This window comes from Streptomyces sp. NPDC041124 (assembly GCF_055592385.1).
Window position 1 is genome coordinate 271,445 of sequence record NZ_JBVIYR010000003.1, and the last position, 55,587, is coordinate 327,031.

General features: G+C 71.7%; 51 protein-coding genes and 1 pseudogene (2 of these 52 only partly in view). 28 read left to right on the forward strand and 24 right to left on the reverse strand.

Annotated elements, in window-relative coordinates:
- Positions 1 to 519, reverse strand: the 5' portion of a protein-coding gene (locus ACZ6A9_RS09495; protein WP_468981499.1) for a ScbA/BarX family gamma-butyrolactone biosynthesis protein. Its footprint begins 474 nt before the window's first position; 519 of the gene's 993 nt are visible here — the first part of the coding sequence; the start codon lies at positions 517 to 519; the stop codon falls past the left edge of the window.
- A 217-nt stretch (positions 520 to 736) separates the two neighbouring features.
- Here ACZ6A9_RS09495 and ACZ6A9_RS09500 point away from each other — a divergent pair, with 217 nt between their 5' ends.
- From ACZ6A9_RS09500 to ACZ6A9_RS09515, 4 genes are all read left to right on the forward strand, one after another.
- Entirely contained in the window at positions 737 to 1,402 is a 666-nt protein-coding gene (locus tag ACZ6A9_RS09500; protein ID WP_468981505.1) for a ScbR family autoregulator-binding transcription factor, read from the forward strand.
- 285 nt (positions 1,403 to 1,687) lie between these two features.
- Complete coding sequence (locus tag ACZ6A9_RS09505) at positions 1,688 to 3,166, forward strand: DUF2252 domain-containing protein (protein ID WP_468981510.1); 1,479 nt, start codon at positions 1,688 to 1,690, stop codon at positions 3,164 to 3,166.
- Between the two features lie 78 nt (positions 3,167 to 3,244).
- Positions 3,245 to 4,084 (forward strand): J domain-containing protein, encoded by an 840-nt coding sequence (locus tag ACZ6A9_RS09510; protein WP_468981515.1) that lies wholly within the window; start codon positions 3,245 to 3,247, stop codon positions 4,082 to 4,084.
- Positions 4,085 to 4,136: 52 nt separating this feature from the next.
- Complete coding sequence (locus tag ACZ6A9_RS09515) at positions 4,137 to 4,466, forward strand: rhodanese-like domain-containing protein (protein WP_468982903.1); 330 nt, start codon at positions 4,137 to 4,139, stop codon at positions 4,464 to 4,466.
- An 11-nt stretch (positions 4,467 to 4,477) separates the two neighbouring features.
- Here ACZ6A9_RS09515 and paaE read toward each other — a convergent pair whose 3' ends face one another.
- From paaE to paaA, 5 genes are read right to left on the reverse strand one after another with little or no spacing between them, the layout of a single operon-like run.
- A complete protein-coding gene (paaE, locus tag ACZ6A9_RS09520; protein WP_468981521.1) occupies positions 4,478 to 5,536 on the reverse strand; it encodes a 1,2-phenylacetyl-CoA epoxidase subunit PaaE in 1,059 nt (352 codons plus the stop codon).
- Positions 5,536 to 6,078 carry a 1,2-phenylacetyl-CoA epoxidase subunit PaaD gene (gene paaD, locus ACZ6A9_RS09525; RefSeq protein WP_468981528.1) on the reverse strand — a complete coding sequence of 181 codons (543 nt, stop codon included), beginning with the start codon at positions 6,076 to 6,078 and terminating at the stop codon, positions 5,536 to 5,538. The genes paaE and paaD overlap by 1 nt, the downstream gene beginning before the upstream one ends.
- On the reverse strand, positions 6,072 to 6,809 hold the full coding sequence (paaC, locus tag ACZ6A9_RS09530) for a 1,2-phenylacetyl-CoA epoxidase subunit PaaC (RefSeq protein ID WP_468981530.1): 738 nt from the start codon (positions 6,807 to 6,809) through the stop codon (positions 6,072 to 6,074). Before paaC ends, paaD begins: the two co-directional genes overlap by 7 nt.
- Positions 6,806 to 7,093, reverse strand: coding sequence for a 1,2-phenylacetyl-CoA epoxidase subunit PaaB (paaB, locus tag ACZ6A9_RS09535; protein WP_103543825.1), 288 nt, complete (start codon positions 7,091 to 7,093; stop codon positions 6,806 to 6,808). The genes paaC and paaB overlap by 4 nt, the downstream gene beginning before the upstream one ends.
- Entirely contained in the window at positions 7,090 to 8,103 is a 1,014-nt protein-coding gene (paaA, locus tag ACZ6A9_RS09540; RefSeq protein WP_468981534.1) for a 1,2-phenylacetyl-CoA epoxidase subunit PaaA, read from the reverse strand. Before paaA ends, paaB begins: the two co-directional genes overlap by 4 nt.
- A gap of 325 nt (positions 8,104 to 8,428) precedes the next feature.
- On the opposite strand from paaA, the gene ACZ6A9_RS09545 reads away from it, so the two are divergent.
- Genes ACZ6A9_RS09545 through ACZ6A9_RS09555 form a run of 3 tightly spaced genes read left to right on the forward strand, consistent with a single transcriptional unit; the run spans position 8,429 to position 11,392 of the window.
- The gene (locus ACZ6A9_RS09545; RefSeq protein ID WP_468981536.1) at positions 8,429 to 9,340 is read left to right on the forward strand and encodes a DUF5819 family protein; all 912 of its coding nucleotides are present in this window, start codon (positions 8,429 to 8,431) and stop codon (positions 9,338 to 9,340) included.
- Entirely contained in the window at positions 9,337 to 10,590 is a 1,254-nt protein-coding gene (locus ACZ6A9_RS09550) for an HTTM domain-containing protein (RefSeq protein WP_468981539.1), read from the forward strand. The genes ACZ6A9_RS09545 and ACZ6A9_RS09550 overlap by 4 nt, the downstream gene beginning before the upstream one ends.
- Positions 10,591 to 10,600: 10 nt before the next feature.
- A complete protein-coding gene (locus ACZ6A9_RS09555; protein ID WP_468981544.1) occupies positions 10,601 to 11,392 on the forward strand; it encodes a TrmH family RNA methyltransferase in 792 nt (263 codons plus the stop codon).
- Here the strand turns inward: ACZ6A9_RS09555 and paaN are convergent.
- Complete coding sequence (gene paaN / locus ACZ6A9_RS09560; protein ID WP_468981549.1) at positions 11,389 to 13,080, reverse strand: phenylacetic acid degradation protein PaaN; 1,692 nt, start codon at positions 13,078 to 13,080, stop codon at positions 11,389 to 11,391. The two genes, ACZ6A9_RS09555 and paaN, sit on opposite strands and share 4 nt — an antisense overlap.
- Before the next feature lie 161 nt (positions 13,081 to 13,241).
- On the opposite strand from paaN, the gene ACZ6A9_RS09565 reads away from it, so the two are divergent.
- Positions 13,242 to 14,759: a 3-hydroxyacyl-CoA dehydrogenase gene (locus ACZ6A9_RS09565; protein ID WP_468981555.1), complete on the forward strand. Its 1,518-nt coding sequence runs from the start codon at positions 13,242 to 13,244 to the stop codon at positions 14,757 to 14,759.
- Positions 14,756 to 15,346: a TetR/AcrR family transcriptional regulator gene (locus ACZ6A9_RS09570; RefSeq protein WP_468981559.1), complete on the forward strand. Its 591-nt coding sequence runs from the start codon at positions 14,756 to 14,758 to the stop codon at positions 15,344 to 15,346. The genes ACZ6A9_RS09565 and ACZ6A9_RS09570 overlap by 4 nt, the downstream gene beginning before the upstream one ends.
- A gap of 28 nt (positions 15,347 to 15,374) precedes the next feature.
- On the opposite strand, the gene ACZ6A9_RS09575 is transcribed toward ACZ6A9_RS09570, so the two are convergent.
- Positions 15,375 to 15,860: an Lrp/AsnC family transcriptional regulator gene (locus ACZ6A9_RS09575; RefSeq protein WP_468982907.1), complete on the reverse strand. Its 486-nt coding sequence runs from the start codon at positions 15,858 to 15,860 to the stop codon at positions 15,375 to 15,377.
- Positions 15,861 to 16,045: 185 nt separating this feature from the next.
- Between ACZ6A9_RS09575 and pdhA (ACZ6A9_RS09580) the strand changes: the two genes are divergently transcribed.
- The 6 genes from pdhA (ACZ6A9_RS09580) (at position 16,046) to ACZ6A9_RS09605 (ending at position 23,191) form a co-directional block, all read left to right on the forward strand.
- Positions 16,046 to 17,185, forward strand: a complete 1,140-nt coding sequence (pdhA, locus tag ACZ6A9_RS09580; RefSeq protein ID WP_468981564.1) for a pyruvate dehydrogenase (acetyl-transferring) E1 component subunit alpha — start codon at positions 16,046 to 16,048, stop codon at positions 17,183 to 17,185.
- Positions 17,185 to 18,189 (forward strand): alpha-ketoacid dehydrogenase subunit beta, encoded by a 1,005-nt coding sequence (locus tag ACZ6A9_RS09585; RefSeq protein WP_468981569.1) that lies wholly within the window; start codon positions 17,185 to 17,187, stop codon positions 18,187 to 18,189. The genes pdhA (ACZ6A9_RS09580) and ACZ6A9_RS09585 overlap by 1 nt, the downstream gene beginning before the upstream one ends.
- Positions 18,189 to 19,613 (forward strand): dihydrolipoamide acetyltransferase family protein, encoded by a 1,425-nt coding sequence (locus ACZ6A9_RS09590; protein WP_468981574.1) that lies wholly within the window; start codon positions 18,189 to 18,191, stop codon positions 19,611 to 19,613. The genes ACZ6A9_RS09585 and ACZ6A9_RS09590 overlap by 1 nt, the downstream gene beginning before the upstream one ends.
- A gap of 85 nt (positions 19,614 to 19,698) precedes the next feature.
- The gene (locus tag ACZ6A9_RS09595) at positions 19,699 to 20,727 is read left to right on the forward strand and encodes an NTP transferase domain-containing protein (RefSeq protein WP_468981580.1); all 1,029 of its coding nucleotides are present in this window, start codon (positions 19,699 to 19,701) and stop codon (positions 20,725 to 20,727) included.
- On the forward strand, positions 20,724 to 22,097 hold the full coding sequence (locus tag ACZ6A9_RS09600) for a molybdopterin molybdotransferase MoeA (protein WP_468981586.1): 1,374 nt from the start codon (positions 20,724 to 20,726) through the stop codon (positions 22,095 to 22,097). The genes ACZ6A9_RS09595 and ACZ6A9_RS09600 overlap by 4 nt, the downstream gene beginning before the upstream one ends.
- A complete protein-coding gene (locus tag ACZ6A9_RS09605) occupies positions 22,094 to 23,191 on the forward strand; it encodes a potassium channel family protein (protein WP_468981589.1) in 1,098 nt (365 codons plus the stop codon). The genes ACZ6A9_RS09600 and ACZ6A9_RS09605 overlap by 4 nt, the downstream gene beginning before the upstream one ends.
- 35 nt (positions 23,192 to 23,226) lie before the next feature.
- Here ACZ6A9_RS09605 and ACZ6A9_RS09610 read toward each other — a convergent pair whose 3' ends face one another.
- Positions 23,227 to 24,075 (reverse strand): ABC transporter permease, encoded by an 849-nt coding sequence (locus tag ACZ6A9_RS09610; RefSeq protein WP_468981594.1) that lies wholly within the window; start codon positions 24,073 to 24,075, stop codon positions 23,227 to 23,229.
- A complete protein-coding gene (locus ACZ6A9_RS09615) occupies positions 24,072 to 25,085 on the reverse strand; it encodes an ATP-binding cassette domain-containing protein (RefSeq protein ID WP_468981599.1) in 1,014 nt (337 codons plus the stop codon). Before ACZ6A9_RS09615 ends, ACZ6A9_RS09610 begins: the two co-directional genes overlap by 4 nt.
- Positions 25,086 to 25,216: 131 nt before the next feature.
- Between ACZ6A9_RS09615 and ACZ6A9_RS09620 the strand changes: the two genes are divergently transcribed.
- Positions 25,217 to 26,200, forward strand: a complete 984-nt coding sequence (locus ACZ6A9_RS09620) for an NAD(P)H-quinone oxidoreductase (RefSeq protein ID WP_468981603.1) — start codon at positions 25,217 to 25,219, stop codon at positions 26,198 to 26,200.
- Positions 26,201 to 26,380: 180 nt separating this feature from the next.
- Here the strand turns inward: ACZ6A9_RS09620 and ACZ6A9_RS09625 are convergent, their stop codons facing one another.
- Positions 26,381 to 27,019, reverse strand: a complete 639-nt coding sequence (locus ACZ6A9_RS09625) for a hypothetical protein (protein ID WP_468981607.1) — start codon at positions 27,017 to 27,019, stop codon at positions 26,381 to 26,383.
- A 191-nt stretch (positions 27,020 to 27,210) separates the two neighbouring features.
- Between ACZ6A9_RS09625 and ACZ6A9_RS09630 the strand changes: the two genes are divergently transcribed.
- Positions 27,211 to 27,753, forward strand: coding sequence for a bacterial proteasome activator family protein (locus tag ACZ6A9_RS09630; protein WP_468981612.1), 543 nt, complete (start codon positions 27,211 to 27,213; stop codon positions 27,751 to 27,753).
- Positions 27,754 to 27,856: 103 nt separating this feature from the next.
- Here the strand turns inward: ACZ6A9_RS09630 and ACZ6A9_RS09635 are convergent, their stop codons facing one another.
- Positions 27,857 to 29,503, reverse strand: a complete 1,647-nt coding sequence (locus ACZ6A9_RS09635) for a protein kinase domain-containing protein (protein WP_468981618.1) — start codon at positions 29,501 to 29,503, stop codon at positions 27,857 to 27,859.
- Positions 29,504 to 29,853: 350 nt separating this feature from the next.
- On the opposite strand from ACZ6A9_RS09635, the gene ACZ6A9_RS09640 reads away from it, so the two are divergent.
- From ACZ6A9_RS09640 to ACZ6A9_RS09655, 4 genes are all read left to right on the forward strand, one after another.
- Positions 29,854 to 31,485, forward strand: coding sequence for a protein kinase domain-containing protein (locus tag ACZ6A9_RS09640; RefSeq protein ID WP_468981624.1), 1,632 nt, complete (start codon positions 29,854 to 29,856; stop codon positions 31,483 to 31,485).
- 408 nt (positions 31,486 to 31,893) lie between these two features.
- Positions 31,894 to 33,099 carry a pyruvate dehydrogenase (acetyl-transferring) E1 component subunit alpha gene (gene pdhA / locus ACZ6A9_RS09645; RefSeq protein WP_468981628.1) on the forward strand — a complete coding sequence of 402 codons (1,206 nt, stop codon included), beginning with the start codon at positions 31,894 to 31,896 and terminating at the stop codon, positions 33,097 to 33,099.
- Position 33,100: 1 nt separating this feature from the next.
- Positions 33,101 to 34,093 (forward strand): alpha-ketoacid dehydrogenase subunit beta, encoded by a 993-nt coding sequence (locus tag ACZ6A9_RS09650; RefSeq protein WP_468981634.1) that lies wholly within the window; start codon positions 33,101 to 33,103, stop codon positions 34,091 to 34,093.
- A 10-nt stretch (positions 34,094 to 34,103) separates the two neighbouring features.
- Positions 34,104 to 35,522, forward strand: coding sequence for a dihydrolipoamide acetyltransferase family protein (locus tag ACZ6A9_RS09655; RefSeq protein WP_468981640.1), 1,419 nt, complete (start codon positions 34,104 to 34,106; stop codon positions 35,520 to 35,522).
- Between the two features lie 80 nt (positions 35,523 to 35,602).
- On the opposite strand, the gene ACZ6A9_RS09660 is transcribed toward ACZ6A9_RS09655, so the two are convergent.
- Entirely contained in the window at positions 35,603 to 36,601 is a 999-nt protein-coding gene (locus tag ACZ6A9_RS09660) for a BRO-N domain-containing protein (RefSeq protein WP_468981644.1), read from the reverse strand.
- Between the two features lie 192 nt (positions 36,602 to 36,793).
- Complete coding sequence (locus ACZ6A9_RS09665; protein ID WP_468981647.1) at positions 36,794 to 37,708, reverse strand: D-alanyl-D-alanine carboxypeptidase family protein; 915 nt, start codon at positions 37,706 to 37,708, stop codon at positions 36,794 to 36,796.
- 198 nt (positions 37,709 to 37,906) lie between these two features.
- Between ACZ6A9_RS09665 and ACZ6A9_RS09670 the strand changes: the two genes are divergently transcribed.
- Both ACZ6A9_RS09670 and ACZ6A9_RS09675 read left to right on the forward strand, forming a co-directional pair.
- Positions 37,907 to 38,563, forward strand: coding sequence for a GntR family transcriptional regulator (locus tag ACZ6A9_RS09670; RefSeq protein WP_468981650.1), 657 nt, complete (start codon positions 37,907 to 37,909; stop codon positions 38,561 to 38,563).
- On the forward strand, positions 38,560 to 39,891 hold the full coding sequence (locus tag ACZ6A9_RS09675) for an MFS transporter (RefSeq protein WP_468981652.1): 1,332 nt from the start codon (positions 38,560 to 38,562) through the stop codon (positions 39,889 to 39,891). Before ACZ6A9_RS09670 ends, ACZ6A9_RS09675 begins: the two co-directional genes overlap by 4 nt.
- Positions 39,892 to 39,997: 106 nt before the next feature.
- Here ACZ6A9_RS09675 and ACZ6A9_RS09680 read toward each other — a convergent pair whose 3' ends face one another.
- The gene (locus ACZ6A9_RS09680) at positions 39,998 to 40,822 is read right to left on the reverse strand and encodes a maleylpyruvate isomerase family mycothiol-dependent enzyme (protein ID WP_468981657.1); all 825 of its coding nucleotides are present in this window, start codon (positions 40,820 to 40,822) and stop codon (positions 39,998 to 40,000) included.
- Positions 40,823 to 41,042: 220 nt separating this feature from the next.
- Between ACZ6A9_RS09680 and ACZ6A9_RS09685 the strand changes: the two genes are divergently transcribed.
- Positions 41,043 to 41,837 (forward strand): carbon-nitrogen family hydrolase, encoded by a 795-nt coding sequence (locus tag ACZ6A9_RS09685; RefSeq protein ID WP_468981660.1) that lies wholly within the window; start codon positions 41,043 to 41,045, stop codon positions 41,835 to 41,837.
- Positions 41,838 to 41,850: 13 nt separating this feature from the next.
- Here ACZ6A9_RS09685 and ACZ6A9_RS09690 read toward each other — a convergent pair whose 3' ends face one another.
- The 4 genes from ACZ6A9_RS09690 to ACZ6A9_RS09705 all read right to left on the reverse strand — a co-directional run bounded on the left by ACZ6A9_RS09690 (position 41,851) and on the right by ACZ6A9_RS09705 (position 46,052).
- Positions 41,851 to 42,345, reverse strand: coding sequence for an LURP-one-related/scramblase family protein (locus ACZ6A9_RS09690; RefSeq protein WP_468981664.1), 495 nt, complete (start codon positions 42,343 to 42,345; stop codon positions 41,851 to 41,853).
- A 154-nt stretch (positions 42,346 to 42,499) separates the two neighbouring features.
- Positions 42,500 to 42,751: a DUF6458 family protein gene (locus ACZ6A9_RS09695; protein ID WP_189557346.1), complete on the reverse strand. Its 252-nt coding sequence runs from the start codon at positions 42,749 to 42,751 to the stop codon at positions 42,500 to 42,502.
- An 88-nt stretch (positions 42,752 to 42,839) separates the two neighbouring features.
- Entirely contained in the window at positions 42,840 to 44,138 is a 1,299-nt protein-coding gene (locus ACZ6A9_RS09700) for a M18 family aminopeptidase (RefSeq protein WP_228966169.1), read from the reverse strand.
- Between the two features lie 87 nt (positions 44,139 to 44,225).
- Complete coding sequence (locus ACZ6A9_RS09705) at positions 44,226 to 46,052, reverse strand: acyl-CoA dehydrogenase (RefSeq protein ID WP_468981677.1); 1,827 nt, start codon at positions 46,050 to 46,052, stop codon at positions 44,226 to 44,228.
- Positions 46,053 to 46,214: 162 nt separating this feature from the next.
- Between ACZ6A9_RS09705 and ACZ6A9_RS09710 the strand changes: the two genes are divergently transcribed.
- On the forward strand, positions 46,215 to 46,679 hold the full coding sequence (locus ACZ6A9_RS09710; protein ID WP_037938163.1) for an SseB family protein: 465 nt from the start codon (positions 46,215 to 46,217) through the stop codon (positions 46,677 to 46,679).
- A 122-nt stretch (positions 46,680 to 46,801) separates the two neighbouring features.
- The gene (locus tag ACZ6A9_RS09715) at positions 46,802 to 47,773 is read left to right on the forward strand and encodes a pirin family protein (RefSeq protein WP_468981686.1); all 972 of its coding nucleotides are present in this window, start codon (positions 46,802 to 46,804) and stop codon (positions 47,771 to 47,773) included.
- Between the two features lie 76 nt (positions 47,774 to 47,849).
- Here ACZ6A9_RS09715 and ACZ6A9_RS09720 read toward each other — a convergent pair whose 3' ends face one another.
- Complete coding sequence (locus ACZ6A9_RS09720) at positions 47,850 to 48,971, reverse strand: hypothetical protein (protein ID WP_468981693.1); 1,122 nt, start codon at positions 48,969 to 48,971, stop codon at positions 47,850 to 47,852.
- 432 nt (positions 48,972 to 49,403) lie between these two features.
- On the opposite strand from ACZ6A9_RS09720, the gene aspS reads away from it, so the two are divergent.
- On the forward strand, positions 49,404 to 51,167 hold the full coding sequence (aspS, locus tag ACZ6A9_RS09725; RefSeq protein ID WP_468981697.1) for an aspartate--tRNA ligase: 1,764 nt from the start codon (positions 49,404 to 49,406) through the stop codon (positions 51,165 to 51,167).
- A gap of 78 nt (positions 51,168 to 51,245) precedes the next feature.
- Here the strand turns inward: aspS and ACZ6A9_RS09730 are convergent, their stop codons facing one another.
- Positions 51,246 to 52,148: a hypothetical protein gene (locus tag ACZ6A9_RS09730; RefSeq protein ID WP_468981703.1), complete on the reverse strand. Its 903-nt coding sequence runs from the start codon at positions 52,146 to 52,148 to the stop codon at positions 51,246 to 51,248.
- A gap of 65 nt (positions 52,149 to 52,213) precedes the next feature.
- The gene (locus ACZ6A9_RS09735; RefSeq protein WP_468981707.1) at positions 52,214 to 52,579 is read right to left on the reverse strand and encodes a PH domain-containing protein; all 366 of its coding nucleotides are present in this window, start codon (positions 52,577 to 52,579) and stop codon (positions 52,214 to 52,216) included.
- 287 nt (positions 52,580 to 52,866) lie between these two features.
- Between ACZ6A9_RS09735 and ACZ6A9_RS09740 the strand changes: the two genes are divergently transcribed.
- Positions 52,867 to 54,210 (forward strand): pectate lyase family protein, encoded by a 1,344-nt coding sequence (locus ACZ6A9_RS09740; protein WP_468981711.1) that lies wholly within the window; start codon positions 52,867 to 52,869, stop codon positions 54,208 to 54,210.
- 189 nt (positions 54,211 to 54,399) lie between these two features.
- Here the strand turns inward: ACZ6A9_RS09740 and ACZ6A9_RS09745 are convergent.
- Together ACZ6A9_RS09745 and metG are read right to left on the reverse strand one after the other, a co-directional pair.
- Positions 54,400 to 54,990, reverse strand: a pseudogene (locus ACZ6A9_RS09745) (hypothetical protein); the annotation flags it as partial.
- 70 nt (positions 54,991 to 55,060) lie between these two features.
- Positions 55,061 to 55,587, reverse strand: the final stretch of a protein-coding gene (metG, locus tag ACZ6A9_RS09750; protein WP_468981717.1) for a methionine--tRNA ligase. It continues 1,090 nt past the right edge of the window; 527 of the gene's 1,617 nt are visible here — the last part of the coding sequence; the start codon falls outside the window, past its right edge; the stop codon is at positions 55,061 to 55,063.

Here is a 55,587-nt window from a genome sequence, read left to right on the forward strand (position 1 = left end):
GCCCGTGCTGCCGGTGCCGCGGGCGACGAGCCGCCCCGCGCGGCGGAACTCCATCGTGGTGCGCATGCCGTTCAGGCCGCGGCCCCGGCGGCGCACCTCGGAACAGACGACGTCGACGGTGACCGGTTCGGCGGCGTCGGCGAGCAGCAGGGCGGCGGGGTCGGTGGAGACCTCCAGATCGTGCATGACGAAGCGGGTGTCCGCGGGGGCGCCGAACTCGGCGTGTGCCAGCGCCATCGAGGTCTGGCGCAACGTTTCACCGACGATCATCGGATCCTGGTGGCGGTCGTCGACGGGACCGAAGAAGCTGTGACGGGCGGGCCAGTGCGCGGTGACGCGGAAGCGGTCGTCCGCGAGCCGGACCCAGGAGGCCGGGAAGACGTCCTCGGCGCGGGGCCGGTGGGCGAGTTCCGGTGTGACGAGAGTGCGGGCGGGTGCCGGACCGGCGCCGGTTGCGGGTGAGGCCCGCTGTCCGGTCTGATCCTCCCTGGGTGCGCTCGAGGAATCCGGCTGCGGCATGGGAAACCCCCGGGATCGGCAGTCTGGCTCCGGTCGATTCGCACTAAGATACGGACGGGACGGTTTTTTTCCAAGGGTGATCCACATCGCCGGATTCGAGCCCGTGCGCCCCGCACCGTGCGACCGACCGCACGGTGGTTCCCCGCGCCGGCCCAGCGGCGGCTGCACGGTGCGACCACGAGATCCACGAGGATCCACGCAGATCAGGAGGCACCCGATGGCCCGACAGGAGCGCGCCATCCGCACCCGGCGGACCATTCTGGAGGCGGCGGCCGCCGTCTTCGACGAGCGCGGGTACACCTCGGCGACGATCGGGGAGATCCTGGAGCGGGCCGGGGTCACCAAGGGCGCGCTGTACTTCCACTTCGGCTCCAAGGAGGAGCTGGCGCTCGGTGTGTTCGAGGAGCAGCTGGCGATCTCCCTGCCGCCCCAGTCGAGCAAGCTGCAGGAGCTCGTCGACTCCGGCCTGGTGCTGGCCACGCGGCTGCGGACCGAGCCGCTGGTGCGGGCGAGTGTCGGACTGGCCCTGGACCAGGGCGCACTGGGGCTGGACCGCACTCCGGCGTTCGGCATGTGGATCGACCAGACCACCCGGACCCTGGCCGAGGCGAAGACGTGCGGCGAACTGCTGCCGCACGTCGACCCGACGGAGACGGCGGAACTGCTCGTCGCCAGCTTCTCGGGCGTGCAGCTGCTGTCGCAGGTGCGCTGCCAGCGGCAGGACCTGGAACAACGGGCCGTGGTGCTGTTCCAGCACATACTGCCCGGCATCGCCGTCCCCGCGGTGCTGACCCGGCTGGACATCTCGGAGGACCGCGCCGCACGGCTGCTCGCCGAGGGACACTCGCTGCGGGCGGCGGGGGACGTGGCCGAGGCGGGGTAGGCGCGGGCGGACGGGGCGGCAGGCCCGCGGGCGGCGCGGGTAGCCCCCGTGAGGCCGCCCGTGGGGGTCCTGGACGGTCGATCAGCCATGGGGGCGGTTCCGGACGGGCCGAATCAGCCGTGGACGGTCCTGGACGGGCCCGTGGACGCCGGCGGCGGAGGCGGATGTCCACAGGGCGGCGGGGCCCGGTTGTCCACAGGCCGGAGTTGTCCACAGGGTCTGACGCTTTTCGGCCACCGGTTGTACGGTCGGCACGATCGATGTGGACGCGTGTGGACGGCACGCATGTGTACGGGGGAGGCGGTTGCCGTGACCGAGCTGGTGTCCGGGGCGGACGGGGCCGACGACGTGGCCGGGCGCGCGGATCCAGCGGATCCGGGGCGGCGCCTGCCGCGGGTCCTCGGGTTCGCCGAGTGGCCGGCCGCGGGCTCGCCCAAGCGGGAGGGCAAGGCCCTGCGCGCCCAGGTCCCGCGCGGCGCGCACGCCACCCTCGACCCGGACGCCTCACGCCCCGGCGCGGTGAGCGCCGTCGAGGAGTCCAGCCGCGGCAGGCTGCCCGAGCTCACCCCGCTCCGGGTGGGCAGGATGGCGGCGACACCGTTCGCGTTCCTGCGCGGATCGGCCGGCCTCATGGCGTACGACCTGGCCCGCACCCCCGTGACCGGGATCGGCGCCCAGATCTGCGGGGACGCCCACGCGGCCAACTTCGGTCTCTACGGGGACGCGCGCGGCCGCCTGGTCATCGACCTGAACGACTTCGACGAGACCGTGTACGGCCCCTGGGAATGGGACCTCAAGCGGCTCGCCACCTCACTGGTGCTCGCCGGGCGGGAGGCCGGCGCGGACGAGGACACCTGCCGCGCGGCCGCCCACGACACGGCGGGCGCCTACCGGCGCACCATGCGGCTGCTGTCCAGGCTTCCGGCGCTGGACGCCTGGAACGCCATCGCGGACGAGGAACTCGTCTCCCACGCCGACGCCCACGACCTGCTCGGCACCCTGGAGCGGGTCTCCGAGAAGGCCCGCGCCAACACCAGCGGCCGGTTCGCGGCCAAGTCCACCGAGGCAGGCGCGGACGGCGGGCGCCGCTTCGTCGACGCGCCGCCGGTACTGCGCCGGATACCGGACGCCGAGGCCGCCGAGGTGGCCGCCTCCCTGGAGGAGTACCTCGGTACGCTCCCGCCGGACCGCCACCCGCTGCTCGCCCGGCACGCCGTGCACGACGTGGCGTTCCGCGTCGTCGGCACCGGCAGCGTGGGAACCCGCTCCTACGTCGTGCTGCTCCTCGACCACCGGGGCGAGCCGCTGGTCCTCCAGGTGAAGGAGGCCCGCCCCTCGGCGCTCGTCCCGCACCTGCCGACGGCCGGCTTCGAGGTGCCCGGGGCCGGGCACGAGGGCCGGCGCGTGGTCGACGGCCAGAAGCGGATGCAGGTGATCAGCGACAGCCTGCTCGGCTGGACGACGGTCGACGGCCGGCCCTACCAGGTGCGCCAGTTCCGCAACCGCAAGGGCAGTGTCGACCCGGCCGCCCTGGCCGCCGACCAGGTCGACGACTACGCCCGGATGACGGGCGCCCTGCTGGCCCGCGCCCACTCCCACAGCGCCGACCCCCGGCTGATCGCCGGGTACTGCGGCAAGAACGACGAGCTGGACGAGGCGGTGGCCGCATTCGCCGTCGCCTACGCCGACCTCACGGAGGCGGACCACACCGAACTGGTCACGGCGGTGAGGTCGGGGCGGATCGCAGCGGAGGCGGGGGTGTGAGCGGTGCCGGGCCCGGGCAGGGGCATGCGCCGCCGGAGCGGGGCGTGTCACCCCTGGCCGGTGGCCTACGCTGTCCGGGTGACGACCTCGGAAGGTGAGCAGGCCGGCGGCGCCGGCGCGGAGCGGACGCCCGGCGGCGAGGGCGCGGCGCGGCCCGAGGACCGGCTGGAACAGGCCGTCCGGGCGGCCGAGCAGGCGCTGATCGAGTTCGAGATCGCGGTGGAGACCTTCCGCGTCGAGGTCGAGAACTTCTCCCGGCTGCACGAACAGAAGCTCGGCCCCGTCTACGCCCGCCTCGAGGAGCTGGACGCCCGGATCCTGGAGGCGAAGGCGGCCCGCAGCGACGATCCCGAGGACCGGCGCCGGGCCGACGAGGCACGCGCCCGGCTCCTGCCGATCCCCGGCGTCGAAGAGCTGATGAACGGCTGGATGGATGGGGACGGCCTGTTCCCCGAGGCCACCGCCATGCTCACCGACCAGCCGGTGCGGCCCCCGCAGCGGGTGAGGCCCAGCGAGGAGGCCCGCAAGCTCTACCGGGAGCTCGCCCGCAAGGCACACCCGGACCTGGCGCAGGAAGACACCGAGCGCGCCCGCCGCGAGGAGTTCATCACCCGCGTCAACGCCGCCTACGCCCGTGGCAGCGAGGCCGAACTGCGCGAACTCGCCGAGGAGTGGGCCAGGGGACCGGAGCTGAAGCGCCTGCCGAGCGCCGGTGAGGAGCTCTACGCCCGCCTCGAATGGCTCTCCCGGCGCAAGGAACTGCTCACCCTGGTCGCCAAGGAGCTCGAGGAGAGCGCCATCGGCTCGATGCTGCGTCTCGCGCCCGAGGACCCCGACCAGCTGCTCGAGGACATCGCCGGCCAGTTGCGCGCCCAGGTGGCCGAACGCGAGGCCGAGCTGGCGGCCCTGCTGGCCTGAACCCGGCCCCGCCCGGTCGGGTAGCGTCGTGGGCATGAGTTTTGGAGCTGGTGTGCCCACGGTCCAGGTCACGGACCTCAAGGACGGCGACTTCCTGCTGGACGTCCGGGAGGACGACGAGTGGAAGGCCGGTCACGCCGAAGGGGCGCTGCACATCCCCATCAGCGAGTTCGTGGCCCGCTACGGCGAGCTGACCGAGGCCGCCCCCCAGGACGGCCGGGTCCATGTGATCTGCCGCTCCGGCGGACGGTCGGCGCAGGTCACGATGTACCTGGCCCAGCAGGGCATCGACGCCGTCAACGTGCACGGCGGCATGCAGGTGTGGGAGTCCGCTGGCCGCCCCGTCGTCACCGACGACGGAGAGCCGGGGCACGTCCTGTAGCGGGAGCCTTCCTACCGGTCGAAGTCCAGCTCCACCCGCTCCGTCACCGGACGGGACTGGCAGGCCAGGACATAGCCGGCCTCCGTCTCCTCCGACTCCAGGGCGTAGTTGCGGTCCATCCGCACCTCGCCCGAGACGAGGAAGGCGCGGCAGGTGCCGCACACCCCGCCCTTGCAGGCGTAGGGCGCGTCGGGCCGGTTGCGCAGCACCGTGTCCAGCAGGGACTCCCCTGCCTGGACGGGCCAGGTGCCGCCGCGGCCGTCGAGCCGGGCGGTGACCGTGCTGTGCGCGGGGGCGGGCGTGGTGGTGACGGACGCCGTACCGGCGTCGACGTGGAAGATCTCCTGGTGGATGCGGGATCGGACGACGCCCAGGCCGCGCAGCGCCCGCTCGGCGCCTTCGACCAGCCCGTACGGCCCGCACAGGAACCAGCCGTCCACCTGCTCGACGGGCAGCAGCGCCGGCAGCAGCCCGGTCAGCCGCTCCTGGTCCAGCCGGCCGGACGGCAGTCCCGCCTGCTGCTCCTCCCGGGAGAGCACCGTCACCAGGTGGAACCGCTCGGGGTAGCGGTCCTTCAGATCGGCGACCTCCTCCAGGAACATCGTGGAGGCGGCCGTCCGGTCACTGCGGATCAGGCAGAACCTGGCCTCCGGTTCGCGGGCGAGGAGGGTCGAGGCGATCGACAGCACCGGCGTGATGCCGCTGCCGCCCACGACGGCCGCGTACCGGCCGGGCGCGGGAGGGAGCGTGAAGCGGCCGGCCGGGGTCATCACCTCGAGTTCGTCGCCGAGGTCGATCTCCTTGAGCGCGTACGTCGAGAAGGCGCCCCCCTCGACCAGTCGCACGCCGACCCGCAAGGTGCTCGGAGCCTCGCCGTCGGGGGCGGGGGAGCAGATGGAGTACGTGCGGCGTATCTCCTCGCCGTCGGTGGTGCGCCTGAGGGCCAGGTGCTGGCCGGGCGCGTACCGGTACTCCTCGCGCACCTCCGGGGGGACGGCGAGGGTGAGGGCGACGGAGTCGTCGGTGAGCCGGTCGACCGCGGCCACCCGGAGCCGGTGGAAGCGGGCCATCACAACTCCTTGAAGTGGTCGAACGGTTCACGGCAGGCCAGGCAGCGGCGCAGGGCCTTGCACGCGGTGGACGAGAAACGGCTGAGCAGTTCGGTCTCGGCGGACCCGCAGTGCGGGCAGTGGACGGGGCCGAGGCCGTCCGCCGGTGGTCCGGACCGGGTGCGGGTCGCTCCGAGCTCCACCGGGACCGGCCCGGCGGAGGCCGCCCCGGTACGCGGCGGGGCGATGCCGAACTCCCGCAGCTTGCGCCGTCCTTCGTCGGTGATGTCGTCGGTCGACCAGGCCGGCGCGAGCACCGTGCGCACCGTGACCTCGCGCACCCCGTGTCCGCGCAGGACGCGCTCGATGTCCATGCTCATCGCCTCGACGGCCGGGCAGCCGGTGTACGTCGGGGTCAGCTCGACCTCGACGGAGTCCGGACCGTGCGCGTGCACCGCGCGCACGACGCCCAGTTCGCGCAGGGTCAGTACCGGCAGTTCGGGGTCGGGTACCGAACCGGCGAGTTCCAGGAGTTCCGCCTCCAGCGGGGTGGCGGTCACCATGCCGCCCCCGGGTGGCTGCGGTGCAGGTGCTGCATCTCGGCGAGCATCCGGCCGAACGGCTCGGTGTGCAGGCCCTGCCGGCCCGCGCCGGCCGCCCACGCTCCCGTGCGCGGTCCGTCGGGCACCGTGAGCGTGGCGCGGCGCAGCACCTGGCCGGTCCACTCCAGCCAGGCCGCCTCCAGGCGGGCCGGGTCGACGTCGACGCCCTCGACCGGCTGGAACATCTCGCCGGTGTAGCGCCACAGTGCGTCCACCGCCCGCTGCATCCGCGCGTGGCTCTCGTCCGTGCCGTCGCCGAGGCGCAGCGTCCACTGCTCGGCGTGGTCGCGGTGGTAGGCGGTCTCCTTGACGGCCTTCGCGGCCAGCGGGGCGAACGGGCCGTCGCCGGAGGCGAGCTCTCCGTAGAGGAGGTACTGGTGGGCGGAGAAGAACAGCTGGCGGGCGATGGTGTGGGCGAAGTCGCCGTTCGGCTGTTCCACGAGCTGGAGGTTGCGGAAGGCGCGCTCCTCGCGCAGGAACGCCAGCTCGTCCTCGTCGCCCGCCATCGACAGCAGCACGCGGGCCTGGCCGAGCAGGTCCAGCGCGATGTTGGCGAGGGCGACCTCCTCCTCCAGGACGGGGGCGTGTCCTGCCCACTCGCCCAGGCGGTGGGAGAGCACCAGCGCGTCGTCGCCGAGGGCGAGCGCGGCGGCCGTGACCGCGGCGGTGCCGGGGGCGGGTGTCGTCGTCACAGGTGCTGCACCCCCTCGGGGATCTCGTAGAACGTCGGGTGCCGGTAGGGCTTGTCGGCGGCCGGCTCGAAGAAGGGGTCCTTCTCGTCGGGAGAGGAGGCGGTGATCGCGGACGACGGGACGACCCAGAGGGAGACGCCCTCGCCGCGCCGGGTGTACAGGTCGCGGGCGTTGCGCAGGGCGAGTTCGGCGTCCGGCGCGTGCAGGCTGCCGGCGTGGGTGTGGGACAGTCCCCGGCGCGAGCGCACGAAGACCTCCCACAGGGGCCAGTCGGTGTGGGTCATGCTCGCGAAGCTCCTGTCTCGCCGTTCGAGTGCTTGGCCGCGTGGGCCGCCGCCGCGTCCCTGACCCAGGCGCCCTCCTCGTGGGCTCGCCTGCGCCGGGTCAGCCGCTCTTCGTTGCACGGGCCGTTGCCCTTGAGGACGTCCCGGAACTCCGCCCAGTCGATGGCGCCGAAGTCGTGGTGCCCGCGCTCCTCGTTCCACTTCAGGTCCGGGTCGGGCAGGGTGAGGCCGAGGGAGGCGGCCTGGGGGACGCAGATGTCGACGAAGCGCTGGCGCAGTTCGTCGTTGGAGTGCCGCTTGATCTTCCAGGCCATCGACTGCGCGGAGTGCTGGGACTCGTCGTCGGGCGGGCCGAACATCATCAGTGACGGCCACCACCAGCGGTCCACCGCGTCCTGGGCCATCGCGTGCTGCTGGTGGGTGCCCTTGCTCAGGGCCAGCAGCAGCTCGTAGCCCTGGCGCTGGTGGAAGGACTCCTCCTTGCAGATGCGGACCATCGCCCGCGCGTACGGTCCGTAGGAGCAGCGGCACAGGGGGACCTGGTTGGTGATCGCCGCGCCGTCCACTAGCCAGCCGATGGCGCCGACGTCCGCCCAGGTCAGCGTCGGGTAGTTGAAGATCGAGGAGTACTTCTGGCGGCCGGAGTGCAGTTTGTCGAGCAGCTCCTCGCGGCTGGTGCCGAGCGTCTCGGCGGCGCTGTAGAGGTACAGGCCGTGTCCCGCTTCGTCCTGCACCTTGGCCATCAGGATCGCCTTGCGGCGCAGGGAAGGGGCACGCGTGATCCAGTTGGCCTCGGGCTGCATGCCGATGATCTCGGAGTGCGCGTGCTGCGCGATCTGCCGGACCAGCGTCGCCCGGTAGGCGTCGGGCATCCAGTCGCGCGGCTCGATCCGCTCGTCGGCGGCGACGGCCGCGTCGAAGGCGCGCTCGTGTCCGGCGGTGTCGTCCGCGCCGGCCGTCACGCCGTACGCCCGGCTGCCCGCCGTATCGCGGGCGGCTGCTGTCGCCATGAGGTCCCCCTCGACCTGGATGCTTCCCGGAGCACGCTCCCGACCGATCGTTCGGTTCGTGCGATTCCATGGTGGGACGGGCGCCGCGAGGTGTCAACCGCTGTGGATAACCTGCGGGTGCCGCCTGTGGACAACGGTGCCCGGGCGCCCGTGTGGCGGTGGCCGCGTGACGGGGGGAGCAGGGGGACTGTGCCCGGGCGTCCCGCGCTGAGTACCGTTCCGTGCGACGCGGCGCAGCGACGGCGCGGGCGGGCGGGCGGCAGGGGACGGACCTCGTGGCCGGGGCGGAAGCAGTGACGGACCGGGAACGGTGGATCGGGGCGGAATGAACGCGTACGACAAGGGCTGGGACGCCCGGCGCGGGCCTGCGGGGGAGGGCACCGGGCGGGACCCACGCCCCGCCCTGCCCGCTCCCGCGACGGACCGGTCCGCCCCCGGCACCCCTCCGTCCGCCCCCGGCACCCCTCCCTCGGCAGCCGGCGCCTCCGCGTCCGCCCCCGACGACGAGGCGGACGGACCACCCACGCCGCACTCCCCCTCCACGAGCGGCCCCGCCCCCGAGACCATGACCGCGCCGCCCGCCGAACCCCGTACCGGCGTGGCCGCCCTCTCCCTGCGCCACCAGATCGGCGCCGCACTGGCGCTCGCGGTCGTCGCCGTCGGCGTCTGTGTGCATCTCGGCATGACGTTCCTGCACGTCGCGCCGGCGAACACGGTCAGCAAGCAGCACCGCGAGACGATCGAGAACTGGGTCTACCCGGAGTTCGAGCAGAACTGGAAGCTGTTCGCGCCCAACCCGCTGCAGCAGAACGTCGCCGTCCAGGTGCGCGCCGAGATCCGCACCGCGGACGGGGCGTCACGGACCACCGGCTGGTACGACCTGTCCGCGCGGGACGGCCGGGCCATCGACGGCAATCCGCTCCCCAGCCACACCCAGCAGAACGAGCTGCGCCGCGCGTGGGACTTCTTCGTCTCGACGCACGACGACGACGACCGGCCGGTGGGCCTGCGCGGGGCGCTGTCCGAGGCGTACCTGCGCCGGATCACCGCGATGCGCCTCGACCGCGCGGACGCCGCCGGCGCGGACGGTGCCGTCGAGCGCGTCCAGGTCCGCTCGCGCACCACGAACATCCCGCCGCCGGGGTGGAGCGGGGAGACGATCTCCGCCACGCCCGTCCACCGCACCCTGCCCTGGTGGACCCTGCCCGAGGACGAGACCCGGGGAGGCATCGGGTGAACCGCTTCTCGCTGGCCCTCTCCCGGGCGATCGCCCGCGTCACCGACTCCGCGCTGGGCCCGTACCAGACCGCCGTGATCCGGATCGGCTTCAGCCTGACCTGGCTGCTGTTCCTGCTGCGCGAGTTCCCCCATCGCCAGGAGCTGTACGGGCCCGACAGCCCGTGGAGCTGGGAGCTGGCCGAGCAGCTGGTCGCGACGAACGACGCCTTCACCGTGCTGCTGTGGTCCGACAGCCGGGTGTGGTTCGAGGCCGTCTACGCGCTGGCCGTCCTGTTCAGCCTCCTGCTGCTGCTGGGCTGGCGCACCCGCACCCTGTCGGTGCTGTTCATGGTGGGCGTGCTGTCACTGCAGAACCGCAGCGTCTTCATGGGCGACGGCGGCGACAACGTCCTGCACCTGATGGCGATCTACCTCGTGTTCACCCGCTGCGGCCGGGTCTGGTCGCTGGACGCGCGGCGCGCCCGCCGCGCGGCGCAGGCACGCGCGCGAGGGGACCGCCCGCGTGACCGGGTCGGTCCCGCCCTGTGGGGCGTGCTGGGCTCGGTGCTGCTCCTCGCGACACTCGTGGGCCGGACGGACGGCGACCGGTTCGTACCGGTGCTGCTGTGGACCGTGTGGCTCGCGCAGGCGCTGTGGTGGCTGGTCGGGCGTCGTGCCCGGACGGACCAGCCGCGGATCCTGCTGGACGTCGTCGCGAACATCGTGCACAACGGCGCGCTGCTGGTCATCATGGCGGAGGCGTGTCTGATCTACGCCACGGCCGGCTGGTACAAGGTCCAGGGCTCCCGCTGGCAGGACGGCACGGCCGTCTACTACCCGCTCCACCTGGAGTACTTCTCCCCCTGGCCGGCCCTGGGGGACCTGCTGTCGGCCAGCGGCACCATGGTGATGCTGGTGACCTACGCGACGGTCGCCGTGCAGGTCGCCTTCCCGTTCACCCTGTTCAACCGGCGGGTCAAGAACGCCTTGCTGAGCTTCATGATCCTCGAGCACGCCGTGATCGCCGTCGTGCTCGGGCTGCCCTTCTTCTCCCTGGCGATGATCGCGGCCGACGCGGTCTTCCTGCCGACGTCCTTCCTGCGGCGTCTGGGCGGTCTGACGGGACGCGCGTGCGGGAGACTGCGCCGGCGCCGGGGCGGGACGTCCCTCCCCGGGCCGCGGTCCCCCGCCGACGCCCCGGTCGACGCGCCCGCCGGTCGGTCGCCGGCGGCTCCGGCGCCCGGCGGCGCGCCGGCCCCGCGGACGTAGGCTGCACGCCATGACCGACCCCGCCCGCACCACGGGACCCGAGGACCCGGCCGGCCTCGTGTCCGCCTGGCACCGCCTCGCCGGCGACGCCGTCCTGCTCGACGGCTTCCACGCCCTGAAGCACGCCGTGCGCTTCGGGGCCGAGGTGCGCATGGCGCTCACCGCGGACCGGGCCGGGACGCTCGCGCTCGCCGGTGAACTGGCCGGGGACGTACGGGAGGCGCTGGCGGCGCTGCTGACCGAGGTGCCCCAGGGGACGTACGCCTCGCTGGTGCCCCGTCCGCATCCCACCGCCGTCGCCGCCCTGGCCGCACGCCCCTCCCGCGCGGGCAACCTGGAGAAGCTGGCGCACACCCCGCGCACCGCGCCCGTGGTGGTCCTCGACAACCCGCGCAACCTCGGCAACGCGGGCGCGGTGATCCGGCTGGCCGCCGGTTTCGGGGCGACCGGCGTCGTCACCACCGGCACGCTCGACCCCTGGCACCCCACCGTCGTGCGCGGCGGGGCGGGACTGCACTTCGCCACCGCCGTGGAACGGCTGACCGTGGACGAGCTGCCGCCGGGGCCGGTCTTCGCGCTGGACCCCGAGGGTGAGGACATCCGCGCGCTGAGACTGCCGGACGACGCGCTGCTCGCCTTCGGCTCCGAACGCAGCGGACTGTCGGCGGAGCTGCGCGCGCGGGCCGACCACCTGGTGGCGCTGCCGATGCGCCCCCAGGTCTCCAGCTACAACCTCGCGACCAGTGTGGCCATGACGCTGTACCACTGGAGCACCACCGGGGGCGCACCCCACGTCTCCTAGGCCTCCCGGCGCACCTCGACCACCCGGAACCGGTTGGCGACGAACGCGCCGTCGCACAGGGCGGCGTTGGCCGCCGGGTTGCCGCCGGAGCCGTGGAAGTCGGAGAAGGCGGCCGTCTGGTTGACGTACACCCCGCCGGTGAGGTTCAGGGAGAGCTGGGCGGCCTCCTCCAGGCAGACCTCCCGCACCGTCTCCTCGACCTCCGGGGAGGTCGTGTAGGCGCCGACCGTCATGGCGCCCTTCTCCCGGATGGTGCGCCGCAGCAGCTCGGCCGCGTCGTCGGCCGAGTCGACGGCGACGGCGAAGGAGACCGGGCCGAAGCACTCGCTCATGTAGGCGGCCTCGGCGTCCGGCTTGGAGCCGTCCAGCTTCACGATCACCGGCGTGCGCACCACCGCGCCCGGGAACTCCGGGTGGGTGATCTCACGGGAGGCGAGGACGACCTCGCCGAGCCCGGACGCGGCCTCCAGGCGGGCCTTGACGTCCGGGTTGACGAGCGCGCCCAGCAGTGCGTTGGCCCGCGCGTCGTCGCCGAGCAGGCCGTCGACGGCCTGCGCCAGGTCGGCGGTGACCTCGTCGAACGACTTGGGGCCCTGGTCGGTGGTGATGCCCTCGCGCGGGACGAGCAGGTTCTGCGGGGTGGTGCACATCTGGCCGCTGTACAGGGACAGCGAGAACGCCAGGTTGGACAGCATCCCCCGGTAGTCGGCGGTCGACTCCACGATCACCGTGTTGACGCCGGCCTTCTCGGTGTACACCTGCGCCTGGCGCGCGTTGTTCTCCAGCCAGTCGCCGAACTCCGTGGAGCCGGTGTAGTCGATGATCCGGATCTCCGGGCGGGTGGCGAGGGTCTTGGCGATGCCCTCGCCGGGCCGCTCGGCGGCCAGCGCCACCAGGTTCGCGTCGAAACCGGCCTCGGCGAGCACCTGGCGGGCGACCTGGACGGTCAGCGCGAGCGGCAGCACCGCGCGGGGGTGCGGCTTGACCAGGACCGCGTTGCCGGTGGCCAGGGAGGCGAACAGGCCCGGGTAGCCGTTCCACGTCGGGAAGGTGTTGCAGCCGATGACCAGGCCGATGCCGCGCGGGACCGGGACGAAGTGCTTGGTGAGCGCGAGCGGGTCGCGCTTGCCCTGCGGCTTGGTCCACTCCGCGGTGTCCGGGGTGCGGATCTGCTCCACGTACGCGTAGGCGACCGCCTCCATGCCGCGGTCCTGCGCGTGCGGGCCGCCGGCCTGGAACGCCATCATGAACGCCTGGCCGGAGGTGTGCATGACCGCCTGGGCGAACTCCATCGTCCGGTCGGCGATCCGCTTGAGGATCTCCAGGCACACCACCGCGCGGGTCTCCGCTCCCGCGTCGCGCCAGGCGCGCATCCCGGCCCTCATGGCGGGCAGCAGTTCGTCGAGGTCGGCGTGCGGGTAGCTCACGCCCAGTTCGACGCCGTAGGGGGAGGTCTCGCCGTCCACCCAGCCGTCCGTGCCCGGCTGGCCGAGGTCGAGGCGGGTGCCGAGCAGGGCGTCGAAGGCGGCCTTGCCCGCCGCCATGTCCAGGCTGCCGTCCTCCCCGTAGGCCTTGGGGTGCTCGGGGTGCGGGGACCAGTACGCGCGCGTGCGGATCGCTTCCAGCGCCTGGTCCAGGGTGGGACGGTGGCGGGCGATCAGCTCGTGCGCCGTGAGTTCGGCGGCCATGCGGGACCAACTCCTCGTCTCAGGAACTCTTCGTCGAGCTCATGGACCTGTGCGGAAACGTAGTCAGGAACGGGCGGTCAGAGTTAGAGTAACCGAACGATCGGTCGGGACAAGGGGGTCCGCCGCATCCGTGGAGAACCCCGTGCGGGAGGATCGCGCACATGACAGCACTCGACCTCAGCAGTCCCGTGGCCGTGGTCGGCACCGGCACCATGGGCCAGGGAATCGCCCAGGTCGCGCTGGTCGCGGGCCATCCCGTCCGGCTGTACGACGCCGACCCGGGGCAGGCGCGTCAGGCGGCCGACGCGATCGGCGCCCGGCTGGACCGGCTGGTGGAGAAGGACCGCCTCACCACCGCCGAGCGGGACGCCGCGCGGTCCCGGCTCCGGCCCGTCGACGAGCTCGCCGGGCTCGCCGGCTGCTCCCTGGTCGTCGAGGCCGTCGTCGAGCGCCTCGACGTCAAGCAGGAGCTGTTCCGGGCGCTGGAGGACGTCGTCTTTGACGACTGTCTCCTCGCCACCAACACCTCCTCCCTGTCGGTCACGGCGATCGGCGGTGCCCTGCGGGTGCCCGGGCGCCTCGTGGGCCTGCACTTCTTCAACCCCGCGCCGCTGCTGCCGCTGGTCGAGGTCGTCTCCGGGTTCGCCACCGACGTCACCAGCGCCACCCGCGCCTACGAGACGGCCCGCGCCTGGGGCAAGACACCTGTCGCCTCCGCCGACACCCCCGGCTTCATCGTCAACCGGATCGCCCGGCCCTTCTACGCCGAGGCCTTCGCGGTGTACGAGGCCCAGGGCGCCGACCCGGCGACCATCGACGCGGTGCTGCGCGAGTCCGGCGGTTTCCGGATGGGTGCCTTCGAGCTGACCGACCTCATCGGCCAGGACGTCAACGAGTCCGTCACCCACTCGGTGTGGCGGTCCTTCTTCCAGGACGTGCGCTTCACACCGTCCCTGGCCCAGCGCCGGCTGGTCGAGTCCGGCCGCCTCGGCCGCAAGACCGGCCGGGGCTGGTACGACCACGCCGACGGCGCCGAGCGCCCCGCGCCGCACGCCGCCGAGCCCGCGGAACCGCCCGCGTACGTGATCGCCGAGGGTGACCTGGGGCCCGCCGCGGAGCTGCTCGCCCTGATCCGCGAGGCCGGCATCGAGGTGCGCGAGCGGGACGAGGACAGCGGCACCCGTCTGGTCCTGCCCGGCGGCGGACAGCTGGTGCTCGCCGACGGCCAGGCCTCTGTGGAGTTCCTCGACGTGGTCTACTTCGACCTCGCCCTCGACTACCGCACCGCCTCGCGCGTCGCCCTGTCCCACTGCCGGGACACCTCCGCGCGGACCGTCGCCGAGGCCACCGGCCTGTTCCAGGCGCTCGGCAAGAAGGTCAGCGTCATCGGGGACGTCCCCGGGATGATCGTCGCGCGGACGGTGGCCCGGATCATCGACCTCGCGGTGGACGCCGTCGCCAAGGGCGTGGCCACCGAGGAGGACGTCGACACCGCGATGCGGCTGGGCGTCAACTACCCCCTGGGTCCCTTCGAGTGGAGCCGCCGCCTCGGCCGGGGCTGGGCCGGCGACCTGCTGGAGGAGATGCACGACATCGACCCGTCCGGCCGCTACGCGCCGTCCCTCGCGCTCTACCAGTACGCGTGCGCCACCCCCGACAAGCGGGAGGACACCGCATGACCACCGCCAGGCGCGACACGTACACCCCGGAGACGCTGCTGTCCGTGGCCGTGCGGGTGTTCAACGAGCGCGGCTACGACGGCACGTCCATGGAGCACCTCTCCAGGGCGGCCGGCATCTCCAAGTCGTCGATCTACCACCACGTGGCCGGCAAGGAGGAACTGCTGCGCCGCGCGGTGAGCCGGGCCCTGGACGGGCTCTTCGCGATCCTCGACGAGGAGCGGGCGAGCACGGGCCGCGCCGCCGAGCGGCTGGAGTACGTCGTACGGCGCATGGTCGAGGTGCTGATCGCCGAGCTGCCGTACGTGACGCTGCTGCTGCGGGTGCGCGGCAACACGGACACCGAGCGGTGGGCGCTGGAGCGGAGGCGCGAGTTCGACCACCGGGTGGCCGCGCTGCTGAAGGCGGCGGCGGCCGACGGGGACGTGCGCGAGGACATAGAGGTGCGCCTGGTGACCCGGCTGGTCTTCGGGATGATCAACTCCATCGTGGAGTGGTACCGGCCGGACGGGCGCGGCATGAACGAGCGCGAGGTGGCCGACGCGGTGGCACAGCTCGCCTTCGGAGGGCTGCGCAAGGCGGTCTGAGGCGTGCTGAGGCCCGCTCCGGCGGGCCTCACCCCTGCGGTTCGAGGTCCTCCTCCTCGAACACCAGCAGCGTGCGCGTGCTCAGCACCTCCGGGATCGCCTGCAGCCGGGTCAGCACCACCTCGCGCAGCGCCCTGTTGTCGGGCGTGTGCACCAGCAGCAGCACGTCGAAGTCCCCGCCGACCAGCGCGATGTGCGAGGCGCCGGGAAGCTGTCTGAGCTGCTCGCGGACCGTGCGCCAGGTGTTCTGGACGATCTTCAGGGTGATGTACGCGGACGTCCCGTGACCGGCCCGTTCGTGGTCGACGCGGGCCCCGAAGCCCCGGATCACGCCGTCCTCGACGAGCCGGTTGATCCGCGCGTACGCGTTCGCGCGGGAGACGTGCACCCGTTCGGCCACCGAGCGTATGGAGGCGCGGCCGTCCGCCTGGAGCATGCGCAGGATGTCCTGGTCGATCGCGTCCAGGGGTCGTGCGGGAGGCAGCGGCCCGGCCCCCTCCTGACCCTCGGCCATTTGTTCAGATGCCACCCGCCCCCACCTCTCCGCCGTGGACGTCCTGCATCCATCCCAAGCTGTGGAGAACCGTTTGTCCACAGCCTGGTGCCACCCGTAGCCAAAATGTGCCGGCGACCGAACAATCGGTTGGTGAGGCGCGTCACAGACGCCGCGCCTCCGTCTTCCCACGAGGAGGTGCCGTCATGACGGTCATGGAGCAGCGGGGGGCCTACCGGCCGACCCCGCCGCCCGCCTGGCAGCCCCGTACCGACCCCGCGCCGCTGCTGCCCGACGCGGAGCCGTACCGCGTGCTCGGCACCGAGGCGGCCGCCGGGGCCGACCCGGAGCTGCTGCGCCGGCTGTACGCGGAGCTGGTGAAGGGTCGCCGGTACAACGCGCAGGCCACCGCCCTCACCAAGCAGGGCCGTCTCGCGGTCTACCCCTCCAGCACCGGCCAGGAGGCCTGTGAGGTCGCCGCCGCCCTGGTGCTGGAGGAGCGCGACTGGCTCTTCCCCAGCTACCGCGACACCCTCGCGGTCGTGGCGCGCGGTGTGGACCCGGTGGAGGCCCTCACCCTGCTGCGCGGCGACTGGCACACCGGCTACGACCCCCGTGAACACCGGGTCGCCCCGCTGAGCACCCCGCTCGCCACCCAGCTGCCGCACGCCGTCGGCCTGGCGCACGCCGCCCGCCTCAAGGGCGACGACGTGGTCGCGCTCGCCATGGTCGGCGACGGCGGCACCAGCGAGGGCGACTTCCACGAGGCGCTGAACTTCGCCGCCGTCTGGCAGGCGCCGGTGGTCTTCCTCGTGCAGAACAACGGCTTCGCCATCTCGGTACCGCTCGCCAAGCAGACCGCGGCTCCGTCGCTGGCCCACAAGGCCGTCGGCTACGGCATGCCCGGCCGCCTGGTCGACGGCAACGACGCCGCCGCCGTCCACGAGGTCCTGGCCGACGCCGTGCGCCGCGCCCGCGCGGGGGGCGGCCCGACCCTGGTCGAGGCGATCACGTACCGCGTGGAGGCCCACACCAACGCCGACGACGCGACCCGCTACCGGGGCGACGCCGAGGTGGAGACCTGGAAGCAGCACGACCCGATCGCCCTTCTGGAGCGGGAGCTGACCGGGCGCGGACTGCTCGACGAGGCGGGCGCCGAGAGCGCCCGCCAGGACGCCGAGACCATGGCCGCCGACCTGCGGGCCCGCATGAACCAGGACGCGGAGCTCGACCCCATGGACCTCTTCGCGCACGTCTACGCCGAGCCCACCCCCCAGCTGCTGGAGCAGCGGGAGCAGCTGCGGGCCGAGCTGGCGGCCGAGGCCGCACCGGAAGGGACACCGTGATGACCACCGTCGCCGTCAAACCGGCCACCATGGCGCAGGCCCTCACGCGAGCGATGCGCGACGCCATGGCCGCCGACCCGTCCGTGCACGTCATGGGCGAGGACGTCGGCACCCTCGGCGGTGTCTTCCGGATCACCGACGGACTCGCCAAGGAGTTCGGCGAGGACCGCTGCACGGACACACCGCTGGCCGAGGCGGGCATCCTCGGCACGGCGGTGGGCATGGCCATGTACGGGCTGCGCCCGGTGGTGGAGATGCAGTTCGACGCGTTCGCCTACCCGGCGTTCGAGCAGCTCCTCTCCCACGTGGCGAAGACGCGCAACCGCACGCGGGGCAAGATGCCCCTGCCGATCACCATCCGCGTCCCCTACGGCGGCGGCATCGGCGGCGTCGAGCACCACAGCGACTCCTCCGAGGCGTACTACATGGCGACTCCGGGGCTCCATGTCGTCACGCCCGCGACCGTCGCGGACGCCTACGGCCTGCTGCGGGCGTCCATCGCCTCCGACGACCCGGTCGTCTTCCTGGAGCCCAAACGGCTCTACTGGTCGAAGGACGCCTGGAACCCCGAGGAGCCGACGGCCGTCGACCCGATAGGCCGTGCGGTGGTGCGGCGCTCCGGCCGGAGCGCCACGCTCATCACCTACGGGCCGTCCGTACCCGTCTGCATGGAGGCGGCCGAGGCGGCCCGGGCCGAGGGCTGGGACCTCGAAGTCGTCGACCTGCGCTCCCTGGTGCCGTTCGACGACGAGACGGTGTGCGCCTCGGTACGGCGGACGGGACGCGCGGTGGTCGTCCACGAGTCGGGCGGCTTCGGCGGCCCGGGCGGGGAGATCGCGGCCCGGGTCTCGGAGCGCTGCTTCCACCACCTGGAGGCGCCGGTGCTGCGGGTGGCCGGGTTCGACCTGCCGTATCCGCCGCCGATGCTGGAGCGCCACCACCTGCCTGGTGTGGACCGCATCCTGGACGCCGTGGGGCGCCTGCAGTGGGAGGCCGAGAGCTGATGGCACAGGTGCTGGAGTTCAAACTGCCCGACCTCGGTGAGGGGCTCACCGAGGCGGAGATCGTGCGCTGGCTGGTCGAGGTCGGCGACGTCGTCGCCGTGGACCAGCCGGTCGTGGAGGTCGAGACGGCCAAGGCGATGGTGGAGGTGCCCTGCCCCTACGGCGGGGTGGTCACCGCCCGCTTCGGCGCCGAGGGCACGGAACTGCCCGTCGGCGCTCCGCTGCTGACCGTGGCGGTGGGGGAGACGGCCGAGGGCCGCACGGGCGGCGGCACGGACACCGTGGCCTCCGTGGACGCCGCGCACTCCGCGGAGCCGGCGGGCCGGGTTCCGTCCGGCGAGGGCTCCGGCAACGTCCTGGTCGGCTACGGCACCTCCGAGGCACCGGCCCGCCGCCGCCGGGTGCGCCGCCCCGAGCCGACGACGCCGTCCGCACCCGCGGCCCGCGCCGTGAACGGGACGGTCACGACCCCCAGGTCCGCGGACGCCCCGGGCGCCCCCGCGGCCGTCGCCGGCGGTCCCGTCCCCGTGATCTCCCCCCTGGTGCGCAGGCTGGCCCGGCAGAACGGCCTGGACCTGCGGGAGATGACCGGATCCGGGCCCGACGGGCTGATCCTGCGGGCCGACGTGGAGTACGCGCTGCGTGCCGCCGCCACCCAGGGCCGTGCGGAGGCGACGGCCGGCGCACCGGGGACGCGGGCCACCCCGGCGAGCGCGCCGGCCACCGCCCCTCCCGCCGCCCACCGCGTCCCCCTCAGGGGCGTCCGCGGTGCCGTCGCGGACAAGCTCTCCCGCAGCCGCACCGAGATTCCGGACGCGACCTGCTGGGTGGACGCCGACGCCACCGAACTGATGCGCACGCGCGCCGCGATGAACGCCTCCGGCGGTCCGAAGATCTCCGTCCTCGCCCTGCTGGCCCGGATCTGCACCGCCGCGCTCGCCCGCTTCCCCGAGCTCAACGCCTCGGTGGACACCGGAGCCAGGGAGATCGTCCGGCACGCCGGTGTGCACCTCGGCTTCGCAGCCCAGACCGACCGCGGACTCGTCGTCCCCGTCGTCCGTGACGCGCACACACGCGACACCGAGTCGCTCACGGCCGAGTTCGCCCGCCTCACCGAGGCGGCCCGGGCCGGGACCCTGACGCCCGCGGAACTCACCGGAGGGACCTTCACGCTGAACAACTACGGCGTGTTCGGCGTCGACGGCTCCACACCGATCATCAACCACCCCGAGGCCGCCATGCTCGGCGTCGGCCGCATCGTCCCCAAGCCGTGGGTGCACGAGGGCGAGCTGGCCGTGCGGCAGGTCGTGCAGCTCTCGTTCACCTTCGACCACCGGGTCTGCGACGGCGGTACGGCGGGCGGCTTCCTGCGCTACGTGGCGGACTGTGTGGAACAACCGGCGGTGCTGCTGCGGACGCTGTGAGTCCGCTCCCCTCCCTCCCGGCTCCGCGCCCCTGTCCACGTGCCCCCGCGTTCTCCGTGATCGCGGGGGCACGCATACTCGGGGGGTGACCGAGTACCAGCCACCCGGTGATCCGCCCCGCGGTCCCTCAGGTGAACCCTCGGGCAGCGCCTCCGTGGGAACCGGCGCCGTCTACGACGCCGTCGTCCTGGCCGGCGGCGCCGCCCGCAGGCTCGGGGGCGCCGACAAACCCGGCGTGCGCGTCGGCGGGCGGGCGCTGCTCGACCGGGTCCTCGCGGCCTGCGCCGACGCCCGCACCACCGTGGTGGTCGCCGCTCCCCGCCGCACCGCGCGCCCCGTGACCTGGGCCCGCGAGGAGCCCCCGGGCGGCGGCCCCCTCGCCGCGCTCGACGCCGGGCTCCGGCACACCACGGCCGACCTCGTCGTGCTGCTCTCCGCCGACCTGCCGTTCCTCGACCACCGCACCGTCGCGGGGCTGTTGACGTCCCTCGGCCGCGGCACGGCCGACGGCGTGCTGCTGAGCGACTCCGGCGGCCGCGACCAGCCGCTCGTCGCCGCCTACCGGACCGCGTCCCTGCGCCGCGAACTGACCGCGCTGACCGGCCGGCACGGCACCCTGACCGGACTCCCCCTGCGCCGGCTGACCGGCGCCCTCGACCTCGCCCGTATCTCCGGCCCGGTGGCGTCCTTCGACTGCGACACCTGGGACGACATCGCCCTTGCCAGGGCACGCATCAGGGAGCATGGACACGTGTTGGACGAATGGATCTCCGCAGTCAAGGACGAACTGGGCATCGACCTGGACGTCGACACCGGCGCGCTGCTCGACCTCGCCCGGGACGCCGCCCACGGTGTGGCCAGGCCCGCCGCACCCCTGACCACCTTCCTCGTCGGTTACGCGGCCGCACGGGCGGGCGGCGACCGCGAGGCGGTCGCCGAGGCGACCCGCAAGGCCGTGGCGCTCGCGCTGCGCTGGGCGGACGAGGATGCCTCCACCGCCGACGCCCCCTCCGTCCCGGCCGACCCCCCTGCCGCCGACGCCTCCTCCGCCGGCACGCGGTCCGCCGGCACCACACCCGACGCTGCTCCCGACGCCCGCCCGGACGCGGGATGACCCCCCACGGCATCCGGGCCGGCGAGGACGCCGACGATCTCGACGTCGAGGAGGCGCTCGCCCTCGTGAACGACCGCTCCCACCGCTCCGACCGCCCCGCCGGTGAACACGGCGGCGGCACGCACCACCCGCACCCTCGCGCCACCGCCTGGTCCGACGCCCGGGCCGTCGCCGAGCGCGCCCCGCGCCACGGCTCCCGGGGCCGTACCGGTCTGCCGGCCCCGGTCGCCGTGCCCCTCGCCTCTGCCCTCGGCCTCACTCTGGCCACCCCCCTCACCGCCCTCACCGACCTGCCCTCCTTCGACACCTCGGCGATGGACGGCTGGGCGGTCTCCGGCCCCGGCCCCTGGGACGTACGGGAGGAGGGTGTGCTCGCCGGGCACGCCGAGCACGTGCCGCTCACCGACGGCGAGGCCGTCCGGATCGCCACCGGTGCCCGGGTCCCTCCGGACACCACCGCCGTGCTCCGCAGCGAGCGCGGCCGCACCGACGGCACGGGCCGGCTGCACGCCACCGTCGCCGACCGGCCACCGCACACCGTCTCCCACGGCCAGGACATCCGTCCCCGCGGCCAGGAGTGCCGCAGCGGCGACCAACTGCTGCCCGCGGGCACGCTGGTGACCCCGCCCGTCCTGGGCATGGCCGCCGCCGCCGGATACGACACGCTCATGGCGGTCCCCCGACCCCGTGCCGCCGTGTTCGTCCTCGGTGACGAACTGCTCGGTGAGGGACTGCCGCACGGCGGACTCATCCGGGACGCCCTCGGCCCGCTGCTGCCGCCCTGGCTGCGCGCTCTCGGCGCGGAGGTCATCGACGTGCGCCGGGTCGGCGACGATGAGCAGGCGCTGCACGACGCGATCACCCACTGCGACGCCGAGGTCGTGGTGACCACCGGCGGCACCGCCGCCGGTCCGGTCGACCATGTGCACCCCACGCTGCGCCGCATCGGTGCCGAACTCCTCGTGGACGGCGTGCGGGTGCGCCCCGGCCACCCGATGCTCCTGGCCCGCGTCAGGGACGGCCAGTTCCTCGTCGGTCTGCCCGGCAACCCGCTGGCCGCCGTCTCCGGCCTGCTCACCCTCGCCGAGCCGCTGCTGCGGACCCTCGCGGCACGCCCCGCCCCGGAGCCGTACACGCTGCCGCTGCGGGACGGCGTGCAGGGGCATCCGTACGACACCCGGCTGGTCCCCGTCGCCCTGCGCGGGGACCGGGCGGTGCCGCTGCTCTACAACGGTCCCGCCATGCTGCGCGGGGTCGCGGCGGCCGACGCGCTCGCCGTCGTACCCCCGGGCAGTGCCGGTCCCGGGACGGAGGCGGAACTGCTCGACCTGCCCTGGGCGTCCGGGGGAATCGGGGTGTGTTTCACGTGAAACTTCCGGGCCAGGACGCCATCGCGCGCCAGGCGGACGAACATTTGGTGACGCATCGGGTGAAACTCCCGAGGAAGCTGGTGGAGCACCCGATCCGCCAGGTCGCCAAACGGCTGTCGATGGCCCTGGTGGTGCTCGTGGTGACGGCGTTCATCGTGTACGCCGACCGCAGCGGCTACAACGACAACGCAGACGGGTCCATCGACCTTCTCGACGCGTTCTACTACGCGACCGTCACCCTCTCCACCACCGGGTACGGCGACATCACACCGGTATCCGACGCCGCCCGGCTCACCAACATCTTCGTCATCACGCCGCTGCGCGTGCTGTTCCTGATCATCCTGGTCGGCACCACTCTCGAGGCCCTCACCGAACGCACCCGGGAGGAGTGGCGACTGAACCGCTGGAGGTCCACCTTGCGCGATCACACCGTTGTCGTCGGGTTCGGGACCAAGGGACGGTCCGCGATCAAGACGGTCTGCGCGACGGGGCTCCGCAAGGAGCAGGTCGTGGTGGTCGATCCCAGTGCGAAGGCGATCGAGGCGGCCACGGCGGACGGTTTCGCGGGCGTCATAGGGGACGCCACACGCAGTGAGGTGCTGAAGCGGGCCGAGGTGTACCGCGCACGGCAGATCATCATCGCGACGCAACGCGACGACACGGCGGTCCTGGTGACGCTGACGGCGCGGCAGCTCAACCGGAACGCGAAGATCGTCGCCGCGGTACGCGAGGAGGAGAACGCCCCGCTGCTCAAGCAGTCGGGTGCCGACGCGGTCATCACCAGCGCCAGCGCGGCCGGGCGGCTGCTCGGACTCTCGGTGCTCAGTCCCTCGGCCGGCATGGTCATGGAGGACCTGATCCAGCAGGGGACCGGTCTCGACATGGTCGAACGGCCGGTCATAAAGGCTGAGGTGGGCAAGACCGTCCGGGAGACGAACGACCTCGTGGTGAGCGTCGTCCGCGGGCACCGGGTGCTGGGCTACGACGACCCGGACGTCGGGACTCTGGAACTGACCGACCGGCTGATCACGATCGTGCGGGCCACGCCGGGCACCAAGGTGACCCCCGACACCCGTCCGCTCCCCTGGACCTGAGGTCCGCCCTCCCGGTCGGGCGGGCCCCGGTCCCGTCACTTGCGGTTGTAGAGCCGCATCGTGACCGGGCCGAAGACCGCCACGAACAGCCCGGCCCAGCCCAGCGTCCAGGCGATCTCGTCGGCCGGCCAGTCGCCGGCCATCAGTCCGCGCACCGAGGACGCCAGATGGGTGATGGGGCTGTTGTTGACGAACGCCTGGAGCCAGCCCGGCATGGTGCGCGGGTCGACGAAGACGTTGGACAGGAAGGTGAGCGGGAAGATCACCATCATGCTGACGCTCATCACCGACTTCTCGGTGCGCAGCAACAGCCCGAACATGGTCCAGATCCACGAGAAGGCGAACGAGAAGACCAGCAGCAGGGCGATCCCGGCGACCACGCCGACGAACCCGCCGTCCGCCCGGTAACCGAGCAGCAGCCCCATGGCGAGCATCACGACGGAGGCGATGGTGTAGCGCAGCGCGTCGCCGAGCAGGTAGCCGACCATGGCCGACGGCCGCCAGATGGGCAGCGAACGGAACCGGTCGAAAACGCCCTTCTCGATGTCGATGTTCACCGAGACCCCGGTGTACATCGTGATCATCACGACCGACATCACCAGGATGCCCGGCAGCACGAACTGGATGTAGTCGCTGGGAGAGCCCGCCAGCGCACCGCCGAAGAGGTACGTGAACATCAGCAGGTTCATGATCGGGAAGGCGGTGACGTCGAAGAGCTGTTCCGGGACGTGCTTGATCTTCAGGACGGCACGCCAGCCGAAGGTCAGGGACGTGGACAGCGAGCTGGGGCGCGGCGGGCGGTCCCTGGTGACCAGCAGGGCGGCCAGCGAATCGGTGCTGACCGGCGCGAGGTTCTTGCTCTCGGTGCTGGTGAGCGTGCTCATGCCGCCACCTCGTCCTTCGTGTCGGTGCCGGTGCCGGCAGGACCGGCTTCGTGCCCGGTCAGTGCCATGAAGACCTCGTCGAGGCTGGGTTGTCCGAGCGAGAAGTTGTCGACGGTGATCCCGGCCCGGGTCAGCTCGCCGAGCGCCCGTGCCGCCTGCTCGGCGGCGGAGTCGCTCGTCGCCGCGCCGAGGCGGGCGGTGAGGGCCACCGGGTCGGGTTCCTGCTGTACCTCCGCGGCCAGCACCTCCCGCAGCAACCGCTCGGCCTCGGGCCGCCGGTCCGCGTCCCGCAGCCGCAGGTGGACCGAGCCGGCGCCGACGGACGCCTTCAGCTCGCCCTTGGTGCCTTCGGCGATCACCCGGCCCCGGTCGATGACGGCGATCCGGGACGCCAGCTGGTCGGCCTCGTCCAGGTACTGCGTGGTGAGCAGCACGGTCGTGCCCTGGGCGACGACCGCGCGCACGATGTCCCACACCTGGTTGCGGCTGCGCGGGTCGAGTCCGGTGGTGGGCTCGTCGAGGAACAGCAGGTCGGGGGTGTTGAGGATGGACGCCGCGATGTCGATGCGGCGCCGCATGCCGCCCGAGTAGTGCTTGACCTGCTTCCCGGCCGCTTCCGTGAGGCCGAACGCCTCCAGCAGCTGGGCGGCGCGGGTGCGGGCGGTGGCCTTGTGGTGGCCGAGCAGCCGGGCCAGCAGCACCAGGTTCTCGATGCCGGTGAGGTCCTCGTCCACGGACGCGTACTGCCCGGTGAGGCTGACCCGGCCGCGCACCTCGTCCGCCTCGTGGACGACGTCGTGACCGAAGACCCGGGCCTCGCCGCCGTCGGGGCGCAGCAGGGTGGCGAGCATCTTCACGGTGGTGGTCTTGCCGGCGCCGTTCGGTCCGAGGACGCCGTACACCGTGCCGGCCGGCACGGTCAGATCGACCCCGTCGACGGCCCGCGTCTCACCGAAGGTTTTGACCAGGCCCACGGTCTCGATCGCCGGGCCGGACGTGTGCGTGCTCATGCTGGGGGTCCTTCCGCGTGCTCGGGCTACGCAGGGAGAGACTCCTACCGTCGCGCAAACTCATCGGTCACGCACACGGGTTCCGCGGGCGGCGCCCGTGGCGCGGACGCACCCGGGGGTACCGTCCCCCCATGCATGCGATCACGATTCCCGAACCCGGTGGGCCCGAGGCGCTGGTGTGGGAGGAGGTTCCCGATCCGGTGGCCGGCGAGGGCGAGGTCCTGGTCGAGGTGGTGGCCGGGGCCGTCAACCGGGCCGACATCCTGCAGCGGCAGGGCTTCTACAACCCCCCTCCCGGCGCGTCCCCCTACCCCGGTCTGGAATGTTCCGGACGGATCGCCGCGCTCGGCCCCGGGGTGAGCGGCTGGGCCGTCGGTGACGAGGTCTGCGCGCTGCTCGCGGGCGGCGGCTACGCCGAGAAGGTCGCCGTGCCGGCCGGGCAGCTGCTGCCCGTGCCCGAGGGGGTCACCGTCGATCAGGCGGCGGCACTCCCGGAGGTCGTCTGCACGGTCTGGTCCAACGTCTTCATGGTCGCGCACCTGCGCCCCGGCGAGACCTTCCTGGTGCACGGCGGCTCCAGCGGCATCGGCACGATGGCGATCCAGCTGGCCAAGGCCGTCGGGGCGAAGGTCGCGGTCACGGCCGGTACCGCGCAGAAGCTGGAGCGCTGTGCGGAACTCGGCGCCGACATCCTGATCAACTACCGGGAGCAGGACTTCGTCGCCGAGCTGAGGCAGGCCACCGACGGAGCGGGCGCGGACGTCATCCTCGACAACATGGGCGCCAAGTACCTGGACCGCAACGTCCAGGCCCTCGCGGTCAACGGCCGGCTCGCGATCATCGGCATGCAGGGCGGGGCCAAGGGGGAGCTGAACATCGGCGCCCTCCTCACCAAGCGCGCCGCGATCAGCGCGACCTCGCTGCGGGCCCGGCCGGCCGCGGAGAAGGCGGCGATCGTGGCGGCCGTACGGGAACACGTCTGGCCGCTCGTCGCCTCGGGCCGCATCCGTCCCGTCGTCGACCGCGAGATCCCGATGCCGGAGGCGGCCGCCGCCCACCGCGTCGTGGAGGACAGCGGCCACATCGGCAAGGTCCTGCTGGTCACGACGGACTGACCCCGTGGCGACCGGACCGGCCCCCGGTCGTCGGGGCTGGTCCGGGCCCCCGTCCGGCGCCGCTCGCCGACCGCGTCCCGTCCGAGGCCGGTTCCTGTCCGGTGCGGCACATCGACCCCGTTGCGTCGGGGGCCGGTTCCCGTCCGCGGACGGGACGGCACGGGGCCGTACGGGCGGCGCTCAGGTCTGGCGCATGCGCAGGGCGACGAAGGCGAGTCCCAGGCCGAGGCCGATGAGGACCAGTCCGCTGCCGAGCGGCAGGATGCGCAGGACGGGCTCGGTGCTCGCGGCCGCGTCCGGTGCCGTTGGCGACGGAGTGGAGGGCACCGGGACCGCTGCCGGGGACGTGGGTGCCTGGCGCGGGCCGTCACCGGGGTCGGCCGTCCGGGGCCCCGCCTCCCTGCCCTCCGGACGGGAGCCCGGGCCGACGTCATGCCGGCCCGTGCCGTCACGGCCGTCCCCGTCGTCCGCCCCGCGCCTCTCCCGCTCCCCGGACTCCCCGTCCCTGAACTCCCCGTCCCTGGACTCTCCGTCCCTGGGGTCCTCGGCGGGTTCGTGCCGTCCGGGCCGTTCCCGGCCCTCGTCCGGCCGCCCGGACGGCGGCGACGCGGACGACGAGGACGACGCGGACGGGACGGAGGGCCGGGGAGCGGACGAGGGGGAACGGGACACCGGCCCCGCGTCGACCCCCGCGGCCCGGTACGCCGGGGACGCCGCCGGCGCGGCGTGGGCGGGCCCCGCGGAGGTGCCGTACGGCACCAGCGCAGCCCCCGCTCCCAGAACGACCGTCGCCGCCACTGCACGCAGCCATGGAGTCACGACCGTGACCTCCCGCGCCGGCCGGTGCTCGGTCACACCGTCGGCAAGATGGGCCGGATGGACGCCCATCAGCTTCGCATCACGCCATGATCCCGGCATTTCGCATGCGTCCGTCGGGGGGACCCGGGGGTCCACCGCTGCTTCCGGGGGCGCCGCCGGGGCTGGTCACCCGGGTGCGCGACAATGACGGCATGGAGATGCCGAGGAACGAACGGTCGCCGGAGAATCCGCAGATCCTGGTCGTCGGCCAGGACGGCATGGCGCTCAGCGGCGGCAGCGGAGACGAGGACTCCCGCGAGACCCCGGTGACGGAACAGGTGGAACAGCCGGCGAAGGTCATGCGGATCGGCAGCATGATCAAGCAGCTGCTGGAGGAGGTGCGAGCGGCTCCCCTGGACGAGGCCAGCCGGGCCCGGCTCAAGGAGATCCACTCGAGCTCGGTGAAGGAACTGGAGGACGGTCTGGCTCCGGAGCTGGTCGAGGAGCTGGAGCGGATCTCGCTGCCCTTCACGGACGACGCGACGCCCACCGACGCCGAACTGCGGATCGCCCAGGCCCAGCTGGTGGGCTGGCTGGAGGGCCTCTTCCACGGCATCCAGACCACGCTCTTCGCCCAGCAGATGGCGGCGCGCGCCCAGCTGGAGCAGATGCGCCGCGCGCTCCCGCCCGGCGTCGGCGACGGCCCGGAGGAGCAGCCGCACCTGGGCGGCCGCTCGGGCGGCCCGTACCTGTAAGCGTCCCCGACGACCCTGCCCGCACGACCCGAAGGGGCCCGGCATCCTCCGATGCCGGGCCCCTTCGCCGTGTGTGTTCCGCGTTCCGGAGGGTTGCGAAGGGTCAGGAGGGCGGGTTGCCCGTCGAGACCTTGAGGGTGATCTCCGGCATGTCCTCGGGGTCGACGTCCGTACCGGCCGGCGGGAACTGCTCGCGGACCGAACCCTCGCCGTAGGTGTTCTCGTCCACCTCGAGGATCTTGAAGTCGCCCCAGCCGGCGGCCTGCAGGCACTCCCGCACCGAGCCGATGTACTTGAACTTGAAGTTGGGCAGCCGGATCTTGTCGGGGTCGTTGTACGACTCCTGCGGCTCCTCGCACTCCTCCGTGTCGATCTTCTTCGAGGTGTCGGGCCCGCGGTAGCCCTCCGCCTTGGTCGCCGACGCCGACGCCGAGGCGCTGCTGCCCCCGCCGCCCTCCGGGTCCTTGTCGCCGCCGTTCATCAGCAGAGCCGTGACCAGACCGCCGACGGCCAGCACGGAGACGGCGATCGAGCCGATGATCACCGGCTTGTTCCGGCCGCCACCGCCGCCGGAGCCCGAGGACTGCGGGGTGATGTTGTACGGCGGCGGGGTCGACGCGCCCTGCTGCGGCGAGTACGCCGCCGGGTTGGGCGTCTGGTAGCCGCCGTGCTGCGGATAGCCGTACGCCGGGGACGGCGCGGTCGGGGCCGGCGTGCCGTAAGGGTTCGGCTGCGGGGCCGGCCGGTAGGGCGTCTGCACGTTGCCCGCGGGGGCCCCGGTCGCCTGGTCGACCGGCGGGAACACCGCGGAGCCGACGCCCGAGCCGCTCTGCGCCTGCGCGCCCGGCACGATGCTCGGCGGGGCCGCATGGACGGACTGCGCCACCCGCAGGCACTCCCCGCGCATCGCCTCCGCGCTGGGGAAACGCTCGTTGGGGTTCTTCTTCAGCGCGCGGGCGATCAGCGCGTCCACGGCCGGCGGCAGCGAGCGGTTGATCGAGGACGCGGTCGGTGGTTCCTCCTGTACGTGCGCGTACGCGATGGCCAGCGGCGAGTCCGCCTCGAACGGCAGCCGCCCGGTGACGAGCTGGAACAGCATGATGCCGACCGAGTACAGGTCCGAGCGCGCGTCGACGCCCCGCCCGAGCGCCTGCTCCGGGGAGAGGTACTGCGGGGTGCCGACGACCATGCCGGTCTGCGTCATCGACGTGACACCCGACTGCATGGCGCGGGCGATGCCGAAGTCCATCACCTTGACCACGCCGCGCTTGGTCATCATCACGTTGCCCGGCTTGATGTCCCGGTGGACCAGCCCCATCTCGTGGCTGATCTCCAGCGCCGCGAGCACGTCCGCGGTGATCTTCAGCGCCTTGTCGGCGGGCATCGCGCCCTGCTGCCGGACGTCCTCGTCGAGCACGGAGCCCAGCGGGCGGCCCTCGACGTACTCCATGACGATGAACGGCGTCGTCATGCCGTCCACGTCGTCCTCGCCGGTGTCGAAGACCGAGACGATGTTGGTGTGCGTGAGCTTCGCCACGGACTGGGCCTCGCGGCGGAAGCGCTCACGGAACGCCTGCTCCCGGCCGAGTTCCGTGTGCAACGTCTTGATCGCGACCTGGCGGTCGAGCACGCTGTCGTAGGCGAGGTGCACCGACGCCATGCCGCCCTGGCCGAGCAGGTCCCGCAGTTGGTAACGGCCGCCGGCGAGCGCCCGCCCCGCGTACTGGCCCTGTGCGCCGTCCTGGCTCATGTTCCGAGTCCCCCGTAGCCTCTCCGGCGCCGCCGTCGGTGACTGTTCTCGTCGTAGATCGAAAGTGCTATTCCCGGCCAAGTCTGCCCCAGGCCACTGACACGTCAAGCGTGGTGCCCGATCCGTGACCGTACGCGAAAGAAGCGTCGCGGAAGCGTTACAGGGGCCGTACCACCGGTACACGCAATTTGCACGACAGTACGGAGTGCGGGTTTCATGGCCGGTCCGTCTCGTGCCGGCCCCGGCAGCCCGTCTCGCACCGGAGCCTCGTGCGAAGGCTGTAGCGTGGGCCGACGGAGACCGTGAAACAACACCGCGCGCACCGCGGGCAGAAACGACGGCGAGGACTGATGGCACAGCAGCAGCGCGCTCAGGGCCCGTCCGACCCCGAGGCGACTGGCGGCGGCATGTCGGACGCGCCGGACAACTGGGGCAACGGCGGGCTCGTGGGCGACGGCCGGTACCGGCTGACCCACAGGCTCGGCCGGGGCGGTATGGCCGAGGTGTTCGCCGCCGAGGACGTACGTCTCGGCCGCACGGTCGCCGTCAAGCTGCTGCGCTCCGACCTGGCCGAGGACCCCATTGCCAAGGTCCGCTTCACGCGCGAGGCGCAGTCGGTGGCCGGTCTCAACCACCACGCGATCGTCGCCGTGTACGACTCCGGCGAGGACGTCATCGGCGGCCAGGCGGTCCCGTACATCGTGATGGAGATCGTCGAGGGCCGCACCATCCGCGACCTGCTGATGAACGCGGAGGCCCCCGGCCCCGAGCAGGCGCTGATCATCGTCTCCGGTGTCCTGGAGGCGCTCGCCTACTCGCACCAGCACGGCATCGTGCACCGCGACATCAAGCCGGCCAACGTCATCATCACCCACAACGGCGCCGTGAAGGTGATGGACTTCGGCATCGCCCGCGCGCTGCACGGCGCGTCGACGACCATGACGCAGACCGGCATGGTCATGGGCACCCCGCAGTACCTCTCCCCGGAGCAGGCGCTCGGCAAGGCCGTCGACCACCGCTCCGACCTGTACGCCACCGGCTGCCTGATGTACGAACTGCTGGCGCTGCGTCCCCCGTTCACCGGGGAGACGCCGCTGTCGGTGGTCTACCAGCACGTCCAGGACATCCCCACGCCCCCCTCGGAAGCCTCGGACGCCTGCCCGCCGGAGCTGGACGGGCTGGTCATGCGCTCCCTCGCCAAGGATCCCGACGACCGTTTCCAGACGGCCGAGGAGATGCGCGGCCTGGTCCAGTACGGGCTCCAGATGCTCTACGACCAGGGCGGTCACACGGGCACCTGGAACACCGGCCCGGTGAACCTGCACGAAGGCCCGCGCACCCCTGCGGCCGGGCTCGCGGGCACGGCCGTGCTGCCGCACCAGGACGCCGGCACCACGGCGATCCCGCAGCCGATCCTGCCCGCCGGGTACGGCGGGGACGACGGCGGCTTCGAGGGCAACGGCAACGGGGGCAGCGGGCGCGGCAAGCTGTGGATCCTCGCGGTGCTCGCCGTGATCGCGGTCGCGGCGGGCGTCGCGCTGGCGCTCAACAACGCCGGCGGGTCCGGTGGCGGCGGCACGACCGAGAAGTCGCCGTCCGTGTCGCAGAGCACCGAGGACGACCCGGCCAGCGAGTCCCCGAGCGACGAGGAGACCGAGGAGACGACCGACCCCGGCACCGACCCGGGTACGGGCTCGGGCGGCAACGGGGACTGGACGCCGTCGTACACGCCGTCGTACACGCCGTCGTACACGGAGACGGAGGAGCCGACCGACCCGCCGTCGGCCACACAGCCGACCCAGACGGGCGGTACCGAGGACGGCGGTACCGAGAACGGTGGCACCGGTCCCGGCGGTACGGAGACCGGCGGTACGGAGACCGGCGGCACGGAGGACGGCGGCAGCGAGAACGCGGGCGCGGGAGCCGGCGGAGCCGACGGCGGCGGAGCGGTCGTGGGCGGAGTGCCTGGCGGAGCGGGCTGACCCGCCGTGGGCTCCTGACGGCGCTTGCCTCTCGGCGGCGCCTCGCCCACGTTCCGGCACCGCGTGACTCCCGGCGCGGCACGCCGTGCCGTCAGCGAAGTCGGCTCTTCCCGTGCCCGGGGTGGCCGGGATAACGTGCCGTTGCTCCGGCCTCCTGCAAGGCTGTGACCAGCGCGCTCTCACCGCCTTCCGGATTTACTTGGATATCCAAGCAAAATCGCAGGTCAGATGGTGTTTCACAGAAATGTGGCGCACTGGGTAACGTGCCTGTTGCAGGGCGCTCGCCGGGGCACCTGTCACGCCTGTTCCCGGCCGAGTGGCACCCACCCCGTGCCCGGTGGTCGAGTAACAGGTGAGCCGCACTGGCCTACCGGCAACCCCGGGGGCCGGACCGACGGAGGAGCACACGTGACCGTGGAGAGCACTGCCGCGCGCACACCGCGACGCAGCGCCGGAAGCAAGGCCGGCACCACCGGCACCAAGCGCACCACCAGTACCACCAAGAAGGCCACCGGCGCCGGGAAGAGCGCCGAGCCCGCCCTCGTCCAGTTGCTGACGCCCGAGGGCAAGCGCGTCAAGAACGCCGAGTTCGACAAGTACGTCGCCGACATCACCGTCGACGACCTGCGCGGTCTGTACCGCGACATGGTGCTCACCCGCCGCTTCGACGCCGAGGCCACCTCCCTGCAGCGCCAGGGCGAGCTGGGCCTGTGGGCGTCGCTGCTCGGGCAGGAGGCGGCGCAGATCGGCTCCGGCCGGGCGCTGCGCGACGACGACTACGTCTTCCCCACCTACCGTGAGCACGGCGTCGCGTGGTGCCGCGGGGTGGACCCGACCAACCTGCTCGGCATGTTCCGCGGGGTGAACAACGGCGGCTGGGACCCGGGCGGCAACAACTTCCACCTGTACACGATCGTCATCGGCTCCCAGACGCTGCACGCCACGGGTTACGCGATGGGCATCACCAAGGACGGCGCGGACAGCGCCGTCATCGCGTACTTCGGCGACGGCGCCTCCAGCCAGGGCGACGTGGCCGAGGCCTTCACCTTCTCCGCGGTCTACAACGCACCCGTGGTGTTCTTCTGCCAGAACAACCAGTGGGCGATCTCCGAGCCGACCGAGAAGCAGTCCCGGGTGCCGCTGTACCAGCGCGCGCAGGGCTTCGGCTTCCCGGGCGTCCGGGTGGACGGCAACGACGTGCTGGCGAACCTGGCCGTCACCAAGTGGGCGCTGGAGCGGGCCCGCGCCGGTGAGGGGCCGACGCTGGTCGAGGCGTTCACGTACCGCATGGGCGCGCACACGACCTCCGACGACCCCAGCCGCTACCGGGGCGACGAGGAGCGTCTGGCCTGGGAGGCGAAGGACCCGATCCTGCGCCTGCGCCGCCACCTGGAGTCCTCACACCGGGTGGACGAGGGGTTCTTCGCGGAACTGGAGACCGAGAGCGAGGCGTTGGGCAGGCGGGTGCGCGAAGCGGTTCGTGCCATGCCGGACCCGGACCACTTCGCCATCTTCGAGAACGTGTACGCGGACGGGCACGCGCTGGTGGACGAGGAGCGGGCACAGTTCGCCGCCTACCAGGCGTCGTTCGCGGACGAAGACGGGGGTAAGTGACATGGCGGAGACCGTGACATCCAAGAACATGGCCCTGGCCAAGGCGGTCAACGAGTCGCTGCGGCACGCCCTGGAGACGGACCCGAAGGTCCTCGTCATGGGCGAGGACGTCGGCAAGCTCGGCGGCGTGTTCCGGGTGACGGACGGCCTGCAGAAGGACTTCGGCGAGAGCCGCGTCATCGACACCCCGCTCGCCGAGTCGGGCATCGTCGGTACGGCGATCGGCCTGGCGCTGCGCGGTTACCGCCCGGTGGTGGAGATCCAGTTCGACGGTTTCGTCTTCCCGGCGTACGACCAGATCGTCACCCAGCTCGCGAAGATGCACGCCCGCGCGCTGGGCAAGGTCAAGATGCCGGTCGTCGTGCGCATCCCCTACGGCGGCGGCATCGGCGCGGTGGAGCACCACTCCGAGTCCCCGGAGTCGCTGTTCGCGCACGTCGCCGGCCTGAAGATCGTGTCGCCGTCGAACGCGTCGGACGCGTACTGGATGATGCAGCAGGCCATCCACAGCGACGACCCGGTGATCTTCTTCGAGCCGAAGCGGCGCTACTGGGACAAGGGCGAGGTCGACACCGAGGCGATCCCGGGCCCGCTGCACAAGGCGAGGACCGTCCGCGAGGGCACGGACCTCACCCTGGTCGCGTACGGCCCGATGGTGAAGCTGTGCCAGGAGGTCGCCGACGCGGCCGCCGAGGAGGGCCGCTCCCTGGAGGTGCTGGACCTGCGCTCGGTCTCCCCGCTGGACTTCGACTCGATCCAGGCGTCGGTGCAGAAGACGCGCCGCCTGGTCGTGGTGCACGAGGCGCCGGTGTTCTTCGGTTCGGGTGCGGAGATCGCGGCGCGGATCACGGAGCGCTGCTTCTACCACCTGGAAGCCCCGGTCCTGCGGGTGGGCGGCTACCACGCCCCGTACCCGCCGGCCCGCCTGGAGGAGTCCTACCTCCCGGACCTGGACCGGGTGCTCGACGCCGTCGACCGCTCGCTGGCGTACTGAGGAGAGGGTCGTGACGACGATGACGAACGCGTCCGTACGCGAGTTCAAGATGCCGGACGTGGGCGAGGGCCTCACCGAGGCCGAGATCCTCAAGTGGTACGTCCAGCCGGGTGACACGGTCACCGACGGCCAGGTGGTCTGCGAGGTCGAGACGGCGAAGGCGGCCGTCGAACTGCCCATCCCCTACGACGGTGTGGTCCGCGCACTGCACTTCCCCGAGGGCACCACGGTGGACGTGGGCACGTCCATCATCGCGGTGGACGTCGCGGGCGGCGCGGCCCCGGCGGAGGAGGCGCCCGCCGCCCCTGCCGCGTCCGCCGCCCCCGCCGCGCCCGCCGGCGAACCCGACGAGAAGCCGGCCGCCCGCCAGCCCGTCCTGGTCGGCTACGGCGTGGCGACGTCCTCCACCCGTCGGCGCCCGCGCAAGCAGACGCCGGACGACGCCGCCGCCCAGCAGGCGGCGGTGGTGGTCCAGACGGAACTGAACGGCCACAGCGCCGCCGCCGTCGCCCTCCAGGACCGCCCGCTGGCGAAGCCGCCGGTGCGCAAGCTGGCGAAGGACCTGGGCGTCGACCTGGCCACGGTCACTCCGACCGGCCCGGACGGCATCATCACCCGCGAGGACGTCCACGCGGCGGTGGCGTCCGCGACGCGGGAACCGGCCGCCCCGGCGGCCGAGCCCGCACCCGCCCCGGCCGCCCCGGCCGCCCCGGTGTCGTACGACACCGCCCGGGAGACCCGCATCCCCGTCAAGGGGGTGCGCAAGGCGACGGCGGCGGCCATGGTCGGTTCGGCGTTCACGGCGCCGCACGTCACGGAGTTCGTGACGGTCGACGTCACCCGCACCATGAAGCTGGTCGAGGAGCTCAAGCAGGACAAGGAGTTCGCCGGTCTGCGGGTGAACCCCCTCCTGCTGATCGCCAAGGCCCTGCTGGTCGCCATCAGGCGGAACCCGGACGTCAACGCCTCCTGGGACGAGGCGGCCCAGGAGATCGTGGTCAAGCACTACGTCAACCTGGGCATCGCGGCGGCCACCCCGCGCGGTCTGATCGTCCCGAACATCAAGGACGCCCACGCCAAGACCCTGCCCCAACTGGCCGAATCCCTGGGTGAACTGGTGTCCACGGCCAGGGAGGGCAAGACCTCGCCGTCCGCGATGCAGGCGGGCACGGTCACGATCACCAACGTCGGCGTCTTCGGCGTCGACACGGGCACGCCGATCCTCAACCAGGGCGAGTCCGCGATCCTCGCGGTCGGCGCGATCAAGCTCCAGCCGTGGGTCCACAAGGGCAAGGTGAAGCCCCGTCAGGTGACCACCCTGGCGCTCTCCTTCGACCACCGTCTGGTCGACGGCGAACTGGGATCCAAGGTCCTGGCCGACGTGGCCGCGATCCTGGAGAACCCGAAGCGGCTGATCACTTGGGCGTGACGGCCACATACCGGTAGATTCAGCACGGGAGGGGCGCCGCAAGTTGGAGTTGCGACGCCCCTCCTGCCGTGCCGGTCCGCTCAGGTCCGGTGCAGCACGTACACCGGGGCCCCGTCCGCGGCCCCGCCCCGGGAGCGGATGCAGGCGTGCTTGCGCAGCATGCGGAGACACTCGTTGACACGGCGCACGGACAGCCCCGTACGGGCGGCGATCGACTCCAGCGGCTCCCGCAGTTCACCCCGTTCGACGAGCACCGGGGCGATCACCACGGCCACCGCCCACACGTCCTCGGTCACGGACAGCCGCTCCCGCCAGTCGGCCAGCACCGACTCGGTGGTGGGCAGCGTGGTGAGGTGCCCTCCGGCCGGGCGACGTTCCAGGGCGAGGGTGTCGAACCGGTCGGCGATCCTTTCCAGAGCCCGCACCATGGCCTGTTGCACGGCGAGGGTGGCCTGCTGCGTCGCCAGCATCTCCCTCTGAAGGGACAACGTCTCCTGCTGCGCGGACAGCGTCTCCTTCTGCAAAGTGATCGATGCGCGCTGGCCGTGGGCGAGCTCGGCGTCAACCTGAAGGTTGTGGGCCTCCAGCCGGACGATGGCCTCGGCGACCTGCTCCGGCATGGCGTAGGCGATGGGGGTGCCTGCTCCAGCGGGCTGCACCTCGGCCTCGTCGAGGGAGTAGGAACCCTCGCGCTGCACCGTCTCGATGACTTCGGCGACCCATTGCTTGAAGGGGGCGCAAGCCGGTTTGGTGCAGGCGTTGACGAGGAGGATGAGACCTTGGAGGGAGATGACGTGCAAGTCTCGGCGCCACCCCCTACCTGCGGGAACGCTGAGACCGTAACCTCCAGTTACGGTCTCGAGCATTTCTCGGTGTTCGTCGGGAACGTGGTCGGCGAGAGCCTTCCGGGAGTTGGTGTGGCCGAGTTCCTTGCAGACGTCCACCGCCGGGAACCAGTGGGTCCCGTCCGGCATCGTCAGCCTGCGTACCCGGGCTCCGGTCGCCGCGTAGACGAAGTCGCTGACATCGATCGCCTCGTGCTGCTCGGCAGAGTGCTGCCGCTTGCTGGGTTCGTTCATGTGAACCACCTCCGCTGCGGAACGTAGAGCGGGGCGGGACGCATATGCCAGCCCGTTCGGTGATGTTCACGAGTGCGAGCGAAGTCGGTAGAAACCGCTGCACAGGTCGACGGAGAGGTGTAGGGCCGACAGCTGTGTGAGACATGCGAAAGGGCCCGCCTGTGCCGGCGGGCCCTCGCGTGTCCGCGTACGTCAGATCTTGCCGAAGCCGTAGCCCAGGAGCTTCTTGGCGTCCTTCTCGCGCTGGGCGGCGGAGGAGGAGGCGAGGACCGTGCCGATGACCGTCTTGCCACCCCGGGTCGCGGCGAAGACCAGGCAGTACTTGGAGGTCGAGCCGGAGCCGGTCTTCACGCCGATCGTGCCCGAGTAGCTGCTGAGCAGCGTGTTCGTGTTGGTCCACGGCGCCATCGTGCGGGTGCCGCCCGACTTCGTCCTCGTCTTCGCCGTGTACTTCTTCGTCTTCACGATCGAACGGAACGTCGAGTTCTTCATCGCGCTGCTCGCGATCTTCGTCAGATCACGCGGCGTGGAGTAGTTCTTGCCGTTGCCGATGCCGTCGAACGAGTCGAAGTGGGTGTTCTTCAGGCCCAGCTTCTTCGCGTCCGCGTTCATCTTGCCGATGAACGACTTCACGCGGGCGGAACGCGTCGAGCCGGTACCGAACTTGTCGGCCAGCGCGTACGCCGCGTCGCAGCCGGACGGCAGCATCAGCCCGTACAGCAGCTGGCGCACGGTGACCTTGTCGCCGACGATCAGCCGCGCGGACGAGGCGTTCTTCGACACGATGTAGTCGCTGTACGCCTTCTGGATGGTGACCTTGGCGTCGAGGTTCAGGTTCTTCTGCGCGAGCACGACCTTCGCGGTCATGATCTTCGTCGTCGAACCGGTCGAACGGCGTGTGTCCGCGCCCTTCGCGTACAGCGACTTGCCGTTCGCGTTGTTCATCACGAAGCCGCCCTTGGCGACGATCGTGGGCACGGGAGCGGCCTGCACGGGCGCGGCCTGCGCCGGCGCCGCGGAGAGGGCGCCTGCCGAGACCAGGGCGCCGGTGGTCACGGCGACGCCGACGGCTCTGCGGAGGCGGACGGCCTGGATGGCGATCTTCAAGTGAGGTACCCCGATTGAGTTGAATGCCCCAGTGGTGCGGCGAAGTTGTGGGTGCGGCCGACAGTGGGTCCGCACATGTCCGACTCCTTCCGGGGGCGGATGGTTGTGCTCTCGGCGGGCCCGACTTTCGGGGGCGGGGTACGGTCCGCATCGTGGACGTATGCTTCCACGCGCACGTGTTGTATCTATCCTGTCGGCATGACCAGCCTGGCCCCCGTGAAGCAACCCCCCGCCGCCGAACGCGTGTACAGCCACGTCAAACAGGGCGTCCTGGAGCGCCGTTACGAGGGCGGCACGCTGCTCACCGAGGGCGAGCTGGCCGAGGCCGTGGGGGTCTCGCGCACCCCGGTGCGCGAGGCGCTGCTGCGGCTGGAGGCCGAAGGGCTGATCAAGCTCTACCCGAAGAAGGGCGCCCTGGTGCTGCCGGTCTCCGCCCAGGAGATCGCCGACGTGGTGGAGACCCGGCTGCTCGTCGAGGAGCACGCCGCCAGGAAGGCCGTGCCCGCCCCGCCCGCTCTCATCGAGCGTCTGGAGCAGCTGCTGGCCCGGCAGAAGGAGCAGGCCGCCGCGGGTGACTTCGCCGCCGCCTCCGTGACCGACCGGTGCTTCCACGCGGAGATCGTCCGCAGCGGCGGCAACGAGATCCTCTCCCGTCTCTACGACCAGCTCCGCGACCGCCAGCTGCGCATGGGCGTGGCCGTGATGCACTCCCACCCCGACCGCATCGCCAAGACCCTCGCCGAACACGAGGAGATCCTTCAGGCGCTGCGCTCGGGCGACGCGGAGGCGGCCGTGGGCGTGGTCCACCGGCACGTCGGCTGGTTCTCCCACCTGGCCAGGGGAGAGGTGCGATGAGCGCCCCGCGCTCGGGTGCCGCCGCCCGCCTGCCCGGCGACCCTCCCCCGCAGGGGGCGCCCCCAGGCGGCCGGCGTGCCCTCGCCGTCTGGGGGATCGGCGTCTGCGTCTACTTCGTCGCCGTCATCTTCCGCACGTCCCTGGGGGTGGCCGGACTCGACGCCGCCGACCGGTTCGGTGTCAACGCCTCCGCCCTCTCCACCTTTTCCATCCTCCAACTACTGGTCTACGCGGGCATGCAGATACCCGTCGGGCTGCTGGTGGACCGGCTCGGCACGAAGAAGGTGCTGGGCATCGGCGTCGTGCTGTTCACGGCCGGGCAGCTCGGCTTCGCCCTCTCACCGTCGTACGGCATGGCGCTCGCCTCGCGCGCGCTGCTCGGCTGCGGCGACGCGATGACGTTCATCAGCGTGCTGCGGCTGGGCGCCCGGTGGTTCCCGGCCCGGCGCGGGCCGGTGATCGGACAGATGGCCGGACTGGCCGGCATGGCGGGCAACCTGGTCTCCACGCTCGTCCTCTCCCGGCTGCTGCACGACATCGGCTGGACGGCGGCGTTCGCGGGCAGCGCGCTCGCGGGGGTGGTGGTGTTCGTGCTGCTGGTGCTGTTCCTCAAGGACCACCCCGAGGGCCACGAACCGGAGCCCGTGCCGCACCGGGGCGCCGCCTACGTGCGCCGTCAGATCACCGCGTCCTGGCGGGAGCCGGGAACCCGGCTCGGGATGTGGGTGCACTTCACGACCCAGTTCCCGGCGATGGTGTTCCTGCTGCTGTGGGGCATGCCGTTCCTGGTGGAGGCGCAGGGGCTGTCCCGGGGTGTGGCCGGTGAGCTGCTGACGCTCGTGGTGCTGTCCAACATGGTCGTCGGGCTCGTCTTCGGCCAGGTCGTCGCCCGGCACCACGGTGCGCGGCTGCCGCTGGCGCTGGGGACGATCGGCGCGACCGCGCTGCTGTGGGCCGCGACCCTCGCCCATCCGGGGGACACGGCGCCGATGTGGCTGCTGGTCGTGCTGTGCACGGTGCTGGGGGCCTGCGGGCCGGCCTCGATGCTCGGGTTCGACTTCGCCCGCCCGGCGAACCCGCCGGAGCGGCAGGGGACGGCGTCCGGGATCACCAACATGGGGGGCTTCGTCGCCTCCATGACCACGCTGTTCGCCGTCGGGGTGCTGCTGGACGCGACCGGGGACGACTACGTCGTCGCCTTCTCGTCGGTGTTCGTGCTGCAGGCGCTGGGGGTCTCGCAGATCCTGCGGCTGCGGCGGCGGGCGGCGCGCAGGGAGTCGGAGCGGCTGGTCGCCAGCCGGGTCTCCTCCGTCCACGTGCCGGTGTAGGCGCCCCGGGCCGAGCGGGCCGGCGCCCCCACCGGACCGTTCCCCGGCCCAGGCGCCGGCCCCGGGCGGAAGCGCCGAGCACCCCGGGGCGCCACGGCCCCGGCGCCTACGGGGTGACCGCGAAGTGCCGCAGGATCGCCGCCGCCAGGTCCAGGTCGCCCTCCGTCTTCACCCGGTCCGCCGCCCCGTCCGCCGTCACCCGGCCGCAGGCCAGGCGCACATAGGTCTCCCAGTCGAGGGTGAGGGTGGCCGCGGGGCCGAGGGCGGGCGCCGTCTCGAGGGTGCCGCGGCCCTGGATGTCGACGCGGATCGTGCGCAGGAACTCCAGCGGACCGTTCACGTCGACGACCACGGCCGAGCTGCGTGGTGCCTGCGCCTTCTCGGCTACCACGCGCGGCAGTTCGGCGAGCAGCACGTCACGGGCGACGTGCGCGCCGGGCGAGTCGAGGTTGCCGGGCCGGCCGAGGGCCGTGCGCAGGTCCTGCTCGTGCGCCCACACGTCGAAGGCGTGCCGGCGCATGGACTCCTCCAGCGTCAGCTCCGTGCCCAGCGGGCCGCGCACCTTGGTGCCCGGCTCACGGCTCTCGTTGCGCAGCTGCCGGTTGCGGCGGATGATCATGAGCTCCAGCTCGGAGGTCATCTCCGGCGCCGTGTGGTGGCGGCGCACGTCGACCTGCATCTCCATGTACCGCTGGTGGTCGTTGGTGACGTGGAACAGGTCGCGCGGCAGGGTGTGGATGGGGCGGGGGTCCCCGTACATCTCGGAGTCGAGGCCGATGACGTGCGAGACGACATCGCGGACCGACCAGCCCGGGCACGGCGTCCGCCGGTTCCAGTCGGCCTCCGGGAGCGGCTGCACCAGCTCGGATATCGCCTCGATGGAGTGGGACCAGGCGTCGGCGTAGGGCTGGAGGGTGGGATGCAGACTCACGGAACGGGACCCCTCGGCGGTCGGTACACGGGCAGGTTGTGGCGGCTGTGCCAGTGGGCGGTGGCTGCACTCGGCGGGTGTCTCGGAACTCCCCCAGGTTCTCGGCTTCGCTCGAACCCGGGGGGCCCCCAAGTTACGCTGCGGAGAGGCACCCCGGCAGTGCTTTCGTGTGACGATCGTAGGCCCGTGTGCGCGGGTCGAATGCCAGGACGGTGGTAGTGTGCGCGCTTCGTTGCTCCAAGTTGACGTGAACGAGGGCGAATCGGTCGAATCGCGTCGGCGTCGCGTCGCCGGGATGGTACGGGATCAGGCCGCGGCCGATCTCGTGGTGCTCCCGGAGCTGTGGACCACGGGCGCCTTCGCGTACGAGGCGTTCGACGGCGAGGCGGAACCGCTCCGGGGGCCGACCTTCGAAGCGATGGCCAAGGCCGCGAGCGACGCCGGCGTGTGGCTGCACGCGGGCTCGATCCCCGAGCGCGCGCCGGACGGCCCCCTCTACAACACCTCGCTCGTCTTCTCCCCCTCCGGCGACCTGGCCGCCACCTACCGCAAGATCCACCGCTTCGGCTTCGACCAGGGCGAGGCCGTCCTGATGGGGGCGGGCGACGCACTCGTGACGGTCCGGCTGCCGGACACCGTGCTCGGCGTGGCGACCTGCTACGACCTCCGTTTCCCCGAACTCTTCCGGGGTCTGGTCGACGCCGGCGCCGAGACCCTCGTCGTCCCGGCGGGCTGGCCCGAGCGCCGCCGGTCGCACTGGACGCTCCTGGCCAGGGCGCGGGCGGTGGAGAACCAGGCGTACGTCCTCGCGTGCGGAACGGCCGGGACGCACGCCGGGATGCAGCAGGCGGGGCACTCGGTCGTGGTCGATCCGTGGGGCGAGGTCCTCGCGGAGGCGGGCCCCGGTGAGGAGGTCCTGACGGTCGACTTCGATCCGGCGACGGTGGCGGGCACCCGCGAACGCTTCCCGGCCCTCAAGGACCGCGTCCTGGGCCTGGACCGCCCCCGCCGCTGACCGCGCGGCGTCGCTAGTCCTCCCGTTCCTTCTCCGCCAGGTGGATCACACACACCGCCACCGCGATCAGCAGCGCCGGGTCGGCGTCCTCCCGTACGACGTCGACGCCGTAGGTGTCGCGGAGGGTGAGCCACCGGCGTGAGATCACGGCGAGCAGTTCGCCGTCGTACTCGACGGCGAACTCCCGGTCGAGGACACGGCCGCTGACGTCGAGTTCGGTGCTGCCGTCCGCCAGAACCACCCGGTAGTGGTTGCGCAGCAGCGACAGCCGTTTGCGCCGGACGGTCGCGAGCGGTTCGTCACCGCGCTCGATCACCATCGTGTCCCGCAGGGCGAACATCTTGCGGCGGATGTCGATGAGCACCCGCCCCTCGGTGTCCTTCAGCTCGAAGGTGTCCCGCAGCCGCATGGCCTTGCCGTCGACGAGGAAGACCTTGCTCCCCCGCTCGTCCTCGATCCAGTAGTCGTCCCCGACGCCCAGGATCCGGTCCCGCACGAGAAATCTCATGCCTCCAGCCCTTCCCCGCGCCCGCCGCCGAAACGCCGCCGGTGGGCCGACGGGCTGACTCCCCCCACCCCCCGCGCCGGGGCCCGGCGCGGCGGAGGGCACGGGAGACGTGTTCTCCCGTGCCCTCGCAGTGGATCCCGCCGAAGGGGCGCGGTCAGACGCCGTAACCGTCGCTGTAGCCGTCCCGCGTGCGGGGGCGGGCGGGGTCGTCGACGACCGGCGTGGCGGGCGGTACGACGACCCGCCGGCGCCGGGCGATGCTGCTGAAGGTCGCGACGCCGATCAGACCGACGATCATGAAGATGATGCCGACCAGGTCAAGGTTGACACCCTGCATGTCCCAGTCGGTCGCGAACGTGAGGATTGCTCCCACGGCGATGAGGATGATGCATCCGCCGAGGCCCATGAGTGTCGCCTCCCTGTCCGGTGTCTCCGGTGTGCACCGGGTACCCGGACGGGCGGCTCCCATGCGCCCTGCGCCGGCAGGGGGTTGACTAACCCTCGAGGAACGCGACGAGCGAGTTCGCGAGCAGGTACGGGTCCTTGGCGCCGCACAGTTCACGGGCGCTGTGCATCGACAGGATGGCCACGCCGATGTCGACGGTCCGGATACCGTGCCGGGCCGCGGTGATCGGGCCGATCGTGGTGCCGCACGGCATCGCGTTGTTGGAGACGAAGGTCTGGAAGGGGACGCCCGCCTTCTCGCAGGCCGCCGCGAACACCGCCCGGCCCGAACCGTCCGTGGCGTACCGGTTGTTGACGTTGACCTTGAGGATGGGGCCGCCGTCGACGCGCGGGTGGTGCGTCGGGTCGTGCCGCTCCGCGTAGTTGGGGTGGACGGCGTGGCCGGTGTCGGAGGACAGGCAGACGGTCGCCGCGAAGGCGCGCGCCCGGTCCTCGTAACTGCCGCCGCGGGCGAACACCGAGCGCTCCAGGACGCCGCCGAGCAGCGGGCCGTCCGCGCCGGTGTCGGACTGGGAGCCGTTCTCCTCGTGGTCGAACGCGGCCAGGACGGGGATGTGGGTGAGGGCCGGGCCCTGACCCGCCACCGCCGCCAGCGCGGCCGTACCGGCGTGCACGGAGAGCAGGTTGTCCATGCGCGGGCCCGCCACCAGCTCGCGGTCGCGGCCCAGGTAGGCGGGCGGTTCGACGGGGTGGACCATCAGGTCCCAGCCCGTGACCTCGCCGGAGGGGAGACCGGCGGCCTCCTCCAGGAAGGCGATGAGGTCCCCGTCGCGGACGTCGTCGCCCATGCCCCAGACCGGCTGCATGTGCCGCTGCTTGTCGAGCTTGAGGCCGTCGGCGTTGACCGAGCGGTCCAGGTGGATGGCCAGCTGGGGGACGCGCAGCAGCGGACGGTCGACGTCGACGAGACGGGTGGAGCCGTCCCGCAGGGAGAGCCGGCCGGCCATGCCCAGGTCGCGGTCGAGCCAGGAGTTGAGCAGCGGGCCGCCGTAGATCTCCACGGCCACCTGGCGCCAGCCGTGCGCCCCGCTGTCGGGGCGCGGCTTCACCCGCAGGGTGGGGGAGTCGGTGTGGGCGCCGACGATGCGGAAGGGGGTGTGCGTGGGGGCACCCTCGGGGACGTACCAGGCGATGATCGCGCCGCCGCGCAGCACGTACTTGCCGCCGGCCGTCCCGTCCCAGGCGTCCGTCTCCGCGACCTGCCGGAAGCCCGCCTTCTCCAGCCGTTCGGCCGCGTTCGCCACGGCGTGGTACGGCGTGGGGCTCGCCGCCAGGAAGGACATGAGGTCGTCGGTGTGACCGCGATCGAAGCGGGGGGGTTCGCTCATGGGTTCACCATAACGAGGGCGAGGGCCCGCCCCCCTGTGCGGGAGCGGGCCCTCGGACCGTCCGGGACGGGTCTGTACGGGGTCGTCCTAGAACGCCGCCTCGTCCAGTTCCATCAGGTCCAGCTCGACGCCCTCGGCGATCTTGCGGGCCAGGGTGACGCCCGGGAGGACGTTGGCCGCGAAGAACTTCGCCGCGGCGATCTTGCCGGTGTAGAAGGCCTTGTCCTTGGCGGAGGCCGTGGGGAGCTTCTCGGCGGCGACCGCGGCGCCCCGCAGGAGCAGGTAGCCGACGACGACGTCGCCGGAGGCCATCAGCAGGCGGGTGGTGTTGAGGCCCACCTTGTAGATGTTCTTGACGTCCTGCTCGGTGGCCGCGAGGTCGGTGAGCATCAGGCCGACGACGGCCTCCAGCTCGACGGCCGCCTTGGCCAGGTGCTCGCGGGCGCCCGCCAGCTCCTCGCCGCCCTCACCGACCGCCAGGAACTTCTTGATCTCCTCGGCGAGCGAGTTCAGGGCGGCGCCCTGGTTGCGGACGATCTTCCGGAAGAAGAAGTCCTGGCCCTGGATGGCGGTGGTGCCCTCGTACAGGGTGTCGATCTTGGAGTCCCGGATGTACTGCTCGATCGGGTACTCCTGCAGGAAGCCGGAGCCGCCGAAGGTCTGCAGCGACTGGGCGAGCTGCTCGTAGCCCTTCTCCGAGCCGTAGCCCTTGACGATGGGCAGGAGCAGGTCGTTGAGGGCGTTCTCGGCGGAGACGTCCTCGCCGGCGGCCTCCTTGACCGCGATGGTGTCCTGGACGGACGCGGTGTAGAGGACGAGGGCGCGCATGCCCTCCGCGTACGCCTTCTGCGTCATCAGCGAGCGGCGCACGTCCGGGTGGTGCGTGATGGTGACCTTGGGCGCGGTCTTGTCCATGAAGTTGGCCAGGTCGGGGCCCTGGACGCGCTCCTTGGCGTACTCCAGCGCGTTCAGGTAGCCCGTCGAGAGCGTGGAGATCGCCTTCGTGCCGACCATCATGCGGGCGAACTCGATGATGCGGAACATCTGGCGGATGCCGTCGTGCCTGTCGCCGATCAGCCAGCCCTTGGCGGGCTGCCGGTCGCCGAAGGTCATCTCGCAGGTGTTGGAGGCCTTCAGGCCCATCTTGTGCTCGACGTTGGTGGCGTACACGCCGTTGCGCTCGCCCAGCTCGCCGGTCTCGAAGTCGAAGAGGTACTTCGGGACGAGGAAGAGGGACAGGCCCTTGGTGCCGGGGCCGGCGCCCTCGGGGCGGGCCAGCACGTAGTGGAGGATGTTCTCCGACATGTCGTGCTCACCGGAGGTGATGAACCGCTTCACGCCCTCGATGTGCCAGGAGCCGTCCTCCTGCTGCACGGCCTTGGTGCGGCCGGCGCCCACGTCCGAACCGGCGTCCGGCTCGGTGAGGACCATGGTGGAGCCCCACTGCTTCTCGACGGCGATCTGGGCGATCTTCTTCTGGACGTCGTTGCCCTCGTTGTAGAGGATCCCGGCGAAGGCGGGCCCGGAAGAGTACATCCATACGGCGGGGTTCGCGCCGAGCACCAGCTCGCCGTAGGCCCAGACCAGCGACGGCGGGGCGGTGGTGCCGCCGACGCCCTCGGGCAGGCCCAGGCGCCAGTACTCGGAGTCCATGAAGGCCTGGTAGCTCTTCTTGAAGGACGCGGGGACCGGCGCGGTCCCGGTCTCCGGGTCGAAGACCGGCGGGTTGCGGTCGGCGTCGGTGAAGGACTCCGCCAGCTCGTTCTCCGCGAGCCGGGTCAGCTCGTCGAGGATGCTCTTCGCCGTCTCGACGTCCATCTCCTCGAACGGGCCCGTGCCGTACAGCTTGTCGCGCCCGAGTACTTCGAAGAGGTTGAACTCGATGTCGCGGAGATTGGACTTGTAGTGCCCCATGGCGACTGCTCCGTAAGAGAGAGATCGGCGAGGCACTGTCTCCTCGCACTAGTACACGTACCAACAGGTGGCTCCGATGATGCTACCCGTCGGTAATAAGAAGCAACCCCGATCCGGACATCTGTGACTCAGCCCTCCCGCGGGGTCGTTAGTCTGTGCGGCATGTACGGCTACGACCAGAGCGCGGGGACACAGCAGGGTTACGTCCCGCCGCAGCAGCAGATGCCGGGCGGGTACGGGCAGCAGGCGCCGTTGTACCCCGAGCCGTCCGCGCCCTCGCTCGCCGACGCCGTGCGTGCGTTCACCACGGGCCAGATGGCGGCCGAGGACTTCCAGCAGGTCTTCGCCACCTCCAAGGTCTACTGTCCGCGCGGTGACAACCCCGGCTTCCTGGCCCTGCACAACACGCAGCAGCCGGTGATCCCGATGTTCACCTCGCTGAAGGAGCTGCGGCGCTACGCGGGCAAGGAGTCCAAGTACTTCGTGATCACCGGCGCCGAGGTGATCGACCTGCTGCCGACCGGCTACGGCTTCGTGCTCGACATGGAGGGCGAGCACCGGATGGTGTTCGACGCGAAGGCCGTGGAGCAGATGGTCGAGTTCGCCATGCGCCGGATGTATGGCTGAAGCCCGCTGACCTTGTCACTCCAGAGTGGAGCCCGGAGGGAATTCCCTCCGGGCTTTCTCTGTTGCGGGTGGCAAGAAGTTCAACGCTCAACTAAACTGGGCGTACCCGAGGAGGTACCGACATGCCTGCAGTGACCGTCGAGAACCCGTTGACGCTGCCCCGTGTGACCGCGCCCGCCGACGCCGTGGCACGTCCCGTGCTCACCGTCACGACCGCTCCGGGCGGTTTCGAGGGCGAGGGCTTCCCGGTGCGCCGGGCGTTCGCCGGGATCAACTACCGCCATCTCGACCCGTTCATCATGATGGACCAGATGGGCGAGGTGGAGTATCAGCCCGGGGAGCCGAAGGGGACCCCATGGCATCCCCACCGCGGCTTCGAGACCGTCACCTACATCATCGACGGCATCTTCGACCACCAGGACAGCCAGGGCGGCGGCGGCACCATCACCAACGGCGACACCCAGTGGATGACGGCCGGCAGCGGTCTGCTCCACATCGAGGCGCCTCCGGAGCAGCTCGTCATGTCCGGCGGGCTCTTCCACGGGCTCCAGCTGTGGGTGAACCTCCCCGCCAAGGACAAGATGATGGCGCCCCGCTACCAGGACATCCGCAGCGGCAGCGTCCAGCTGCTCACCTCCCCCGACGGTGGTGCCCTGCTGCGGGTCATCGCCGGCGACCTCGACGGTCACGAGGGCCCGGGCATCACGCACACGCCGATCACGATGGTCCACGCGACGCTGGCACCCGGCGCCGAGGTCACCCTGCCCTGGCGGGAGGACTTCAACGGCCTGGCGTACGTCATGGCCGGGCGCGGGTCGGTCGGCGCCGAGCGGCGTCCGGTCCACCTCGGGCAGACCGCCGTCTTCGGCGCCGGCGGCTCGCTGACCGTCCGCGCGGACGGGAGGCAGGACGCGCACACCCCCGACCTGGAGGTCGTCCTCCTCGGCGGGCGGCCCATCCGTGAGCCGATGGCGCACTACGGGCCGTTCGTGATGAACACCAAGGCCGAGCTCATGCAGGCCTTCGAGGACTTCCAGAAGGGCAGGCTCGGCACGGTCCCCGCCGTGCACGGCATGTCGGAGGGTGGACTGTAGGGCTCGCCGGAGCCACCTGCGGACGAGCCCGGCCCGGGCAAGGGAGCGGCCGGGCTCGTCCGTGCGTGATGCCGCCTCAGCGGGTCGGCAGAGCGGACATCTCCCACTCGACCAAAGGCTTGAGCAGGGTGAGCGCCGCGCCGCGCGAGGGTGCGAGAGGACTCGGAACCTTGTCGGGTGCCACGACACCGCTCTCGACGATGCCCCGGACAACCGTGCCGACCTCGTCGGTGTCGCCTTCGGCCAGGGCGGCCGCAAGACGCAGGGCGTCCGTCCGGGGCCCCGTGGCCCAGCGCTCCGCCAGGTGCCGGATACGTGCACCGGAGGCGCCCTGCCGGGTCGCCGCCGCGAGGGCGGCGAGGGAGAACTGCACGGCTTCGTCCTCGGTGTCCCAGCGGCCGAGCAGGTACGGTGCCGCGGCTTCGGCCGCGTGGCGGGCCGAAAGCTCGTCCGCCGTCTCCTCCAGCGGAAGTCCCAGTGCGACCCTGCGGTCAGCTCCGGAAGCGGCCAGGCGCTGCCCGATGGTGGCCGCTTCGAACAGGAAGGTGGTGAAGTACGCCCGGTGGGCGGGGCGGACGTGCTCGTGGGCCGCGAGGCCGGCCAGCAAGGGAAGCTCGTCGGCAGTGTGCGGGTAGCAGGTGCCCTGGTGCATGACCGAGTCGGCCAGCTCGAAGACGACTTCGCGGTCGTCCGAGAACGCGTCGGCCTCGCCGGTGAGCCACCAGGCGGTTCCGTCCGGCAGGCGGCCCTGCCGTGCTTCCTGATCGCGGGCCACTTGACGGACGCACTCGAGCACGGGCGGGAACGGGCGGTCAGCGGCGGTGCACGCGAGCGGCGCGAACGGCGCTGGTTCCACCGGAGGCGGAGGGAAGCCCGCGATCGCCTCGCGCCGGGCACGGTGGGCCTGTTCCTGGCCGAGTTCATGGACCAGACCTCGGTGGTCGAATCGGGACAGCATGGTGTCCCGATTGGCCTGGGAGCCGCCGTTCCAGAACCCGCCGTGCGCTCTGCCGAGGGCCTCGACCGCTGCCTTCTCGCAGGCGTGCTGGTGGAACTCCGAGGCCGGGTCCGGAGCCTCCTCGTCCACGAGGCTGTCGACACTCCACCACCCCTCCAGCTCCGGTCGGGAGAATTCGGGCTTGCCGAACAGGTGGCTCCCGGGATCCAGGTGCGGAAGGTAGACCGGGCGTACGGTCACCCACCGGTGTCCGCGGAGAGCCAGTGCCGAAGCCAGTGCACGAGCGTTCGCTTCGCTCGGAGCGGCGAGGGAGTGGCGGACCACCGTCCGGGAAGCCGGCCAGGAGTCCGGCTCGTCGCTTTCGCTGTGTGACGCATGGTGCTTCGGCATGCGGCGAAGCATAGACAGCCGGACGGACAGTGGGCTGCCCGCGTCGTGTGCCGCCCCACGTCAGCCACCCGGTCCGGTGACGTCCTGGGAGCGGGTGAGGAGGTCGCCCGGGGCGGGCAAGGCTCACCGGTACGCATTGCACCACTTTTGGGAGAAGGGCGTGGAAAAGTTCCACCGCGCCTGCCTCGTCATGGCAGAGAAGCGCTCCCGGCCCGGCCGGTAGGCTTGGGGGAGTTTCACGTGAAACAACGACCCCGATCCGCGAAGGCTGGATGAACGACGATGCATCGGTACAGGTCCCACACCTGCGGCGAGCTCCGCGCCTCTGACGTCGGAACCGACGTCCGGCTGAGTGGCTGGCTGCACAATCGGCGCGACCTGGGCGGCATTCTCTTCATCGATCTGCGCGATCACTACGGCATCACCCAGCTGGTGGCGCGGCCGGGCACCGAGGCGTACGAGGCGCTGGACAAGCTGTCCAAGGAGACCGTGGTCCGCGTCGACGGCAAGGTCGTCTCGCGCGGCGCGGACAACGTCAACGCCGAGCTGCCGACCGGTGAGGTCGAGGTCGAGGTCGGCGCGGTGGAGGTGCTGGGCGCGGCCGCTCCACTGCCCTTCACCATCAACGCCGAGGACGGTGTCAACGAGGAGCGGCGTCTGGAGTACCGCTTCCTGGACCTGCGCCGGGAGCGCATGCACCGCAACATCCTGCTGCGCACGTCGGTGATCTCGGCGATCCGCCACAAGATGACGGCGCTGGGCTTCAACGAGATGGCGACGCCGATCCTGAGCGCCACCTCTCCCGAGGGCGCCCGCGACTTCGTCGTCCCCTCCCGCCTGAACCCCGGCAAGTTCTACGCGCTGCCGCAGGCGCCGCAGCAGTTCAAGCAGCTGCTGATGGTCTCCGGCTTCGACCGCTACTTCCAGATCGCGCCCTGCTTCCGCGACGAGGACGCCCGCGCGGACCGCTCGCCGGGCGAGTTCTACCAGCTCGACGTGGAGATGAGCTTCGTCGAGCAGGAGGACGTCTTCCAGCCGATCGAGAAGCTGATGACCGAGCTGTTCGAGGAGTTCGGGGGCGGCCGTCACGTGACCTCGCCGTTCCCGCGCATCCCGTTCCGCGAGGCGATGCTGAAGTACGGCTCCGACAAGCCGGACCTGCGCGCCCAGCTGGAGCTCGTCGACATCACCGACGTGTTCGAGGGCTCGGAGTTCAAGGCGTTCGCCGGCAAGCACGTCCGTGCGCTGGCCGTGCCGGACGTCTCCGCCCAGCCCCGCAAGTTCTTCGACCAGCTCGGTGACTACGCGGTCTCCCAGGGCGCCAAGGGCCTCGCCTGGGTGCGCGTCGGCGAGGACGGCTCGCTGACCGGCCCGATCGCGAAGTTCCTGACGGAGGCGAACGTCGCGGAGCTGACCAAGCGCCTCTCGCTGGCCCCCGGTCACGCGGTGTTCTTCGGCGCGGGCGAGTTCGACGAGGTCTCGAAGATCATGGGCGCGGTGCGGGTCGAGGCCGCCAAGCGCGCCGGTCACTTCGAGGAGAACGTCTTCCGCTTCTGCTGGATCGTCGACTTCCCGATGTACGAGAAGGACGAGGACACCGGCGCGATCGACTTCTCCCACAATCCCTTCTCGATGCCGCAGGGCGGCCTGGAGGCCCTGGAGACCCAGGACCCGCTGGACATCCTGGGCTGGCAGTACGACATCGTCTGCAACGGTGTCGAGCTGTCCTCCGGCGCGATCCGGAACCACGAGCCGGAGATCATGCTCAAGGCGTTCGAGATCGCGGGCTACGACCGCGAGACGGTCGAGGAGAAGTTCGCCGGCATGCTCCGCGCGTTCCGCTTCGGCGCGCCGCCGCACGGCGGCATCGCCCCCGGTGTGGACCGCATCGTCATGCTCCTCGCCGACGAGCCCAACATCCGCGAGACGATCGCCTTCCCGCTCAACGGCAACGCCCAGGACCTGATGATGGGCGCCCCGACGGAACTGGACGAGGCCCGCCTGACGGAGCTCAGCCTCTCGGTGCGCAAGCCGCAGCCGAAGTAACCCGCGGGTCATGTCAACGGGCCCGGAACCGACTCGGTTCCGGGCCCGTTGACGTGTGCGGGGGTGCGGCACGCCCGGTCACTGCTCGGTGAACAGGTCCTCCGCGCGCTCCACGGTGCCCGAGCGGTCGAGCCAGTCGTTGAGGCGGTCGAGGTCGGTGCAGGTGGTGATGCGCTGACGGACGTCGTCGGAGAGGGGGAGGCCGCGTACCTCCAGGACACGCAGAATCCCCTTGGCCTCGCCCTTGGCCTCGCCCTTGGCCTCCCCTTCGGCCTTTCCTTCGAGGTACTTCTCCTCGAAGAGCGTGCCGTGTCCCGGGAAGTGGGTGACGACGTTCTTCATCAGCTTCCTCCAGTTCTTCCTGGCCGGAGTGGACTCAAGACCGACCTCCACCACCTCGAACCAGTACTTCGTGATGTCCGGCTCGAAGGACACAAGTCCGCGCGCGACCGTCTCCAGTATGGCGGCCGCCCTCGGGCTTTGGCTGTGAACGATGGCCGACAGCGCCGCGAGGGCCGGCTGCTGGGTCACCAATGCCGCGTCGGTGACCTCCGGGACCGTCTGCGGGCCCAGGACGAACGGACGGGTGACTTGGCTCGTCCAGGGGCCCACGGTGCTTTCGAAGGGCCCCATCGCCCAGGCCGCCGTGGAACGGTCGCGGCAGACCACGACCAGCAACACGGGCAGGTCGTACTTGGCGCGCAAGAACGCGACGTAGTACGCCCAGTTCTTCGCCTTGTCAGGGTCCTTCTTCGTCTGGGCCTCCACGGCCAGGACGAAGTGCTCACCCATGTCGGGCTCGAACATGAGGACCGTGTCCGCTCGCCGCTCCACCGGGCGGATCTCTGTGACGTCGGGGGAGAGCTCGTGGAAGTCCGTCTTCACGGGCGGCGGTAGGCCCAGTGCCTCGAAGACGGGGATGAGGGCCTCCGGGTGCTCCTGGAAGAGTCGGTGGGAGGCCTCGTGTGTTGCGGTGACCATGGGCGCGAGCCTGCCGCACCCATGATCTATGCGCGGGGCATATGAGAGACGATCACCCGATCGAGTCAGCGGGCCACGAACTGGGTGAGGATGGCCTGGACCTCGTAGATGTCCACGCCCTTGGTGAAGGTCTTCTGGATGGGCATCTGGGAGCCCGACAGCCAGATCTTGAGCTCGGCGTCGAGGTCGAAGGTGCCGGCGGTCTCGACCGCGAAGTGGGTGATGCTGCGGTAGGGGATGGAGTGGTACTCCACCTTCTTGCCGGTGATGCCCTGCTTGTCGACCAGGATCAGCCGGCGGTCGGTGAACAGGATGGTGTCGCGGATCAGCAGGAACGCGGCGTGCACCTGCTCGCCGTGGCCCAGGAGGCGGGCGTAGTCCTGCTGGGCCTGGGCCGGGTCGACGGTGTGCGCGTTGCCGAAGAGTGCCATGGAACGGGTCCCCCCACGGGAGTGATGACGGCGGTCGGGTGTCGGCCGCCTTCATGTGATCATCGCAAAGGGGCCGGGATCGGGAGAAGAGGTGCTCTGCTCCCGGGCCCCGTTGTGGCGATCGCGTTACGCGCTCGGCTCCTCCCCGGGACGTGGGGGGAGGACCCCGCCCTCGGTGACCGTCGGACCGGTGGGCGGGATGAGGACATGCGCGGACGCGGCAACCTTTCGCCGCTCGGCGGCCACTGACAGGGCGTAACCCCGCTCCTCCCCCGTAAGGAAGCCCCGTGGCTGCTCGTTCCCACCGCCGGTCCCTCCGCTCCCGCCGTGCCGCCGTCCTCTGCGCTGCTGTCGTGGCCGCGGGCACCGGCGCCGGTGTCTTCGTGATGAACGCCAATGCCGGGACCGTCGACCTGTACCACCAGACGCTCGCCGCGAAGGACGGCTGGGCGTCCTCCGGTACGGGCACCACCGGTGGCACGAAGGCCGATGCCGCCCACACCTTCACCGTCTCCACCCGTGCGCAGCTCGTGAAGGCACTGGGCTCGGCGTCCGACACCACGCCCCGCATCATCAAGGTCAACGGCATGATCGACGCCAACACCGATGACAGCGGCAGGAAGCTGACCTGCGCCGACTACGCCTCCGGCACCGGTTACTCGCTGTCCGCCTACCTCAAGGCCTACGACCCGGCCACCTACGGCCGCTCCAAGCTGCCCTCCGGCACCCAGGAGAAGGCACGTGCCGCCGCCCAGGCCAAGCAGGGCAAGAACCTCGTCTTCAAGGTCCCCGCCAACACGACGATCGTGGGCGTCCCCGGTACGGACGCGGGCCTCACCGGGGCCATGCTCCAGATCCAGAACGTGGACAACGTCATCGTCCGCAACCTGACCTTCGCCGCCACCGAGGACTGCTTCCCGCAGTGGGATCCGACCGACGGCAGCAGCGGCAACTGGAACTCCAACTACGACTCGGTGTCCCTGCGCGGCGCGACCCACGTGTGGGCGGACCACAACACCTTCACCGACGCGCCGCACTTCGACAGTGCCAACCCGAAGTACTTCGGCCGCGAGTACCAGATCCACGACGGCGCCCTCGACATCACCAAGGGATCTGACCTGGTGACCGTCTCGTACAACCAGTTCACCAACCACGACAAGACGATGCTGATCGGCGGCAGCGACACCGACAGCGTCGGCAAGCTGCGCGTCTCCCTCCACCACAACGTGTGGAAGGGCATCATGCAGCGCGCCCCGCTGGCCCGCATCGGCCAGATCCACATCTACAACAACTTCTACGACGTCACGCCCCTCAACGGGTACACGCCGCAGTACAGCATCAACTCCCGTGCCAAGGCCCAGGTCATCGCGGAGAACAACTACTGGAAGCTGCCGTCCGGTGCGAAGGCCGCCAAGCTCCTCAGCGGTGACGGCACCGGCTCGGTCAAGGGCTCCGGCAACCTCGTCAACGGCACGGTGACCGACCTCGTCGCCGCCTACAACGCCGCCTCGTCCAAGGACCTGAAGACCACGGTCAACTGGACCCCCACCCTCACGGCGGGTCTGGAGGCCTCGGCGGCCAACCTGCCGACGTCGCTGGCGACGACGACGGGGGCGGGCGTGCTCAAGTAGCACCCGAGACGCGCGAGGGCCGGGAGACCACGAGCCCCCGGCCCTCGCGCACCCATGTCGCGCGGTCCGCCGCGCCATGGACCGTGAGGGGCCCGGACGCGTCCCCGGGCCCCTCACGGCGTCCGCCGGGCGGGCCGAGGACGCGCATTCCCGGCAGGCAGCGCGGGGAGGCCCCTTGGGCAGCCGTGACTACTCGTCTTCGAAGATCTCCGCGGCCGTCGGGGCCGTGACGGCACGCCGGTGCCAGTGGCGCAGGATCTCGGGGTCGCCGCAGCCGGTGATGCGTTCCCGGACCGCGTCGGTGACGTCGATGCCGCGCACTTCCAGGATGTCCAGGACGTCCTCGGCGGCGCGTCGTGCCGCGCCCTCGGCCCGGCCCTCGTCGCGGATTTCCTCGGAGAGGTACGACTTGTAAAAGGAGAGGTCCACGGCCACCAGTTTCCTCCACAGATCTGCGGCCGGGCGCTTGGCCAGGCCTTGTGCGATGAGTTCGATGATCGGGTCGGCGATGTCCTGCGGTGTGTCCCGCAGCACGGTCGTCATTGATTTGAGTATGGCCCCGGCGTCCGGGTGCGTGGCGTGGGTGATCGCCGACAGTGTGGCAAGGGCCAGGTCCTTGCGGACCTCGGCCGGGTTGGTGATCACCGGCATGTTGTGCGGTCCCGCGACCAGCGGCCGCAGGGTCAGCAGGGGCCACTGGCGCGGGCCGAAGCTGACCTCGCGCGCGGCCCATTCCGCGGTGGCACGGTCCTGGCAGACGACCAGCAGCAGCGGCTGGAGCAGGCCGGGAGCGCAGCGCGGAGGCCCGGAAACGTGATGTCTCCGGGCCTCTGGACGTGCGTCGTACGTGCTATGCGTTCGGCTTCTCCTCGAGGCGGGGGAAGAGGACCGCGCCCTTGGTGACCGTCGAGCCGGCGGGCAGCAGGCCCCAGGTGCCGGCCTGCTGGACGTTCTGGTCGGCGAGGGCGCCCAGGCCGGCCTCCGCGCCGAGGGAGTCCCAGAGCTTCTGGGAGGTCTCCGGCATGACCGGGTTGAGGAGGACCGCCACCGCGCGGAGCGACTCCGCGGCCGTGTAGAGGATGGTCGCCAGGCGGGCCCTGCCCTCGGGCGAGTCGTCCTTGGCGACCTTCCAGGGCTCCTGCTCGGTGATGTAGCCGTTGACCTGCTTCACGAAGTCGAAGACCGCCAGGATGCCGCCCTGGAAGTCCACCTCCTCGCCGATGCGGCGGTCCGCCTCCGCGACCGCCTTGGCCAGGCCCTCGTGGATCGCCCGCTCGGCCTCACCGTCGGCGGCCGACGCCGGCAGCTCGCCGCCGAAGTACTTGCCGACCATCGCGGCGACGCGGGAGGCGAGGTTGCCGTAGTCGTTGGCCAGCT

Excerpts from the sequence above, each read along its gene's own strand:
- ACZ6A9_RS09660 (WP_468981644.1), bottom strand. The coding sequence starts at position 36,601 with ATGAACGAACCCAGCAAGCGGCAGCACTCTGCCGAGCAGCACGAGGCG.
- ACZ6A9_RS09565 (WP_468981555.1), top strand. The coding sequence starts at position 13,242 with ATGACAGCACTCGACCTCAGCAGTCCCGTGGCCGTGGTCGGCACCGGC.
- ACZ6A9_RS09590 (WP_468981574.1), top strand. The coding sequence starts at position 18,189 with ATGGCACAGGTGCTGGAGTTCAAACTGCCCGACCTCGGTGAGGGGCTC.
- ACZ6A9_RS09650 (WP_468981634.1), top strand. The coding sequence starts at position 33,101 with ATGGCGGAGACCGTGACATCCAAGAACATGGCCCTGGCCAAGGCGGTC.
- ACZ6A9_RS09670 (WP_468981650.1), top strand. The coding sequence starts at position 37,907 with ATGACCAGCCTGGCCCCCGTGAAGCAACCCCCCGCCGCCGAACGCGTG.
- ACZ6A9_RS09675 (WP_468981652.1), top strand. The coding sequence starts at position 38,560 with ATGAGCGCCCCGCGCTCGGGTGCCGCCGCCCGCCTGCCCGGCGACCCT.
- ACZ6A9_RS09500 (WP_468981505.1), top strand. The coding sequence starts at position 737 with ATGGCCCGACAGGAGCGCGCCATCCGCACCCGGCGGACCATTCTGGAG.
- paaN (WP_468981549.1), bottom strand. The coding sequence starts at position 13,080 with ATGGCCGCCGAACTCACGGCGCACGAGCTGATCGCCCGCCACCGTCCC.
- ACZ6A9_RS09635 (WP_468981618.1), bottom strand. The coding sequence starts at position 29,503 with ATGAGCCAGGACGGCGCACAGGGCCAGTACGCGGGGCGGGCGCTCGCC.
- paaE (WP_468981521.1), bottom strand. The coding sequence starts at position 5,536 with ATGGCCCGCTTCCACCGGCTCCGGGTGGCCGCGGTCGACCGGCTCACC.
- ACZ6A9_RS09735 (WP_468981707.1), bottom strand. The coding sequence starts at position 52,579 with ATGGCACTCTTCGGCAACGCGCACACCGTCGACCCGGCCCAGGCCCAG.
- pdhA (WP_468981564.1), top strand. The coding sequence starts at position 16,046 with ATGACGGTCATGGAGCAGCGGGGGGCCTACCGGCCGACCCCGCCGCCC.
- paaB (WP_103543825.1), bottom strand. The coding sequence starts at position 7,093 with ATGACCCACACCGACTGGCCCCTGTGGGAGGTCTTCGTGCGCTCGCGC.
- ACZ6A9_RS09705 (WP_468981677.1), bottom strand. The coding sequence starts at position 46,052 with ATGGGGCACTACAAGTCCAATCTCCGCGACATCGAGTTCAACCTCTTC.
- paaA (WP_468981534.1), bottom strand. The coding sequence starts at position 8,103 with ATGGCGACAGCAGCCGCCCGCGATACGGCGGGCAGCCGGGCGTACGGC.
- ACZ6A9_RS09615 (WP_468981599.1), bottom strand. The coding sequence starts at position 25,085 with ATGAGCACGCACACGTCCGGCCCGGCGATCGAGACCGTGGGCCTGGTC.
- aspS (WP_468981697.1), top strand. The coding sequence starts at position 49,404 with ATGCATCGGTACAGGTCCCACACCTGCGGCGAGCTCCGCGCCTCTGAC.
- ACZ6A9_RS09505 (WP_468981510.1), top strand. The coding sequence starts at position 1,688 with ATGTGTACGGGGGAGGCGGTTGCCGTGACCGAGCTGGTGTCCGGGGCG.
- ACZ6A9_RS09545 (WP_468981536.1), top strand. The coding sequence starts at position 8,429 with ATGAACGCGTACGACAAGGGCTGGGACGCCCGGCGCGGGCCTGCGGGG.
- ACZ6A9_RS09710 (WP_037938163.1), top strand. The coding sequence starts at position 46,215 with ATGTACGGCTACGACCAGAGCGCGGGGACACAGCAGGGTTACGTCCCG.
- ACZ6A9_RS09570 (WP_468981559.1), top strand. The coding sequence starts at position 14,756 with ATGACCACCGCCAGGCGCGACACGTACACCCCGGAGACGCTGCTGTCC.
- ACZ6A9_RS09730 (WP_468981703.1), bottom strand. The coding sequence starts at position 52,148 with ATGGTCACCGCAACACACGAGGCCTCCCACCGACTCTTCCAGGAGCAC.
- ACZ6A9_RS09695 (WP_189557346.1), bottom strand. The coding sequence starts at position 42,751 with ATGGGCCTCGGCGGATGCATCATCCTCATCGCCGTGGGAGCAATCCTC.
- ACZ6A9_RS09715 (WP_468981686.1), top strand. The coding sequence starts at position 46,802 with ATGCCTGCAGTGACCGTCGAGAACCCGTTGACGCTGCCCCGTGTGACC.
- ACZ6A9_RS09600 (WP_468981586.1), top strand. The coding sequence starts at position 20,724 with ATGACCCCCCACGGCATCCGGGCCGGCGAGGACGCCGACGATCTCGAC.
- ACZ6A9_RS09620 (WP_468981603.1), top strand. The coding sequence starts at position 25,217 with ATGCATGCGATCACGATTCCCGAACCCGGTGGGCCCGAGGCGCTGGTG.
- ACZ6A9_RS09640 (WP_468981624.1), top strand. The coding sequence starts at position 29,854 with ATGGCACAGCAGCAGCGCGCTCAGGGCCCGTCCGACCCCGAGGCGACT.
- ACZ6A9_RS09585 (WP_468981569.1), top strand. The coding sequence starts at position 17,185 with ATGACCACCGTCGCCGTCAAACCGGCCACCATGGCGCAGGCCCTCACG.
- ACZ6A9_RS09610 (WP_468981594.1), bottom strand. The coding sequence starts at position 24,075 with ATGAGCACGCTCACCAGCACCGAGAGCAAGAACCTCGCGCCGGTCAGC.
- ACZ6A9_RS09700 (WP_228966169.1), bottom strand. The coding sequence starts at position 44,138 with ATGAGCGAACCCCCCCGCTTCGATCGCGGTCACACCGACGACCTCATG.
- ACZ6A9_RS09555 (WP_468981544.1), top strand. The coding sequence starts at position 10,601 with ATGACCGACCCCGCCCGCACCACGGGACCCGAGGACCCGGCCGGCCTC.
- ACZ6A9_RS09630 (WP_468981612.1), top strand. The coding sequence starts at position 27,211 with ATGGAGATGCCGAGGAACGAACGGTCGCCGGAGAATCCGCAGATCCTG.
- ACZ6A9_RS09690 (WP_468981664.1), bottom strand. The coding sequence starts at position 42,345 with ATGAGATTTCTCGTGCGGGACCGGATCCTGGGCGTCGGGGACGACTAC.
- ACZ6A9_RS09575 (WP_468982907.1), bottom strand. The coding sequence starts at position 15,860 with ATGGCCGAGGGTCAGGAGGGGGCCGGGCCGCTGCCTCCCGCACGACCC.
- paaD (WP_468981528.1), bottom strand. The coding sequence starts at position 6,078 with ATGGTGACCGCCACCCCGCTGGAGGCGGAACTCCTGGAACTCGCCGGT.